We start from the raw sequence: 42,807 nt of genomic DNA, 5'->3' as shown, positions 1-42,807 counted from the left end.
AGGGGAAACCGGGTCGGCGGCGTCCGCTGCCGGCGTCGCACGGCCGCCAGCAGCGGACGCCGAGACATCAGCAGTGTGAGCGCTACTCGTCGTGGAGTTCGGCTTGGATGCGGCGGGAAGGTCGGAAGGTGTAGAGGTCGAGGATGTCGGGTGGGTCGGTGAGGCCGGGGCCGCCGTCCTTGATCCAGGTGGTGATGTCGGTGGTGGCGTCGGGGTCGTTGACGAGGCCGAGCCAGACGGGTCGGCCACCGTTGCGGCGCCCTCCGGCAGAGGGCTGGACGACGATGACGTTGGCGCGTTCGCAGGCGTCGAGGCAGTCGGTGACTCGTACGGTCGCGCCGCCGTCGAGGGCGCGGCGCAGGTCGCGGAGTTGGGCGGTGTGGTCGAGGCCGGGGACCTTGGGGGTGCCGCAGCAGCATCCTCGGCATACGGTCACGGTCGGTCGCGCGGCCCCGGTGGCGGGTGCGACGTAGCGGGTGCGTTTGCTCACGCGGTGTCCTGGGTGAGGCGGGGCCAGGCGGTCTCGCGCAGCAGGCGCAGGCCGTTGAGGCCGACGATGACGGTGGAGCCCTCGTGGCCGGCAACACCGAGCCGCTGAACGTCCCGGCGATGGCCAGGTTCTGGATGACGAGGCGTCGGGCGGTGCGGGAGAGCTGGACGATGGAGGGGATGGCGGCGAGTTCGTCGCGGACGACGACGGCGTCGGCGGTCTCCAGAGCGAGGTCGGAGCCGGCCTTGCCCATCGCGATCCCGGAGTGCGCGGCGGCCAGGGCGGGGGCGTCGTTGACAGCGTCGCCGACGACCAGCACCCGGCGCCCCTGGGCTTCCCACTCCTTGACGGCTGCCACCTTGTCCTGGGGCAGCAGTCCGGTGATGCCGACCTCGGCAGCTAGGTGCTGTGCGGCGCGCTCGTTGTCGCCGGTCAGCAGGATCGGGGTGCGGCCGGTTAGGCGGGTGAGGGCGGCTACGGTGGCCGCCGCATCCGGGCGGAGCCGGTCCGCGATGCCTAGCACACCCACCGGCTCCTGGTCGCGCAGGACGATGACGGCGGTCCGTCCGACTTCCTTCAGCTCGGCCACGACCGCTCGCACCGGCTGGTCGCCGGGAGGCGGGCGGGGGCGCCGACCGTGACGACGTGACCGTCGACCGTGGCGGTGACACCCTGGCCGGGCGCGGAGGTGAAGCCACCGGCGCTGCCCAGGGGCAGGGCGCGCTCGCGGGCGGCGGCGACGACGGCGCGGGCGAGTGGGTGCTCGCTGGGGTGCTTGGCGGACGCGGTCAGCGCCAACAGCGCCTCCTCGTAGAGGCCGCTGCCGGGCAGAGGGCGCAGGTCGGTGACGCGAGGCCTGCCCTCGGTGAGGGTGCCGGTCTTGTCTAGGGCGACGGTGTCGATCTGGCCGAGGCGTTCCATGACGACGGCGGACTTGGCGAGCACGCCGCGCCGGCATCGTGGACAGGACGACCGCGCACGGCGAGGCCACGATCATGAAGGTCATCGCTCGCAGCAGCGCCGAGGAGAGGGTCGCGTCGAAGACGAGTGGGACGCCGAAGACGGCGAGGGAGACGAGAGCACCACGGCCGAGCCCGAGCCACTGTCCGGACAGCGACACATGCCGGAGGAGGAGTTGGCCCCGGTCTCCATGTCCGCCGGGACCTCGGTTGCAGCAGGAGCGTCGGCTCCTGCCGTGGCCCGCTCCGCGATCGTCCAGCAGTTGTTGCGCGGCAGGCCCGACAGCAGCCACAGCATCAACCGCCCGGCCTGTATTCGGGGTTCGACCCGGGCGGACCGGCCCGCAATCCGGGCCTTGCCACCTCGAACGTCTCCCGCCAACGACCGGGATCTATGCTGTGACCAGCGGCCACTCTCTCATTGTCAGTCCACACAACTCACGATGATCAACGGTGGCCCCGCCCGCTGCGCACCGACCCCCACCAGAAAGAACACGATCTACAGCTGGAGAACTAGGCCTTCAGCCTGTTACGTCGCCGCGGCGCCTCACCTACCGTCGTCGCCATGGACACGACGGGCATTCTCGACGAGGCGCTCCAGCGCCTGCACAGTTCAGGGCCGGAGCGGCTTGGGCAGCTTACCAATCACGCGCCAATGGCCGTTGAGGCCCTGACCGCGCGTGGCCAGGCCAGTTCGGTGCACCGCTGGCTCGACCTGTATAAACGTAAACTTGAGGAGTTCCCGTCCGGTGTCGAGCCGGTCACGGAGGACAATTGGCGATTGGCGATTGGCGACTCGCGCCGCGCTGCCGACTGGATTGGCTACTTTGGCCGCGAGATCGTCGAGCGCCCCTGGCGCGACGTGCTTACCGACTGGTGGCCCCGTCTCATGCCCGGCATGTACGGCGGCTCAACCCATCCGGTGATCAGGGTGGGCCACGCTGTGCGCACTCTTCTGGTCAGCGAGGGCACCGAGCCGCGTCTGGTCGAGCTCGCCCACGGTCTCGGTTACTGGGCCGCCCGCTATCATCCCGTCTCGAAACACATTGCCCCACTGCCCGGCGCCGACAGCGCAGCCACCGCCCTCAACGCGGTTGCGTCCATCGCCGAACGGGACGGCGGCTTCGCCGCCCGGCTCGGACGCATCACGAGCCTGCCGGCGTGGGCAAGCGCGATCACCGACCCAAGAGAGGCGCACCACTGCCTCGTCGAATTGGTGCGGGCGGCCACTCACCGGTACGCCACACACGGTCATGGCCAGGAGACCATGTTGGTCCACGCGGCAACGGCCCCCAATGCCGTCCTGCGGACCCTGCCCGCGCTCCCCCATATCCTGTGGGTACCAAGCCTGCGGGCTGCATGGACAGCCTCCGCGGCAGTGACCGCGATGTACGCACCCAATACCCCAGTCACGTACACCCCACCCGGAACCTTCACCCCTGAAGAGGTCTTCGAACGAGCCCTGGCACACGGCGACGAACACGTCATCAAGCTCACCGACACGGCACTCGATATCGGCGACGAACGGGCCTTGGCGGCGGCTCTGCGCTCCATCGAGCTGAGCGAACCACTGGTCTAACCACGTCCGCCAAGCCGATCGCTGACAGTCGTCCTGCTCAATCGATACCGGTCCCCTTACATGGCTAAGGCCTGTCCCGTAAATGATCGTCAGTGGGTGTGGTTCGGTCCAACACGCGGCCTCGTTGGGCGCCCTGTTCGTGGGCTGTGCCGCTTCAGGCCCGTGAGGGAAAGCCAGGGTGGACGGTGTAGGGCGAGGCAAGGTCTCGCAGGTCGTGGCACGGCCAGGGGTCGCGGACGTGACGGGCCAGTATGCGCCGTTTGGCTTCGACCTCGCGCAGGACGCGGGCCGGGTCGTGCAGAGCCATATGCAGAGCAATCGTGGGGTGGAATCCGGAGAGGTCAACCTGACAGAAGTCGACCGTGTGTCCGTGGGTAGACCACTCTCCGCAACAGTCGCCGTCGCAGCGTCGTGCCAAGTCGGCCTCCTCGTCCAGCCGCGCCTTGAGAAACTTCACCAGCTTTTCAGTCATAGGGGCATTCTCGACGTTGTGTCGGCACCATGAAACGACGTTCACGGGGCTGAGCCCGCGTGTTTTCGGCAAGTTGGTGACTGAGTTGCGCCGCGAGGGTGCGGATCCGGTGCGCAAGGGTCGCCCGTGGTCCCTTCCGCTGGAAGGCCGGGTGCTGCTTGTCGCGGCGTACTGGCGCTCGAACCTCACGTTGCGCCAGCTTGCCCCGCTCTTCGGTATCTCGAGGTTCGCGGCCGACCGCATCATCGATGACCTCGGCCCGTCGCTCGCGTTGCAGCCCCGCAAGCGATTCCGTAAGGACACCGTGCTCATCGTGGACGGCACTCTGGTGCCCACCCGCGACCAGACCATCGCCGAGCAGTCCAAGAACTACCGGTACTCCACCAACCACCAGGTCGTCATCGACGCCGACACCCGACTCGTCGTACTGGTCGGCCGGCCCCTGCCCGGCAATCGCAACGACTGCAAGGCGTGGGAGGAGTCCGGCGCGTAGGCCGCCGTCGGCAAGACCATGACGATCGCAGACGGAGGCTATCCGGGCACCGGGCTCGTCATGCCCCACGGACGCCGCAAAGGCGAAGAGCTACCCGACTGGAAACAGGCCCACAACAAGTCCCACAAACAGGTCCGCGCCCGCGTCGAGCACGTCTTCGCCCGCATGAAGACCTGGAAGATCCTCCGCGACTGCCGCCTCAAAGGCGACGGAGTCCACCACGCCATGCTCAGAATCGCCCGACTCCACAACCCCAACCTCGCCGGATAGACAAGCAGTCGGGCTGGTCGCCGACCACGTCCCCACGGTTCAGAGATCATTTACGGGACAGGTCTTAATGTCGTTCACGCTGCGACATCAATCTGACCTGCAGGGAACGCACCACCACCCAATATGATTGGCCGACGCAGTACTTACTCGTGGATGCCTCCCAACGCCGCGCTCAGGTCGTGAGATCCGGAAAACATGGCCTAGTACCAAGGTCCCTGTTGTTATCCACCCATGGGGCGATGCCTCCTCGATGCGCAAAGGCGATCATGATGACGCCAATGACCAGGCTGAGGAGGAACAGTGCAGATCGAACCAGTGGACTGGGTAGAAATTCCTGCCGGGGTGCTCCGTCGGGGCACCCCGGTTCATGACATTCCGCTGGTGGCGGATCGCTACGCCGACACGCGAGTGCCGGTGGAGTGGTACCGCAAGGAAGCCCCCTGTAAGGAGATCCACCTTCGGGCTTTCCGGATCGCCCGTACGCCGGTCACAGTCGCCCAGTGGGCCGTCTTTGCCGCAGCCACCGGTCGGCCGACCCCAAGGGCGCCCAAAGACCATCCGGTGATCGGAGTGAGTTGGGATGCGGCGACAGCCTACTGCTTGTGGTACGGCAAGCAGACCAATGTCCCGAGCGTCAGGTTGCCAACGGAGGACGAGTGGGAGCGAGCCGCCCGCGGTGATGACAGCCGGGAATTTCCGTGGGGCGAAGAATATCGCACCGGGCTTGCCAATATGGTGGATTCCGGCATCGGTACGACTACCCCAGTCGGCTCGTTCCCTGAGGGGGCCAGCCCGTTCGGGGTTCTGGATATGGCGGGAAACGCAGACGAGTGGACCTCTACGCTATACGCCCCCTACCCAGGGGCCCCCGACGACGTACCGCAGGTTGAGGACTGGGCCTTCGACCCCCACATCACCCGCGGTGGTTCGTTCCGCCACGACCGCGATCTAGCCCGGTGCGCTCGCCGTCACGGTGCGTACGAGAAGGACCTGGCAGCTATCGGGGTCGGGTTTCGCCTGGCAGCGTCAGCTGTCGGCTTGCCAGCGGTGATCCGTTCGGCGGACTCTGCCCGTTGACAGTCGGCGAAATGGCCTTTCCTTTCCGGTCAGCCGCCGCCGAGGAGGAATTCGGCGGCGGCGATACCGGAGACGCGGGTTGCGCCGTGCGTGGTCACGTACACGGCCCCGGGACGGGCCCCACCGGGTACACCCATCTCAACGACCAGCGCGTCGGGGCGACGGCGTACGAGGCCATCCAGGGCCTGTGACATCCAGCTGTTGCGGGCCGCATCGCGAACGACGATGACGAGGGAGCGCCCGATTGCAGGCGCGAGTGCGGCCCGCTCCAATAGGTCCTTAGCACCACGAAATTCGGACTCTCCGATGCGCACAGAGGTGGTGCCGGGCTGCAGAACTCGCAGTGGGTCGGCCACACCCCAGGGGGTGCAGCCGTCGATGGCAAGATTCGTCACGGGGGACAGCTCCACCACGTGTGCGTCGCGCACGAGGGGAATCTCGGCTTCGGCGCCCTGGTTGCGGTGGACTGTGACCGCCCGCCTGGCTGCCACGAGACCGATGTCGACGCTCTGCTCGTCGGGCGTGAAGTCGCGAGCCAGTTTGGCGGACCAGGCGGCGAACTCGTGCACACGAGCGGCCGCTTCGGCCAGACGCTGCTCGGGTAGGGTTCCGTCGAGGACGGCGCGCACGAGCGCGTCTGTGAGTTCGACGGTTGTGGACTCCTCGGCGCTCTCGCCGCCGACGCACACCGCGTCACAGCCTCCGGCCACTGCCGAGACGGTCGCGCCGGTTATCCCGTAGCGGGCGGAGACGGCGCCCATCTCGATGCCATCTGTCACGACAAGGCCGGTGAAGCCGAGGTCGTTACGGAGCAAGTCGTTGATTATCCGAGGGCTCAGTGTTGCCGGCAGGTGCCCGTCGTACGCCGGGGTGAGCATGTGCGCAGTCATGACCGTGCGTACGCCCGCTTCCATGGCCGCGATAAACGGCGGCAGGGCGGTAAGGGCGATCGCGGAAGCGTCTGCTTTCGCCTGCGGCAGAGCGTAGTGCGAGTCGATGTCCGTGTCGCCGTGGCCGGGGAAGTGCTTGGCGCAGGCGGCGACGCCGGCGGACTGAAGGCCTCGAATCCAGGCAGCGGTGTGGCGGGAGACGACGTCGGTGCGCGAGCCGAAGGAGCGGACGCCGATCACCGGGTTCATCGGGTTGGAGTTCACATCGGCGCTGGGCGCGTAGTTCAGTGAGACCCCGACTTCGCGCAACGCGCGGCCGATGTCGCGGGCGACCTGTTCGGTGAGGTCGATGTCGTCGACGACGCCCAGGGCGAGGTTGCCGGGCCAGGAGGACCCGTTACGCGCTTCGAGGCGAGTGACGTCGCCCGCTTCCTCGTCGATGGCGACAATGAGGTCGGGGTTCTCGGCGCGCAGCGAAGCAGTGAGCGCGCCGACCTGTTCGGGGGTTTCAATGTTGCGTCCGAACAGGACGACGGAACCGAGGCCGTCGCCGATCCTGCGAAGCAGCCAGTCCGGGGCAGTGGTTCCAACGAAGCCCGGCTGAAGCACGGAGTTGGCCAGCCTCATGAGTTCCGGGTGGTTGTTCTCTACCATGAAGGTCCTCAAGCTCGGGCACGATGCGCGCCGTTGGGAAAGCATGCTCGACGGCGCAGGATGAAAGGGATGTTGGCCTATACCAATCCAGAGTGTCAAGGTGATCATCAGTCGAAGCAGCGACTGACCCGCAGGCGTTCACCTCCTGTGGACTCTTCTCCTGGTAGGGGCCGATATCTCGCGTCGCGCCGAAAGGCGGGTTGACTCCGCCGGAGGCCTGTGTAAGCCTCCCGGTGCTTTACTTCAGGCGACAGGGGTTGACCATGCATGCCGCCACCGGGACGCCAGGGGTGTTCTCCCGCCTCTACAGAGCCCGTACGTTGGCGATAAGCAGCACCTTCATCCTGGTCGCATTCGCGGGCCTCGCGCTGAGTACAGTGATGCCGATAGCTATCCAGGATCTGGATGGACTCGGCCTGTACTCCCTAGCGTTCGGCGGGTTTCTCACGACTGGCATCGTGGGGACGGTGCTTGCGGGGGGCTGGTCCGACCGCAGGACGCCCGCACCCGCGCTCTGTGCCGGGCTGGTGCTCTTCTCTGGCGGTGCGCTGGTGTCCGGCCTCGCCGACGCCATCGTGCCGTTTCTGTTGGGGCGCTACGTCCAGGGCTTTGGTGGTGGAGCGGTCACCGTGGCGCTGTATGTGGTCGTGGGGCGCACCTACCCGTCCGCGCTGCGGCCGAGGATGTTTTCGCTGATCACCGCGTGCTGGATCGTTCCTTCCATGGTGGGTCCGCCGATTGCCGGTGCTGTGACGCATCGCCTCTCGTGGCACTGGGTGTTCTACGGCATCGCGGCCCTGGGGTTGGCTTCCCTGGCGCTGCTCGCCGGCCAGCTGAGGTGCCTGCAGCCGAACGGCGACGAGGACGGCAGCCGGCCAAGCGGGCTGCGGGCCCTGCCCGCACTGGCAGTCGCTCTCGGGGCAGGGCTGTTGCAGTACGCCGGGGCACAGTCGGGTGCGCACCGGCTGGTTGCGGTGGCTGTCGGGCTGGTCCTGCTGGTCGTCTGGCTGCGCCCGCTGCTGCCCGCGGGCACCCTCTTGGCGGGCCACGGCATCCCGTCTCTGGTACTGCTACGCGGCGTCTCGGCCGGTGCGTACTTCACCATCGAGACCTACATTCCGCTGATGCTGGTGAACGAACGGCAGTTCTCGCCGGGGGCCGCCGGTATGTCCCTCACCGGGGCGGCGTTCACCTGGTTCGCCGCCTCCTGGCTGCAGGCGCACCCCAACCTGTCCTGGCCGAGGGAACGGGTTGTTCTGGCCGGTGCGCTGATCCACGCGGCCGGTGCGGCCGTGACCGTGAGCGGGGCGCTGCGGGGAATGCCCGCCGTGACCGTTGCCGTCGGGCTCCTGGTCGCCGGTTTCGGCATGGGGCTGCTGCTGCCTGGCGTCGGCGTTCTCACGCTCGATTACTCACCCATCGACCAACAGGGACGGAATTCGGCCTCGCTTCAGTTGTCCGACAGTCTGTCCAGCGTGCTGCTCATGGCTCTGTGCGGTGCGCTGTTCAACGCGGCGCACGTACGCGAAGGGCAGGATGCGACTGCCTTCGTCTTGGTCTTCGCCACCGCCCTCGTGCTCGCCACCGTGGCCGTTCTGATCGCCCGTAGGATCGCGATGCCCCATACGGAGGAGAAGAAGAATCATGCGACGGTATGAGCTCGTCGGCAGGCGCGACATCCGCCTGGCCACCAACGCCCCGGTGCCGGTGCCGGGCCCGCTGGAGGTATTGGTGCGGGTGCGTGCCTGCACGGTCTGCAACCGGAGCGACCTGGCGTACTACCACTACTACGGGCAGCGCGACCATTGTGCTCAGGGCTGCTTCGGCCATGAGATCGCCGGTGTGGTCGAGGCGGTCGGCGCCGGTGTGACCCGGGTGGCGCTGGGCCAACGTGTCTTCGTCCGCACCCCGCTGACCTCCGGGTACGCCGACTTCGCGCTGGCCCGAGAGATATCCGTGGGTCTGCTTCCGGACGATGCGCCCTTCGAGCAGGGCGCGATTCTGCAGCTGCTGCCCTTGGCCGTGCACGCAACCCGCGGTGTGCGGCTCGGCGACCGGGTCGCGGTCGTCGGTCAGGGACCGGTCGGTCTGATGGCGCTGCGTGTGGCGGCGCTGCGCGGAGCTTCCCACATCACCGCGGTCGACCTGGACGTCTGGCGGCTAGAACGGTCGGCCCTCCTCGGCGCTGACACCACCCGCCGTGTCGACGGTAGCCGCGCCGGACTGCTGGACGTGGGGGCCGATTTCGATGTGGCTATCGATGCGGTGGGCACGCCGACGACTCTCAACGCCTGCGTAGATCTCGTACGGCAGAACGGGCTCGTGGTGATGCTCGGTACCCACCATGTGGATACGCACGTCACCGTCGACCTGGTCACCTGGGAGCGCAAGGGGCTGCGTGTGCACAGCTCCGCCGAACCCCTCGACGCCGCCCGGGTGGAGGCCCTCGCCATCGCCGAGCGGCTGGTTCATGCCAAGGAGCTGTTTCTGTCGGAGATTCTGACGCACACCTATGCTCTTGAGGACCTACCCAAGGCGATGGAGCGGCTGTCGGCCAGCCGTACGCTGTATCCGGACGCCGAGGAGGCGCCGTACGACGGCCCTCCGCACGAGACGCTCAAGGTAGCGATCGTTCCGTGAGGTGGGGCATCGCCGGGCACGGCGACGTCGTGTCCCGGCGGGTGCTGCCCGCGCTGCGCGCACTGGGTCAGGACCCGGTGTTCCTGTATGGGCGAGATACCAAGCGCACAGCGACGGCCGCAGAGCAGTGGGGGATCACCGCTTCCAGCAGTGATCCCCTGGACCTGCTGACGGACACGGACGCGGTGTACGTCGCCACGCCCGTCGCTCGCCATGTGCCGCTGGCCGCCGCAGCGCTGGACGCCGGTCTGCCCGTGCTCATCGAGAAGCCACTGGCCGGATCCCTGCGCCCTGGCGGCTCCGCGCTTGCCACGGAGCGGGCGTGCGCGGGCGTCGCGTACTACCGCAGGCTGGCCCCCATCGTGCGGGAGATCCGCCGCGAGCTGACCGGGTGGTCGCCCGAGCGGGTGGAATTGCGATTCCGGTGCGCCTTCAATCCGGGACCCGGCCACCCGATGCGATGGCGCACTGACTGGACCGTTTCGGGCGGCGGAGTGCTCGCCGACGCGGGTAGCCACCGTCTGGACCTGCTGCTGATGCTGTTCGGGCCGCCCGTTGAAGTGAGTGCCCGGCTGGACCGGCGCTTCGCTGGGGGCGCCGAGCGCGTCGCCACCGTGGAGCTGGTCTGGGCCACAGGAGTGCGCGCGCACTGCTCGGTGGAGTGGAGGGACGGACCGCCGGTGGATGTCCTGTCGTTCCACGGTGGCGGCCGTTCCCTGGTCCTGAACCAGCTGGACTCTGGGGAGTTGCGGGCCACGGGTCCCGGTGGCGTCCGGCGGATCCTGCGTCCGCCGGACGCCAACCCCCATCTGCCGCTCGTCGCCGATTTCGTCACGGCGGTTGCCGACGAGCGGCCACCGGTGTGCCCAGTTGCCGAGGCCGTTCTCGTCGACGACGTCATCGTGGCGGCGAACCGTTCCGATGCCCTGGGCGGGGCACCGGTCAGGCCGTGGCCGCCGTGAACTTGTCCCGCTCGCCGTAGCCGTGCTCCTGTGTCCAGCTCTGCGGCTCGATATGCGCGTTGAAGGGCAGCCCGTCGTCCCGCGTCATCTCCGGCCGGGGATGATCCAGGTGCAGCAGCGCGTCCTCGTAGCGCTCCAGGGGCGCGGCAGCGGCCAGTCGGGCGACCACGTCGTCGTCTTCGCCGCCCCATCCCTCGTACCGCTCGTCGAATCCCCCAACCGTGTGAAAGACGTCGGTGCGCAGCCACACACAGCCGCCCGGCGGCTCCCGCAGTAGCAGGCCACGCAGCACCGAGTCGGGCACGTTAGCGGCGCCCCGGTCATTGCGCAAGCCGATGGCGTGCAGGGTGGAGGGGCCGTCGAGCGAGAGTGACCAGCGGAACGGCAGGTGGGCGCCGTGTTCGCCGTCGCGCAGCCGTGCAGTATTGCGGGCAACGAAGTGGCGGTCGACGAGGATGTCCGCGTCCAGGACGCATACGTACGCGGCGTCCCCGGTCGCTTCGACGACGCCGACGTTGACCGCCCACGACTTGTTGAACAGGCCATCCTTGCGCGCGAAGACGTAGCGGTCGACTATGCCTTCCAGCGCCCGTCGGGTGCGCGGCTCGCTGTCGGTCTCCACGACCGTGACCCGATGGTCGGGGCCGCCTTCCTGATCGGCGAGAGCCCGCAGGCAGGCCAACAGATTGCGGGTCCGCAGACCGCCGGACCGGTCCCGGAAGGGGATCACCACATGGACATCGGTGGACCCTGACTGCGGTCGGGGGCGGAACGTCGCCGATGCAGTGGGAGGTTCCTGCGCGGTGTAATCGGCGCCGAGGTGGTAGTCGATCCAGATGTGCCGGTCGGCCTCGGCGACCGCCGCCGCCAACACTGCTCGCTGCGCGGGGCGTTCGCCCAGCGCTCCGATGAGGTGGTCCCGCAGTGCGTGCTGCGACGCCGCATGCGTGGGGTCGGTGACAACGTCCCGGTAGGCGCGCTCCGGGGCCGGTGCGTCGGCCACAAAGGCGGCGAGTGCACAGTCGACCGTTCGGTAGTGGTCCTCGCTCTTGGCCCAGTAGTCGGCAGCGATGCCCGGCACGGCCGGGTCATGGGCCAACACCGTGTAGGCGGTGAGGCGGGTCGCGAGCCGAGGAACGGTCGACTCGGGTCTATTGGACACAGGGGTGCTCCGATCGGCTGGGGTCGGGTTCATGCTCCATCGTCCGCAGACCAAGGTGCGAGCCAGCGCGGGTCGGGCACGTCGTCGAAGCGGACGAATCTGATATCAGCGGACAGACGCATGGCGTCGGTGGTGGTGTCAAGCGAGGCGTGGACGATCTGCGGGACGTGCACCATGAGATCCCCGGCGGCGAAGTCGGCCCACAGCCAGCGCCGGCCCAAGTGGCGGGCGGTCAGCTCCAGGTCGTGGGAGATCGGCCGCCGGTCGCCGGGGCGGTCCACAGTGTCGCGCAGTGGTGCGTACTCCTCGGGCTCGAGCGTGTGGGAGCCCTCTAGGTAGACCAGTGAGCCGGTGCGCGGCGGGCAGTCGCCCACCGGAATCCACATGGTGACCACCCGGGGCGACCGGGAAGTGGCGTTCATGTAGTCGAGGTCCACATGGGCCCGGGAGGCGCGGCCGGAGCCGCGGTGGAAGTGGCGCAAGATCCGGCGGGGCAGCATCCAGGCGCTTCCGCCGAGCAGCGTCTCGGCGAGGCCGGCGAGCAGCGGGTCGTCCACGAACCGCTGGAAGGCGGCCGACCGAACGAAGGTGTGCGCCGGGTGTCCCGCGATGCCGTACTCCGGGAGCCCCGCAGGGACACAGCCAGAGAAGACACCGGCCTCGGGACGGGCGCCGTCAGCCAGGTAGCCGTCAGGGAAGAGCGAGAAGTATGCGCCGCGCAGGCGCAGCACCTCGGCCCGGTCCAGCACACCCGGCAGGTACAGATACCCGTCAGTGCGCAGACGTTCGCACAATGCCTGCGGGTCGTCGAGAAGACCCTCACTGGCCCGCAGCGGACCGAACAGGTCCGGCGAGAAGACTATGGGTACACCGTTGGAGTGCAGCGTTGATTCCGGCATGAGGGTGTCCTTCGGCGCGGGTGGGCGGGCACGTGGGAGGTCGGTCAGTACACGCCCTCGACGGCTTCCTCCTCATGGCTTCCGGCCTCTTCGAACGGCCGCACCCCCGCCACGCCGTCCCAGGGGAACCAGGGGTGCGGCCCTGTCCTGACGGCGCTGTCCCGCTCCAGCAGGTTGGGAATGAACAGGTCTTCCAGGAGCGTGGTGACCCGAACCCGACCGCGCTCCCCCACGGGTAGCTCTCGCCACGGGTCGTGCGGGTCGACGACGGTCATCACCGCGAAGGGCGGAGGCAGGTGGTAGGAGTGCGTACTGCCGTGCGGCAGAGGGGGGCCACCCGGCACCGCGTCGGCCTGCAGTGCGTGGCCGACGAGCGTGTTGCCGTAGGTGTCGATCCACTGCACTCCCACGAGGTGTTCCTCACGCAGGAACTGTGCCTCGGCCGGGGTGCAGGAGGTGCCACCGGTACAGACGGCGCGGACACCGTACGTGTGCAGGGGTTCGGGCAGCCGCATGGCGAGCTCGACAAGCAAACGGGGCGTGGTGAAGAGGAGTTCGGGTCGTTCGCTGGCCAGTAGTGGCATCGTCTGGGCGAGCAGATGGTCTGTGTACTTGTCCGCCTCGCCACCCGACCGCAGCACCGCCTTGACCCAGCGCGGGTCGAAGTCGATTGCGTGCACCGCGCCGTTCCAGGAGTCCGCGAGGGCTTCCACGAAGTGTCCGTAGGCGTGCGGGCCCATCGGGGTCATCGCCAGGACATCGCCGCCCGCCAGGCCGCGTGCCTCAAGCATGAGGCGGTAGACTTTCACGTCGTACGCGAGTCGGGTGACGTTGACGATCCGGCAGGGGGCACCGGTCGTCCCGCCGGTCTCGAAGATCCGGAAGGGGCGGTCGCGGTAGCCGCGCGGACGCAAGTCCCGGGCGTGCGCGGCGCGGAGTTCGGTCTTGTCAAAGAGGCCGAAGAGCTCCAGAGCCGCGAAGCCGTCGACGTCCTTCTCTGGGTCGAAACCGAGAGAGCCACCGCGAGAGACCCAGAACGGGGATCCCGTCTGCGGCGAGAAGTGCCACCGCATCATGCGTCGCGTCCAGGTATCGAGATCGACGGCGAGTTCTGGGACGTGTTCGCGCATGGCCGGGTAGGCCGAGGCGGGGTCCGGCAGGGTGCTCGGCAAGGACGTCATGGGGTTCCCTTCTGTGCTGCCGCTTCGGGCAGCGGGCGGTACACGAAGAGGGACCGGTCGGCGATCGCCGTGGCGGCCGGTCCGGTGGCACGTACCATGGCGGCGAACGGGAACGGGACCTCGTGGCCGAGCAGCGGATGCTCCTGCGGCTCGTGCAGTCCATCGCCGATCAGCACTAGGTGCGGACTGACGTAGGTGTCGCCTCCCACTGTCTCCACGACCGGGGGCCTCCGAGTGAGCAGCCGGTCGCCCGGGCGCATCAGGTCCGCCACGGAGCGGGCCGCCCGTGCGGCCGCTCCCGGCTCACGGAAGGCAGTCAACGGCCACCCAGAAAGCGAGGGATGAGGACTGATCGCATCGAGCTCCGCTGCCAGGGCGGTGGCCAACGGCTCGGCCGGACCTGCGTGGACGACAGTGCGGACGTTGCTGCAGAACCGCCCGGAGTCTGCTGCGATCAGCGGCAGGAGCCAGTCGACCGCCTCCGAGGTCCCTATCCTGTCGGGCAGCAGTGCGCAGCCCCGGCCCGGGCCGTGCAGGGTGAGGTCGGCGGACACGCGGACCGATGCAGCGAGTGAGGAGCCGCCGAAAACCACGTGCCGATCGGTGAGTCTGATCAGGCCGGTGAGCACCTGCTGCCCAGTGGGGTAGAGGGAGATCCGCTCCGGCGGCCATCCCGCTGTCAGCAGGGCCGTGACAAACCGCGCTGCGGAGAGCGGTTCCCGTCGGCTGGGACGAACCCACACAGCTGCCGAGCGCTCGATCTGATCCAGCACCGTCTCCAGGCAGGTGAAGGTGTTACCCGGCAGCGAAACGAGTGCCAAGGCCGTGTCCGGCAGCGGTTCGGGGCGTGCTCTAAGGGACGACCGGAGCATCCCACACCAGCGGTCGACCAGTGGCCCGGGGATCCCGGCCGTTTCCCACAGGGCGTTGCGGAAGTCGTCGCCACTCTGCGGGCCGAGCCCCCCGATATCGAGGGCACCATGCTCGAACAGGTCCAGCGCATCCAGGAGCAGCCGGCGCCGTTCGGCCGGTGCGGGCGGCAGGCCGGGGGCCGTGCGGTCCCACCAGCGGCGGTCGGACGCGACCACGATCTCTGGAACGAGTGCGAGGTGCGTCCCCGTCAGACCGGGGAGGGCCGCTGTGTCGAGCGAGGGATGCCAGCAGCCTCGGCGGAAAGCGTGGAGGAGGCGCGTCACGACAGCTCGCTACGGAGTGCCGAGACCACCCGTATCTGCTCGCTATGGGTGAGGGACGGGTACAGGGGCAGAGCGATGTGGTGGCGGGCGAACCACCTGCCCCGGGGATGGGTCTGCGCTCCCTTCTGGCCAGTGTCATTAAGGAAGTACGGGTGGTCGCAGAGGAGTCGATCGTAGACTTCCCCCGCGAGCTGGACGCCGTGTCGCTCCCGCAGCCGCTTCTTCAGTCGGTCACGGTCAACGGAGCCATCCAGGTACGCAATGTACTTGTAGTAGTTGGTCTGTGTGCCTGCCGGCACCGCGTGCGCCCGCAGGAAGGTGACTCCGTCGAGCAGGGTGTTGTAATGCGCGGCGAGTGAGTGCCGGAGGGCCAGAGTGCCGGCGAAGCGTTCAAGGTCCACGGTGCCGACGGCGGCGTGCAGCTCGCTCAGCCGCCAGTTGCTGCCCGGCCGGTCGTGCAGGGTGGATCCTGCGGCGCTCTTGCCGTGGTCCCGCCAGCGTCGTACGTGTTCCAGATCCTCGGGAGCCGAGGAGGTGAGCAGCCCGCCCTCGCCGCTGACCGCAACTTTCGTCGGAAAGAACGAGAATGCACCGAACCGCCCTAGGCTGCCCGCCGGGCGGTCACCCAGGGTGCTGCCGAAGGCGTGTGCGGCGTCTTCGAGGACGGGTATGCCGCGCTCGGCGCACTCGGCCAGTACTCCGCTGAGCGCCGGGGAGACGATCCCACCGATGTGCACATGGACCACGGCAGCCGTGTCCCGGTACTCGCCGAGAGCGGTCCGCAGGGCTTCCGGGTCCATGCCGAGTCCGTCAAGCTCCACGTCGACAAAACGGGCCCGCCCCCCGGCACGCACGGCCGCGGCCGCGGTCGCGAAAAACGTGTTGACGGGGACGAGGACGGTGCGTCCCGCTACGCCAATGGTCCGCAGGGCGATCTCCAGAGCGGCGGAACCGGACGCGACGGCGACGCCCGGAGTGCCGGTCCAGGTACGGCACAGCTCTTCGAAGCGGGCGGCCAACGGGCCCTGAGTGAGGACACCGGAGGCGAGTGCACTGTCGACGTGCTCCAGCACGGTGCGCCGGTCGGCGACATCGAAGCGGATTCGCTGGGCAGGCACGACGGCGGGTTGCGCCTGGGCCTCGGCCAGCTCCCGTTCGAAGAACTTCACCACGTGGCCCACATGAGTGCCGTGCCCCATGGGGAGTTCGAGGATGTCGGGCTTCGAGCCGCCTACTCTGTCATATCCCTGACGGATCGATTCTGCTGCGGCGCGGGCATCGGCCGTTTCCAAGTAGGGGTCGGACGTTCCGTACTGGAGCTGGAGGGGAGCTGGGGCCAGGGCTGTGTATAGGTCGGGGAGGTCGGCGTGTTCGAGAATACCGGGCAGCACTGCGCCCTCGAAGCCGGTGAATAGCCGTGCGTAAAGGGCTGAATAGGTGCCGAGGTGGCTGGCGGCGCAGACAGGGAGGGACTGCTGGCTCAGCAGCGCGGTGTGCAGAGCGACAGCCGCGCCCAGGCTATGGCCGAACAGCCCGATGCGGTTCGCGTCGACCAGCGGATGGTTGCGAAGCACGGCCAGGGCTCCGAGTGCGTCGCCCACCAGGGCGCCCAGCAGGGAGCGGCCGGTGAGTGCGAAGGCATGGGCGAGCAAGACGCCTTCGTCGCGACCCGCGAGCCGTTGAGGGTCGAGCCCGCCGATGCCGTACTCGAAGGCCAGGGTGGTGAAGCCGGCTCGCGCTAGGTGCTCGGCGGCATTGCGGTCCGGGTGGTCGGGAGCCACCTCGCCGGTGAGCTGTCCCAGCTCGGCGTTCCTCCCTCCGAGTACCAGGATCCCAGGGCCTCGGGCGGCACCCTCGGGCGAGAGCAGAACAGCCCGGAACTCAGCGCGTGCCGGGGAGGTAAGGATCATCTGCTCACGCCGCAATCCGTCGCGCACTATGACGGTGGAGGTGGTCCTGCTGACGTCGGAGTGCGCACGCTCGACCCGTGCCAGGCGCTCCACCTTGGAACGGAGCAGGCCGGGCCGCGCGGTGCGCACGGCCGAGTCGGATGTTTCGCGCAGCATTGGCACGGGGTTGAGGAGCCGGCGCAAGGAGCTGATCTGCATGGTGATGGTCGGACCGGTTTCGTGAGAGTGAGTGGAGAAGGTCCTGGACTACAGGCTTGTGACGTCAGGTCATACAAAGTCTGCGTGCAGGGTGCTGGGAACCTCCACGGCGTAGGAGTCCAACGCCTGGTCCAGCTGAATCTGGCCGCGCTGGAGGTGCTCCAGCAGCTCGTTCTGCGGCCGGTAGAAGCACGACTTGCAGAGGTCAGTACGGCGAGGATTGGCGACCTCCCACTCGGCGCGCGGACCGCCCTCCAGTACCTCCGCGTAGCCTTGGTCGAGCACATTGCCAATCAGGTAGCGGCTGTTGAGGTGGACCTGCGGGCACGGGTATAGATTGCCGTCGGCGCCGACCGCTGTGACGAATCGGCTGTAGTGGCACCGCTCGAAGTCCCCTTCGATGTTATCGACTTGGTCCATCGGCCCCCTGTCGAGTTTGGGAACCGAGACCTCGTATGCGTCGGTGGACAGCGCTGCCGCTTCCCGCAGGGACTCGGCGATCTCCGGCATCACCGCCTCGATGGTCTCGTGGCCGAGGGCGCTGTAGAACTCTGGCTCGAAGCGTACGTAGTGCGCTCCGGACTCCAAACCTATGTGGGCCGCGGCGAGTATCTCCCGGTAGTTTTGCTGAGTGATCACGAAGTTGAAACCGATGCGGAAGTCTGGTGCCACTGCGGTCTCGCGCAGCCGTCCCACGGCCCCTATGAAGGACGCGAAGGTCTGTTCCCGGTCCCGGGTGATCGCGTTGAACGTGGCTTCGGTACCTGCGTTCAGGCCGATGCGCACCCAGGTGTGGGTGGCCGCGACGGTCTCGGCAATGACCGGGCGACCGAGCCTGGACCCGTTGGTGATCAGTCCGATACGTAGCCCAGCCTCGTGGCCGGCATGGCTGATCTGCGCGTACCCGGGATGGATGGTGCACTCGCCACTGCCACAGAAGGTCACGGCGCGTCCGTCGTTTGCCGCGAACTCCCGCATCAGCGTGACGGCCTTGTCGGTCGCGATAGAGTCCTTGAACGAAAACAGATCGTAGAACTGCTCCTCGTTGGGGGAGTGGAAGTTGCAGAAGTTGCATCGCATGTTGCAGGCGCCCATGATGCCGATGCGCATGTGGATCGGTTTGAACTCTTCTCCCGCCACGAACCGCCGCAGCAGGTCTCCGTGTGCCATAACCTTTTGTGGCGAATGCGCCTGATCGAGGCTTATGGGTAGAAGCGGGACCGAATCTTCAGCAACTGTGGCCGCACTGTCCTGAGACCCACCGCAGCTATTCACAAAACCCCCAAGTGCGACTACTCGGCCGCGTATTCGATGATCTTGAGTCGACCCTAGAAGGAGCGTCTCGGGGTGTCAATATCGATCAGAAACGAACAAGTGTGGCTGGCGCTGTGTCCGGTGAAGAAACGGCGAGTTCGGAGCGGCTGCTGGCCTAGTGCTGCCTGAGAGGGATGTGCAGCGGTCTTGTGGCCTTGCGTGCGTTTCTCCTATGGGCGACGGCGCTGCCGTAGAGGCTGGCAAGGCGGGTGGGCTATCGATGGTGATGTTGCGGCAGGTGGCCGTGGCGCGGAACGCGTTGCCTGTCCGGAGCTATGAGCGTCCTCGGCGAAAGTGAAACCCCCGACGTGGTTCAGTGCTTCGATCGACCAGCGGCCGCGGATCAAGAAAGCGAGATGGGCGGGGTGCCTGCTCGGCGTTCGGGCTGGTGACGGCGTATACGCCTCAAGAGCTCGTAATTCGATCTTGCTGAAACGTCCTGGTTGGCCGTGACTGGTGTGATGATTGGGCCGTTCGTGATGGCGTGTTCTCGACCGTGGACGATGAGTTGTGAGCGTTGATCAAGCCGTTGCTGCCGCCGTGGCCGGAGCGGTCGCCAGGGCCGCAGCCCGTGCCGGACCGGCTGCTTCTGCAGGGCATCCAGTTTGATCTCTTCAACGACATGGCATGGCAGCTCCTGCTGCTGGAGCTGGGCTTCGGCTCGAGGCAGACGTGCTGGCGCCGTGGGGACCGGTGGCAGAAGGCCGGGTCTTTCGACCGGTTGCACCGGGGACTGCTCGCGGAGTGGAACGCGGCGGGTGAACTCGACTGGTCACGGGAGTGCGTGGACGGTTCGCACGTCCGCGCGAAATAAGGCGACCCGACACCGATCCGTCGCCGGTCGACCGGCGGAAGACGGGCAGCAAGCACCATCTGATCTGCGACGGACGCGGCACCCCGGTAAAGGTCATCACGACCGTGGCCAACGTCAACGACCCGACCCAGAGCCGCGCCTGGTCGACGGCATCCCGCCCTCGCTGGACGTCCCGGCCGGCCTCGTCGTCGGCCCGACGCCCTGCTCGGCGACAAGGGCTACGACTCCAACGCCCACCGTGACGAGCTGCGGAACCGGCGAATCCTGTCCGTCATCACCCGCAAGGGGTCGCCGAACATCAAGGGCATCGGCAAGCTCCGCTACGTCGTCGAGCAGACCCTCGCCCTGCTTCACCACTTCAAGAGCCTCGCCGTGCGCCGGGAGCGCCGCACCGAACTCCACGACGCCTTCGCCTCCCTCGCCTGCAGCCTGATCTGCTGGAGACGCCTCAAGAAGGTCCGATCATGATCGTGTTACGAGCTCTTAGGGCTTGCCGGGAATCAACACGTCGGTTTGATCTTGTTTTTGTCGAGGTGGAGGAATTTCGCGATGTCAGTCGGTGTGTGGAAGCGGGCGGTCGAGGCAGGGATGTGAACTCCGTGGGCTTCCAGGAGCGGGCGGACGTCTTTCGCTGCGCGGCTGATGGTCATGGCGGTGGTGTTGAAGAGCTGGCCCAGGAGGTCCATGGTCGCGAGTTTTCGCAGGTGGAGCACGGTGGCCAGGACCCGGTCGGCTGAGGTGAGTTGGGGTTTGGCTCCTGTGCCAGGGGCCACCAGGCGTTCGTGGCCTCTGCGGGTGCGGAGCACTTGCTCGCGTTGAATCTTGATCGCTGGAGTCAGCACGTCGATGAGTTCGTTGAGCTGCCGGCGGGTCATCCCGGTCTGTTCCGGGTCCTGTAGCGAACGCCGCGTGGGGCGGGCCGGTCTGTCCGCCAGGGCCTCGTCCCGTGTGCTGGTGGTGGTCGCCGTGTCCCTCGGGCGCTGGGGGTGGAGGGTGTAGTTCCAGTCGCGGTGGAAGCGGTGGCGGGTGATGGGCAGGGCGGCTATCTCGTCGTCGTTGACGCGGATGCCGGTGGGGTACTCACCGCTGTCGAGTTCGGCCTGGACGGTGAGGCCGGTGCGGCTGGTGGTCGCGGCGATGGTCTGGAGCATGACTTCGTGGCTGGTCAGGGGCCTGCCTCGCCAGTTCATGGTGATGTGGGAGAACAGCCGGTGCTCGATCTTGTTCCACTTCGAGGTGCCGGGCGGCAGGTGACACACCGTGATTTCAAGGCCGGTCTCGGCGGCGAGGTCGGCGAGCTGGGTCTTCCAGCCCCGGGTGCGGTAGCCGTTGGAGCCGCCACCGTAAGCGGTGATCAGCAGCCGGCGGGCGCCGGGGTAGTCGTGCCGGCCGACCGCCTGCCACCAGCGTCGGATCGAGGCGACGGCGAACGCCGCCGTGTCGTGATCGGTGCCGATGCTGACCCAGCCGGTGTTCGCCGTCATGTCGTAGATTCCGTAGGGAATTGCCTTCTCGGCCTGGCCGGGGAAGTCGTGCGTCTTGACCCTCAGGGGCTGTCCTGCGGGCTGCCATTCGTGCCCGGCGTTCCTGTAGTCGCCGATCAGCTCCTTCTGGCTGTCCACGCTGATCACCGGGTCACCGGCGTCCCTGTGATCTCGTGCCTGCTCTTTGAGGTAGCGGAACTGGGCATCCCTGTCGGGGTGCTGGGCACCTTCGATGGTCTTGGCTTTGGCCTGCAGGCTGAAGCCTTCCTCCCGCAGCAGGCCGGCGACGGTGTCGGCGGAGACTCGGTGCCCCTGGCGGGTGAGCTCCGCCGCCAGCTTCCGGGTCGACTTCGTCGTCCAGCGCAGCGGCGACATCGGGTCGCCCCGCTCGTCGGGCTCGACCAGCCCAGCAGTGCCGGCCGCAGCCCAGAGTCCATCTCGGCCGCCTTCTTCCGCCCTCCGCCGGGATGGCGCACCCGCCCCAACGGGGCCTGACCGGAGTCCAGTCAGCCGCCCCACGCGAGACCGTGGCCTCCCGGACCCCGGCTGCAGCGGCGACGATCCTGATGCCGCCATGCCCCAGCGACAATGCTTCCGCCCTATGGCCAGCCGACGCTGACGCTCGTCCAGATGCGGCAACAACACCTGGAACTTCGCCGCCAGAACGGCCTCGATCCCCTCCGGTCTCCCCATACCAGACCAACGAGCCCCACAGCTGGAAGCCACGACTTGTTTCCCGGCAAGCCCTTAGTGCTGCCGGTGGTCCGCAGGGCGCGATGGTGAAGTTGCGCAGGGTGCCATGCCGGCGGGTCCGTGGCTGGTGCGGATCTTCGAGGCGTCCTCGGCGAAGACGGTGTCGCTCACGCGATGCACGGCCTCGATCTCCCACTGGGAGCGGGCGATCCGTGCAATGAGCTGCCGGGACGCGGTCGGGGAGGGCCGGTCGGTGCGGGTGTAGATCGTCTCGCGGGTGAGCTTGCCAGTCTTCATGCAGGTCCAGCGGCGCACGATCTTCGCGGCCTGCACGACGTGGGGGAAGTCGAGGCCGAGGCCGGTGACGGTTAGCGCTCGCACCGAGCGGGTCTCCCGGCGTCTGTGACCGTGTCTGCGATCCAAGCGGCGGGCGGTGACCTGTTTCCACTGCAGCGAAATGCAGGGCGGCTTGGAGGGCGGGCTGGATGCGTTCGACGACCAGCAGGTAGCGCGCTCTTGGTCTCTACCAGCCACTTCGGGCGGTGTCGGCAGGGGCGCAGGGCGCCGCGGTCACGGCGACTCCGGTCAAGTTGAACGGGGCCAGGAACGCGGTGGTCTCACCGGGCACGCGAAGCTGGGCGACGGCGTGTCCGCCGGGCCGGACCGTGGACAGGAGGTGGGCCGCCGCAGCGGTACGGGTGCGCGAACCCCAGGCGATCTTTCCGTCTACCGGCAGACTTTTCGCGCCAGCCGGATCACGTCCCAGCAGGTCGGCCAAGGCTCCCGGGCAGACCAGCATCAGCGCCCGCCGGATGGTGGAGGCGGACGGAGCCCGGCGCACACCCAGCGGTCCGACCGGCGTGACCCCGAGCCGGGCTAGAGCCTCCTGCGGTGCACTCACCGACAGCCGCACAGGAGCGGGCACCGGACAGCACCGCGCAGCAGGTCGCCAGAAGCACCGATACCAGCGAGTGCCGATGCCCGCGCCGACCCGGGGATCAGCCAGAACACTCAGCCGGCTCACCGTCGAGGGCAGGACGCGCTGCACTGCGGTAGGCGACTTGGTCAGACAAGGCATGGCAAACTGACGGCACATCGAAGCTCCGGAGGCTCAGGGCGACTTGGCAAGGTCACCCCGAACAACCGGAGCTTCGTTGCGTACGACACGGCCTGCCCGCCCTCACAGCCGCCCTACCTGCGTCCCCACATGATCAGCGCGACTTTGAATCAGCTCTGTCTCGGCAGTGCGGTCCTGCAGTGGAATCCGCTTCCGACGGCCGCACGTGCGGCGTGACGGACCCAGATCGGCGGGTAAATCTGTTGATCGGAAAGTAGCCGCATCCTAAATCCTTGAGGTCGCGTCAAGCATCGATCCCATCGTCAAGAAAGCCGGCTTTGGCGATGAGATAGGCGAGCTGTGCGCGACTGCGACTGTTGAAGATCTCCGTTGCTTTACGCACGTGGGTGGCCACGGTTCTAACGCTCATGCCGAGCCTCCCGGCGATGGCCTCGTCGGTATAGCCGTTCACCATGAGCTGCAGAACCGACCGACGCTTTTCGTCGGCGAGCAGCGGCGGGCGGTGCGCGCCGGGCGAGTATTGGAGCGGAGTGGCACGTTCCCAGGCGTGCTCAAACATCTTGACGAGGTATCGGATCAGCCCCGGGTGCTCTATCGCCAAGGCGGTCTGACTCCGCTGCTCACCGGGGTCCGGCACGAAGGCGATTCGCCGATCGCACACGATGATCCGATCGAATACCTCGTCCAGCGTCCGCACTTCTGCCCCTGCGGCGGAGATTTGCTCAACGTAGAAGAGGGTGGAGCCGTGGGTGCGAACGGCGTGTTGATAGATCGTGCGCTGCCGCACCCCGCGCCTGAGTGCTGGCAGGTCACTGTCGAGGGCCTTCGCTAGGAGTTCCTGCGGCCGGCCGCCACCGGGTTGGGCGGTGAGGAGTTCCTCCTGGCAGGACTCCACGGCAGAGGCGAGGGTGGTGCTGATGATCTCCGCGCCGCTGATGACACGGGCCGCCTGTATATCCCCCTCGCGGTAGCTGGCGTCTCGGTAGACCTGCTCGGCACGCTGGATCGATACGCGGACCGAGTCTAGGGCGTGCTGTTGGCGGCCGATGGCCGCCTCCATGGGGCGCACCAAACGGCTGGCGGCCAGCCCGGGCTCAATGGCGACCAGTCGGTTGTCGGTTGTTCGTCGGAGAAGCCCTAGGCGGGTCAGGCACTCAGGGCTGTCGTGACTTATTGAAGGTTCTTTCAAAATTCGCGCATAGAAGTTCAGCCCCCTCTCGCAGATCTCAGATGCCTGATTTTCATTCAACATGTCCGCTTTGATACACATTCGCACATCCTTCTGGTTCTTGCAATGCATGATCATGTCACAAGTTCCCTCTATCGCCAGATTGGAGGAGGCGGCAAGACTCTCGTAAAGCAAGCACGACAACTCGCCCTGGTCCTGATGGCGGAAACAAAAGAGGCAGCTAGATGTTTAAGGCCAATATTCTTCGCGGGGTAGTCGGGGCTTTTATCCTTGCGGCATTCGTTTCGCTCGGATCGATCGTGTCCATTTCCCACGATCCGCAGTTCGAGATATCCGCCTCTGTCGATCAGACGGATGACTCGCAATGGGGATGAACCCCTCTCCGCTCAGCATTTCTTTCTCGTAACTCCAGCTGCAGGGTGGTCAGGTATGCGCACAGAAGGAAAAGAAGAAGTGATCGTTGCGCCCACGGAGTCCGTTAGGGTGAGGGCGAGGGTCGAGGTCCCTATCGATGTTCCCGGTCTGGGGCGTCGGGCGATTACCATGGTCAGTTTTCATGGGCTGCATGACGGCCGCGAGCACATCGCCCTTCTTATGCCGGGATGGCAAAAGAGGAGCGATCCGCTGGTGAGACTGCATTCCGAATGTCTCACAGGCGATGTTTTCGGTTCGCTGCGATGTGACTGCGGTCCACAACTCCACGAGGCCCTCGCCATCTGCTCCCACGAAGGCGGCATCATCCTGTATCTGCGGCAGGAGGGCCGTGGTATCGGGCTGTACAACAAGTTCGACGCCTACCTGCTGCAGGACAGGGGTCTGGACACCTTCGAAGCGAACGTTGTGCTCAACTTCGGTCACGACATGCGGGACTACCGGGTGGCGGCCGAGATGCTGGGGGCCTTGGGTGTGCCCCAGATTCGACTCCTCTCCAACAACCCGGAGAAGGGCGCTCAGTTGCGCTCGAACGGCGTTGCCGTATCCGACGTCGTCACCACGGGAACCTTTGCCAACGAGAGCAACCACGCCTACCTGACGGCCAAGCGCGAACGGGCCGGTCATGCGCTCGAAGTCTGAGGCGTCGGCGGCCCCCTCGGGCGTTGCCGCTCCATGGGAGCTGGACGCCATGCGCCGAGCTCTGGAACTCGCTGCGGCGGAGGTTGGGTCGACCGGTGAGAACCCGGCGGTCGGTTGTGTACTCCTCGACGGGGACGGCACCATCGTCGCAACCGGCGTACACCGAGGTCCAGGCACCCCGCACGCGGAGGTCGACGCGCTGCAGCAGGCGGACGGGCGGCAGCGCGGCGGCACCGCCGTGGTAACCCTGGAGCCCTGCAACCATCAGGGGCGTACGGGCCCATGCTCCAGGGCTTTGCTCGAAGCCGGGGTCCGGCGGGTGCTTTATGCGGTGGCGGACCCGAACCGGGTCGCGGCTGGCGGAGCGCGACGATTGCGGGACGCGGGAGTCGAGGTCGTCGGCGGTGTACTCCAGGCGGAGGCCGAGACGGTCCTGGAGATGTGGCTCACTGCTGTGCGCACCGGACGACCCTTCGTCACCTGGAAGTTCGCCACTACCCTGGACGGCCGAAGTGCCGCCCCCGACGGCTCGTCCCGCTGGATCAGCTCCGCCGAGTCCCGGACGGACGCTCATGAACTGCGCGCCCGGCACGACGCCGTCCTCGTCGGGTCGGGTACCTGGCGAGCCGACAACCCCCGATTGGACCTGCGCCACGGCGTCGTGGGGCATCCTCCCCTGAGGGTGGCACTGGACGCCCGCGGCGAGATGCCGCCGGACTCCCGGCTGCTGGACGGCGTCATCCCGACGCTCATGGTGACCGATCCCGGTACCGCGGTTGCGGGTATAGACGAGGACAACGTACTACGTCTGAAGACGGACGAAAACGGGCGCTTTCCACCCCTCGCCCTACTCGAGGCGCTGCACGAACGGGGAATGCGGTCTGTGCTGGTCGAGGGAGGCCCGGCACTCGCCTCCACTTTCGTACGCGCAGGGCTCACCGACCGTGTCGTCGCCTACGTCGCACCGCTACTGCTTGGCTCCGAGGGCGTAAGTGCCGTCGGAGAACTGGGAGTCGGGTCGATCGATGAGGCGCAACGGCTCCGCATCACTGCGGTGGACCGGATCGGAAGCGATCTGCGGGTCGAACTCCGGCCCGCCGCATGGACCAGAGGGACACAGTGACTGGATTTCTCCTCCCCAACGCCCGTCTCACACCTCAGGAACAGTCCGGGATCGATGGGCCTGAACTACCCCCAGTCACGATCCTAATCCCGTTCTACCGGGAGACAACCGAGATCCTGCGGCGTTCCGCCGGCATGCTCCAGTTCCTGGACTATCCGCACGACAGACTGTCCGTGTGCTGGCTCGTCGACGCCCGGGAACCCGAGGACGTGGCGGCTGCCGAGACCGTCGCCGCGTCGGCGCGGGCGGGCTTCAGCGGCCATCTTCGGGTCGTGGCAGTCCCCTCGATGACACCGAAGGCGAAGGCCCTCAACCATGTGCTGCGCGAGGTCGACGACCCGTTCGTCGCGGTCTACGACGCGGACACGGTCCCTGACCCGGGTCAGCTCCGCCAGGCCTTGGCCGCGCTAGACGCCCGCCAACTCGATGTCGTCGATGCCATCGAACTACCCGAGGCGGGCGGTGACCTGGTCAACCGTGTCACGCTCGCACAGTCGGCTGCGTTCTTCGGCGCTATGGAGTACGTCAACCGCCGCACGGGCATGCACATGCTGCTCGGCAGCTCCATCTACTTTCGCCGCAAGGCTTTGAGCGAAGTGGGACCGCTCTGCGAGGACGGCGTCGAGGAGCTGTACGAGTGGGCGGTGCGGGCTGCCGCCGCCGGTGTGCGCATGGGGCGCATCGTCTCCTTCTCGTATGGGACACGCACATCGGTGGTCGGGCCCGCGCTGCGCCAGCGCACTCGATGGATCCGAGGCCAACTGGACATCGGATTCCGCTTCCTGCGCGGGTCGCCGCTGCCGGCTCGACCGCGCACCGCCGTAGCGCTGATGACCCTGAGCCTGCTCGGCCAGCTCAGCGTGCTGCCGGTGGTGGCCGGAGCCGTGCGCTACCGCTCGCTGCGCGTTCCCGCCGCCGCGCTGCTCGCCAGTGAGGCGCTGCGCATACGTAGCGTCTCCCGCGATCCGGTGTGGGAGGTACTGCGGGTGGGCTCGGGGTGGGTCTTCCTGCTGCCGTTCGAGCTCCTTGAGTCGACCTCTGCCTGGCGCGCGGTCTGGGAGCTGGCGACCGGCCGTGACACATGGCACACGGTTCGACCGGAGTCCGGGAAGGACACAGCATGATCAATCTGGGTTTGCCCCGCATTCCGCAGCGCGGCCGCATCTTCTCCTCTGTCTTCATCGACACCTTCGGCTGGGGCCTATTCGCCCCGCTGGCGTTCCTCTATTTCTCCTTCGGCACCGGACTGTCTTTCTCGGCCATCGGCTCGGCGGTCAGCGCCGGTACGCTCGCGGCCCTTCCGATGGCTCTGCTAGCCGGCTGGCTGGTCGACCGGTTCTCCCCGAAGGCCGTGCTGGTGACCAGCAATCTGGTCACGGCCGTGGGCTACGGCGTCTACCCGTTCGCCTCCGAATGGACGCTGATCGCGGTGGCGACCTTCCTGGTGATGGCCGGGGACCGGCTGTACTGGGCGAGCTGGCCGGTGATCGTGGTGGACCTGGCATCGGGGCGCAAGCTCGACGCCACCTACGCGGCGGTCGGGACCATCAAGAACTTCACCGTGGCAACCGGAGCCTTGGCGAGCTCGGGACTGACCATCGCCTTCGGCCGCGGGGCCGCGGACCTGGTGCTGGCCCTGAACGTAGTCACGTCGCTCGTCGCCGCGGTACTCCTGGCCGGGGTACGGGTCTCGACGGACCGACCGGCCCCGAAAATGGGCAAGGCGGAGGAAAAGCTCGGCTGGCGGGCCGCGTTCAGGGACCACGCGTTCACCGGGTTCTGCTTCTCCTTCATGCTCCTCACCTTCGCCTGGGCGCTGCCAGCGACGATTCTGCCCGCCTACGCCGTGGAGATCATGGACCTTCCCGGCTGGGCACCGGCCTTCTTCCTCGGCATCAACAGCGTCGCCATCATGCTGGCGCAGATGCCAGTGACGGCGAAGGTCTCCCATGTCCCGCGACCGCGGCTGATCGTGAGGGCCGGACTGATCTTCGTCGTGGTCTTCACCGGGCTATACCTGGTGACCAAGTTGCCTGCCACCACCGCGATCATACTGCTCGTCCCCGTGATGCTGATCTTCACGCTGGGCGAAATGATCAGCTTGCCCGCGGCCAACGCCCTGGTGGCGAGCAGCGCGCCCGTGGCGATCCGCGGCCGGTACATGTCGCTCTTCCAGCTCTCCTGGGCCGTTTCCGGCCTCTTCATCCCCCTGCTAGCCGGTTTCGTGCTGGATCGCGGCGCCCTGTGGGTGTGCGCCGCGTTCGGCGGTATCGCGCTACTCGCGGCGATCGGAATCCAGGTCACGGCGTACCGGGTCGCTCCCGGCGAGGCGCAAGACCAATCAGACGCTGCTCCGGCAGCCCACCGGAGCGACGAGCCGACTGACCCCGGGAGCGGCCAAGACGAAAGCCGCGCCCCTGTATCCACCAAGGATGTGACATGACGGAGACTTCGGCTGGTGCCCACGGCCACGAGACGGCCCGATTTCCCAGCATCAGGGTTATGGCTCACCCCCGGCGTCGGAACCAGGCAGAGGTCCTGCTAGCCCAACTGCACACCGACGACCAACTGCTCGTCCTCGATCCGGATCCGGACGGGCCACCGAGCTCCCTGCGCACCGCAGCGTCTGCCTGGGCCGGCCCGTACGGCAAAGCGAGCCACCGGCTCGTACTTCAGGACGACGTGTTCCCTGCGAACGGCTTCCTGGGTCTGGTAGCGGAGGCCATCGAGAGTCGCCCCGACGATCCCATCGCCTTCTACAGCAACTGGAATCACTGGAACGGGTCGGCTGTGCGGCTCGCCGCGCTTTACGGTGCCGGCTGGGCCAGGGCTATCCCGGACGAGTACGCACCCTCACTGGCCGTGGCACTGCCCTGTTCCCTGGCTGCCGAGTTCGCTGACTATTCACAGCGGCTGCTCTCCCAGAACACGCCCCCGGACGACGAGGCGCTGGCCGCGTTCCTGCGGGAGCGGGACACGCCCCTGTTCATCGCTGTGCCGAACCTGGTCGAGCACAAGGGCGGCGACAGCCTGGTGGGCAACGACGTGCAAGGGCCCCGGCTCTCGCCCTGCTTCGCCGATGACGCGGCGGGCGGTCGAGGGAGCCAGGTCACGCTCGGAGCGCTGGACTTTTACCCCCACTTCTTCAAGGGGCACGTCTACGGGATCACCCCCACGGGTCCGGATGGCAGTTATGTGAAGACCTACTGGGACGAGAGCGCCCAGGCGCTGGGAATCGATCCGAGCCAGGTCAAGGAGCTGGCAAGGCGCGAGCCGACACCCGCCGTGCTGTTGCGGGACCTCGCCAACGCTGGACTGCAGATCCACCACGCGATGGCGGCCTGGACAGCCGCCGTGCTGTACGGGGTTGCCCTGGAGCGCCTTTCCGCCGCCTCGGGTTCCGCGCCGGCTGACTCTCAAGGACCGAACCCTGCCGTCCGTGCGCGTGCTGTTGAGACCATCCCGCTGGGAGGCCTGGCCCAGGTGGTCGGGCTCCCGCTGCTGCAGCGGGTCATGGAACCGCTGCGCAGGCTGACCGAGGAAGGCCTGAACGCCGGAGCGGACCTGGCAGCCGCCGCGGCACTTCTCGGTACCCCCCATTAGCTCCAGGCCCAGCTTTCTCTTTTCCCATCCCACTCCATTCCTTCCATCTATTTTGTCAGGAGTTCGAAAAGATCATGCGGACAGTCGACGTATTCCACCCGCAGTCCCCGAGCAATAGCACTGCCGTTCACGCCTCCCCCCAGACCTCCGTCGCGTTCAGCCCGGACGGCGTCCACTACGCCAGCGCCGGGTACGACGGCCGGGTGGCCCTGTGGGACCGTTCCGGTACCGCCCCTCTCTGGGTCGGCCATCACTCGCGGCTGGTCAACGGGGTGCGGTTTTCACCCTCGGGCCAGCTCCTCGCCAGCGGTTCGGCCGACAAGACCTGCCGCATCTGGGATGTGGCCACCGGCCGCCAGATCCAGTTGCTCGCACGACAGCCCGATGATCTCAACGCACTGGCATGGCTGGACGAGAACCGTCTGGTCACGGTCTCGCAAGACGGGACGGGCCGGATCTGGGACATTCGCACCGGCGTACTCCAAGATGGTGTGATCTTCCATAGCGACCACTGCATGTCTGTCGACGCCGCCCCCACGGGTGTGCTGGCCAGTTGCGGCGAGGATGCGACCATCCGCCTCTGGGACACCAACGGCTCGCTTCTACGCGACCTGCCCCAGGCCGGTCACGCCGAGATGTGCCGCTGGTCCCCCGACGGAACTCTCCTCGCCGCAAGCTGTGACGACGGCTTTGTGCACATCGTCCGCACCGACGGTGAGCTGGTCGCCAAGGTCGGCCCGTACACCGCGGCCGTGAAGTCGGTTGCCTGGTCCCAGGACGGCTCCCGGATCGTCATCGGAGCCTATGACAGCACGATCACCCTCTGGGACATCGCCGATTGCCGCCCGCTGGTGCGCTGGCACGGCGCGCACCTGTGGCCCCGCTCGGTGGACTGGTCCGTGGACGGCAGGACCGTGATCGCAGGTACGTTCTCGGCTCTGCCCGCGGTGATCGACGTGCCCGAGATCCCGGCGGGTGCCCTGCCCGACGAAGTACGGGAGATCGCGCTTGAGGCACCGGTGTCTACGCACGGCGTCAACCACGTCTCGGCCGCCGGCGAGGTGCTGGTGGCGGGCAGCGACAACGGCACGGTCCGCGTCTGGAACCACCCCGGCGCCACCGCGACCGAGGTACCGGTGGGCAACGGCAGCCTGATCAACACCGTCGCCGTCTCCGCCGAGTTGCCCGGACTCGTCGCCTACGGCTCGTTCTCCGGGCGGGTGGGCGTGGCCGATGCTGTAACCGGACGTGATGTCGCCTCTGTCGAGCGCGAGCATCCGGTGAACCGGGCCGCCTGGTCCCCGAACGGAAAGCAGCTGGCGGTCGCCGACTACGAGGGCGGGCTCGACCTCTACACCTGGACGGGGAGCGAACTGGTCCCCGGAGTCCACTACGAGGGCCATGACGGGGCCATCAAGGACGTGTCCTGGGTGGACGCTGACCGGCTGGTCACCTACTCGACCGACCGCCAGGCCCATCTGATCACCACGGAGGGTGCGCTGATCCGCTCCTTCGGCGGTCACGGCGAGTTGATCAACGGTGGGTCTGTGACCACGGTGGCAGGCAGGGCGCTGCTCGCCACGGTCTCCCGAGACCGCACCAGTCGCATCTACGACCTGGAGACCGGAGAGCTGCTGCAGGTCCTGGTCGGCCATGACGAGTCGGCCAAGTGCGCGGCCTGGCACCCGGGTGGCAAGCCCTTGCTCGTCACGGGCTCGTACGACTACACCGGCCGGCTGTGGGTCCTGGACCCCAAGAGTCTCGCTCCGCTCCACAGCCATGTGCTGGAAGGGCACGGCAGCGCGGTCAGCGCGGTGTCCTGGCTCGGCGACGACGCGATCACCGCATCCTGGGACAGCCGGGTACTCGCCTGGCCGCTGAACGCTGACCCCACCCGGGCGCCGGTCCCGGTCGAGCTGGCCACGGACTGGCAGATCCAGGGAGACTCCCGATGAAGTCCACAAGCCTGAAGATGAGTTCCCCTGTCACGCTGGCCCTGTCTGACGACGAGACAACGAGGGTACGGCGGGTGGCGGAGAGCGTGTGCCACGCTGCGGACAGCCGGTTGGACGACCCGGAGATGGCCGCTGCGGCACGCGGAGGCTGGGAGGAGCTGCCGGGCGGCCTTCGGGCGGCCGTGCGCACCTTCCGCCGGGACTCGGGGGAAGGTGGGGTGATGCTTGTGAGGGGGCTTCCGGTCGACGAGGCTCTGCTTCCGCCCACCCCGACGGCGGATGGCTCCGTCCGCCGGGAGGCGACCGTGCCGGCCGCTACCCTGCTGATGATGGCGGCTGGTGGCCTGGGGGACCCGGCCGCGTATGCACCGGAGAAGTCCGGTGCTCTGGTGCAGGACGTCGTGCCAGTGCCAGGCAAGGAGGATTTCGAGGGCAACGCGGGGTCCACCCTGCTCTCCTTCCACATCGAGAACGCCTTCCACGTGCACCGCCCGGACTTCGTGATGCTGCTGTGCCTGCGCGCGGACCACGACGGTGCGGCGGGGTTGCGCACCGGATCGATACGCCAGGCGCTGCCTACGCTGTCGGAGCGGACGAGGGAAATCCTTTCCCGCCCGGAGTTCAGCACGCAGCCGCCGCCCTCCTTTGGGACCGCGGACGGAGCCACGCCGCCACGCCCGGTGCTTTACGGCGACCCGGAGGACCCAGACCTGCGGGTGGACTTCTCCGCAACCACGGCTATGACGCTCGAGGCGCGCCAAGCGCTCGTCGAGCTGGAGGCGGCTATCAACGCCACTGCCCATACGGTCTGGCTGACACCGGGGGATCTCGCGATCGTAGACAACCGCGTGACCACGCATGGAAGGACCGCCTTCCGGCCGCGCTACGACGGGTGCGACCGCTGGCTGCTGCGCACCTTCGCGGTGGCTGATCTACGACGCTCCCGTAGCCATCGTCCCGGCGACGGCTACGTGCTGAGTCACTGAGCACCTCTGCCTGCCGGGGCCCGGTCTTGGAGGCCGGGCCCCGGCGCTCACACACAACAGCGGGAACTAAGGCATGCCATCCATGAATACGGGGCTTCACATCAATGCCGTCGCCCTGGAGAACTCCCGCCGGATCTGCGCGATCTGGAGAGTGAGCGTACCTGCCGATCAGCAGCAGGCCTGCAAGTTCGCGTTCGCCCTTCTGCTACCGCGTCGTGGGACGGAGCAGGACTGGGCCGCCGAGACCGCCCTCCGCGCGGTCGAGGACCAGCGATTCCGCGACGGGCCGGTCTGTGTGGACCTCACCACCACGGTAGACGGCATCGCGGTGGATGCGCTGCGGCCCGGTCTGTGCGGGTCCGATCTACTGGAGATGTCCCGTGCGGCGCTGGGCGAAGGCCAGCAGGAATGGGCCGAGCTGGCTCATGAGGATCCGTCGGCCTTCCACGCCGCGGCGTCCGACAGCTACGTGATGCTGCGCCATGCCGCAGTTGTGACGGAGCGCGACCCGATGGGTCCAGGGGTCCCCATCCATATCGTCCACGAGCGGGAGCCCCGGGTCCTACAGGCATACGTGGCAGCACTTCTCGCGAACGCCGGGGCGAGGTAGACGTCGTGATCATCGCCTTCGATCTGATGGACACCCTGGTGTCGGACCCCTACAAATCGGCGCACGAACAGGCCTTCGGTATCACGTATGAGGAGTTCGAGCAGCGTCGGCCCGAGGGCCTCTATCACCGCCTGGAACGCGGCGAGATGAAGGAGGAGGCCTACTGGGCCGCTCTGCGGGACGTCGGGTTGTCGTTTGACACATCGGTCTTCCACCGCACGAGGAGGAGCGGCTACACATGGCTGGAGGGCATGCGCGAGCTCGTGGCGGAGTGCGCGGGCGTGCATCGGACCGTGATCGCGTCTAACTACCCCTCGTGGATCGAGGAGATCGGACGGGACATGCTCGAAGGAACGGGGCTCGAGATCTACGCCTCGTACCGGTTCGGAGTGCGAAAGCCGTCCGAGCGGTTCTTTCACCTGCTGTGCGAGAAGACCGGTGTCGAGCCACGGGATCTTGTCCTGATTGATGACACGCGGGCGAACACGGACACGGTTATAAGGCTCGGAGGTCTCGGTATTCCCTTCGAGTCGGCCGTCGCCACAAGACAGCAGCTCCGCAGCAGCGGTGTGCTGAGCGGCTGACCCGACGGAGCACTTAGCGGGGGCGACAGTCCTCATTCACCGCACATGGAAAACTTGGAGTGACTACATGCCCGACCCCACCCCCTACCTCCATCGAGCTGCCTCGGAAATCCCGTACTTCAGCGCCGACGGTGAGTCCTATGTTGCGCCGACTCCGCTACAGGATATACGCAAATCCCGGCCGCTCCGTGTGCTGTCCGAAGAGGATTTCGCGTTCTGGCAGACGTACGGATACGTCATCGTCCGGCAGGCCATTCTCCCTTCCGCCGCAGAAAAATTGCTGAAATTCACATGGGACTTCCAAGGATTGGATCCCGCCTGGCCTGACACCTGGTATCCCGAACGGGAGTTCGGCTCGGACCTGGAACGAGATCTTTATATCTACGGCTTCGTTGAGGCCTACCACCACCAACTCATCTGGGACAGCCGTCAGGCGCAGCGGGTCTATGACGCGTTCGTCGACGTATGGGACTGCGAAGAGCTATGGGTGACGCTGGACCGGCTGAACCTCAACCCGCCCAACGTCAAGAACCGCGACCGGGCGTTGATAGCCCCCACGGACAAGGGCTTCGACATCGAGCTCCACTGGGATATCGAAAGCAATCTGAGGGTGCCGCCGCAGCGGGTTCAGGGGATCATCGCGCTCAACGACACCCGGCCGGACTGTGGCGGATTCCAGTGCTCGCCGGAGTTGTTCCGCCGGTTTGACCACTGGGAGGCCAGCCAGCCGGACGACCGGGACCCGATCAGGCCCGATGCCGACCGCTTGGAGTACCCGGTGGTCCGGCCGGCACTAAAGGCCGGTGACCTGCTGATCTGGAACGGTCTGCTGGCCCACGGTGTGGAGCGCAATACCTCGGAGAACAGTGTGCGCTCGGTGCAGTACCTCTCGATGATGCCCGCGCTGGAATCGCACCAGGAGATGCGGCGCTCCCGGATCGACTCATGGCGTCACCTCAGCACACCGGACTGGAACAAGACGCTGGTCGGCGACTCAACAACGCATGAATCCCTCCGGTACCCCGCGGCCGAGCTGACCGATCTCGGCGCGAAGCTACTGGGGCTCACTTCCTGGAACAACGGAGACGACGGACGACGACTCAAAGGAGTGCGGTCATGCGCCGTATCTGTCTGACACTTCCCACGAACCGCGCTTGTGCGGACACGATCTCGGCGATCGGCGGCGAGGCCGACTACGCCGCGCGACACTTCGACGTCGAGGTGCACCTCTTGATTCTAGACTCCTCCGACCAGAAGACGTTCACGGAGCACGCTATGGTCGTCGCCAACGAACGCCGGGCGCCGCATGTGCACGTGCACCATCTAGGCGAAGAACAGCAGCGGGAATTTCTGCAGCGGGTGATCGACCGTTCGTCGGCCGTCAAGCCGGACCTGCTGCTCGATCTGATGCTCCCGTCCAACGTCTCCTACGGAGCATGCACCAATCGCGCCTTCCTGATCGCCAGTGCTCTCGGGTGCGAGTCGGTACACCGCAGGGACTCAGACAGTGCCTTCCAGGTTCTGGACGGCACGCCCGTCTACCCCATTCACCATGAACTCGCCTCGATGGGCAGGCGTGCGGACGACGCGGCGAGTGGCGTCGCGGAGACCTTGCTTGATTCGGCGAACGCACAAAAGCAGGTCGTGCTGGTCGGCAGTTCTTTCGTGGGCGAGCTATCGGTGGACATCGGCGAGGTGCAGGCGCTCGACCCGGGGATCTACTACGACGTCGTGAGCCTGTGGGCTCCCGAGGTGTGGTCGGAGAGCAGGAAGCGGGAGCTGGTGAACGAGTCCTTCCGGGGGGCGGGCACGGAGCTGTTCGTCCAGGACCATTCGCTCCTGACCATCGTCGATCCCCTGCGGGTCGATATGTGCAACATTAGTCTCCACTGCGAGGTGTACGAGAACGTCCCGCTGCCCCCAGCGATCAACACCATCGGCAGTGACTATTTCCTCATGCACTTGGTGCACGACGCGAAACTTCCAGGCGTACTGCACAACCGCAACATCGTCAACTTCTATACACCGGAGCGCCGCACCGACGCCGGATTCATGGCGTACCACGGGCGGCTGACGAAGTTCTTCCTGTCAATGCTGTACTTCCACGACATCTACGGCCGGATGGCCTCCGCCGGCGAGGCGCTGCTCGACGGGCACAACCGCGTCCGCCCCGCGACCCTAGCCGAGTTCGCCCGGCAGAGCACCCGACTGGACCGGTCCGAGAACAGACGCCGAATGGACGTCCTCGACCGCTCCTACCGAAAGCTTGGCGGCCGGTACGCCGAGTTCGCCGGCCTCCTGAGGGAGGATAGGGAGCGCCTGCTCGTCGAGGCGCAGGAGGACATCGAGGACTTCGTGCTCCTGATCGAGGCGTGGGGACCGATGGTGCGGGCGAGCAGGACCGTGAAGGATCACCAACCCGCCGGCCCGTCCCGCCCGGGCCTTCGATCATGGATGTGAAAGCACGTGTGCGCGAAGCGCTGTCAGCTGCATCCGAGGATGTGATTGTTTTTGACCTCCCGGGGATCGAGCGGCAATTCACGGATCTGCTCGATGAGTTGCCAGACATATCCGTCCGCTTCGCGATGAAGGCCTGTCCGGTGGACGAGGTTCTGCTCCGCCTCGCGGAACTGGGCTCGGGGTTCGACGCAGCAAGCCCGAAGGAGATCGAGCAAGCCATCAGGACCGGTGTGCCGATACAGAAGATCCATTATGGAAACACCATCAAGTCCGACCGGACCATCACCGACGCGTATCGCCTGGGGATCAGGGACTTCGCCACGGACAGCCTCGCGGATGTGACGGCGATCGCGGGCCATGCCCCCGGCGCCCGGGTCTTCTGTCGACTGGCCACCGATGGATACGGGGCGCTGTGGGGTCTAAGCCGCAAGTTCGGCTGCTCGGCATCGAACGCGGTCCAGGTGATGGAAGCAGCGCGGTCGATGGGTCTAAAGCCGGCAGGCCTGTCGATCCATGTCGGCTCACAGCAGATGACGGCCGAGGCTTGGCGCAGGGCTTTCGAAACCCTGGCCGATGTGCTCGTGACGCTGAACCGGCGTGGGATCTTTCTGGACTACATCAACCTCGGCGGAGGCCTGCCTGCCCTGGGGTATGTCGACAAACTGGGCAGACGTCTCGATCCTCCGGTGGACAAGATATTTGCCGTGATCCGCGAGGGAATTCAGCATCTCAAAGAAGTCTCAGAATCCGAGCTTCAGTTTGTTATGGAGCCGGGCCGTCACCTGGTCGCGGACCACGGCGCCATCAGGGCACATGTCTTCCGACTAACCTCACGCCAGCAGATCGACGGTGAGCGGCAGAACTGGATGTATCTAAGCTGCGGTAAGTTTAATGGCCTGTACGAGATGGACGAAATCCAGTACAGTCTCTTCTTCCCTTCGCACTCCGGTACGGGATATGCCCCTGCTGTTATCGCGGGCCCGACGTGCGACAGTGACGATGCCTATGCGCACGAACGCAACCTTGCCCCTGTCCCCAGTGAAGCGAAATCCGGCGATCCGGTCTGGATATTTTCATGCGGCGCCTACGCCGCCGGCTACATGACTCAGGGCTTCAACGGATTCAGCCCCCTCCCCTACACGCTAATCAATTGAAGGGCGCGAGCATATGGGCCACAACGTGCGCCTACGAAATATCATCGAGGATGACTGGAGCGGCATCACGGAGCTTGAATCAAGAACATACACCGTAAATGACCTCTCGGAAGAGCGCGAGGTCTTGGAGTCCAGGTCCCACGCCTCTCCGGAAACCTGTTTCGTCCTGGAATTCGAGCACGAAATAGTGGGCTATGCGCTGGCGCTACCGTATCCGATCTTTCGATATCCCGATCTGGGTCGGACGGAGGATACCGTCTTTCGGTCGCGCAATCTGCATCTGCACGACTTCGTCATTGCTGAAGAGTTCCAGGGCAGGGGATGGGCCACGTACCTCCTGAATCATCTTGCCGATGCTGCCAGATCTAAGAAGTACGAGCGGATTTCGTTGATCGCCGTTGGTGGAAGCAAGAACTTCTGGTCAGCGAGTGGCTATGAACCTTACGGCGAGGTTGAACTGGCGCCAAGCTATGGCGCAAACGCGGTGTACATGTCCATGGCGCTCCACGGGGATCAGGCGATCCATATGAAGCTTGGCAGTAGCCCGATGCGCGGGGCGTCACGGAAGGGAGAAGTGGGCTGATGTCGGTGTTTCGAATAGGTGATGATTTTCGCCGTGCTCAAGTGGCGATCGCAGCATTGTTCTGCTTTCTCGGCTTCCAATACGCCACCTGGGCATCGCGGCTCCCCGCTCTCAAGGTGGAACTCGGTCTGAGCGAGGCGGAGGTGGGCCTCCTCCTAATGGCCTGCGGTGTCGGCGCGGCGGGTTCCTACCCCCTCGTCGGGCCACTGATGCGGAGGCTGGGCTCCAGGCGGCTCACGTTCCTGTCGGCTTTCGCCCTGGGGTTGCTCCTGCTCGCCCTGGCGGCGGCGCCGAACTACCCGGTCGCCCTGTTGATCATCTGCCTCGACGGTGTCGCCGTCGGGTGTCTGAACGTCGCCATGAATGCTCAGGGGGCCGCGCTCGAAGTCCTCTATGAGCGCACAGCGCTGTCCCAGCTGCACGCGACATTCAGCGCAGGCTCGCTTGGAGCCGCTCTCCTCGCATCGGGCATGAACCTGTGGACCGCGTCCCTGGCGGCACACTTCGGTGTGGCGGCGGTAATTCTGCTGCTGCTGATCGCCTACTCTCGGTCGGGACTGCTCACGGAAGACCCGCAGCCCGAATCCGAGGAGGGGAAGAGCCGACCCAAGCTGATTCTGCCGTCGCGGGTGATGATCTGGATGGGGCTGGCCATGGCCTTCGCCACGGTCACGGAAGGGGCCATGAACGACTGGTCTGCGCTCTACATGGAGAACGTGGTCAACGTCGGCGCGGAAGTTGCTCCGCTGGGCATCGCGGTGGTTTCGGTCATGATGGTCGTGGCCCGCCTCTTCGCCGACGGCTGGCGCACCCGCTGGGGGGACGACCGCGTCGTCCGCACCGGTAGCGTGCTGGCCGGTTCGGGGCTGGCGGTTGCCCTGCTGGTCGGTGGCTTGGCACCGACGCTTGCCGGGTTTGCCTGCGTAGGGATCGGTATTGCCGTCGTGACACCGTGCCTCTATGTCGCTGCGGCACGTCAGGGACCGGACGCACTGGCTCTTGTCGCCGCCATGGGAACCACGGGTCTGCTGGCGGGACCAGCGATGATTGGCTTCATCGCCAGCGCCAGCAGCCTGCTGTGGGGCATGAGTGCTGTCGCGGTGTCGGCTCTCCTCGTATTCGCGTGCGCCACGCGGATAAGGTGGAAGGTCGTTTCCCATTAAATGAGAGCGAACAGAATGCTGAGTCCGGATCAGGTCAATGGCCCTGAAGTGCTGGCTCTGTCGAGAGTTGCGTCGAATTCGAGATGTTGATCTGCATTACTTTCGATCATGCCGAGTGTTCATCACTGAGCTGATCGCTGTTCTGTTCCGCACTTCGTCAGACTGCATGTCGAGTACGTCCGACCTGCGGGCCGGACCGTTCACGTTCATGCGAGAGGCCGGGAGCCGTCTTTTCTGTCCCCGGACTGCGGTGCAGTCTCGGTCCTCGTGCGCTTTCGGTACGAACGCAGGATCTCCGACACGGCCGTGTTGAACCAGCAGACCGTGCTCCACCTGCGGGTGCGTCGGCTCTTCTACGACTCCGGGACCTGCGCGAGGACGACTTTCGCCGAGCAGATACCCGATCTGACCTTCCGCTAAGGGAGGTCGACCATCCTCCTGCGGATCGTACGCGAGGGCCTATGTGTATTGAGCCGCAGCGTTATTCACACGGCTGATGGGTGGCTGGCCTCCGAGTGCGGTGTGGCAGCGGTGGTGGTTGTAGGTGTGCAGGAAGTCTGCCAGGGCTGCCGTGCGCTCGGTGTTGGAGGTGTAGGGCCGCTGGTAGGCCCATTCGTCGGCGATGGTGCGGTTGAAGCGTTCGACTTTGCCGTTGGTCTGGGGGCGCTAAGGGCGGTCGCGCCGATGTCGGCCAGGGCTTGCTTCCAGACCAGGCCCTTGCGGTAGGCCCACGCGTTGTCCGTCAGAACGCGCTCGATCCGGGTGATGCCCAGGTCGGCGAAGAACGCGGCGGCCCGGGTCAGGAAGGCTGCGCAGGTCGCGACTTTCTCGTCGGGGTGGATCTCGCTGTAGGCGAGGCGGGAGTGGTCGTCGACGGCGGAGTGGACGTAGTCGAAGCCGACGTTGCTGCGGGTGGCGCGGCCGGCCTGGCGGCCCAGGGTCCTGTGGCCGCCGCCGTCGGGGATCCGGCCGAGCTTCTTCACGTCGACGTGGATCAGCTCGCCGGGGCGCTCGCGCTCGTAGCGGCGGATTAGCCGGCCGATGGGCCGGTCGAGGAAGGCCAGGCGGTTGAGGCCGTGCCGCGTGAGGACACGGTGCACCGTCGAGGCAGGCATGCCAAGGACCGGCCCGAGCCGTGCGGGTCCGAGCTTTCGGCCCTGGCGCAGGCGGCACATCCGGGCTTCGGTCGCGGCACTGGTCCGGTGTGGTGTTCGGTGCGGGCGGCTGGAGCGGTCGATGAGTCCGCTTTCGCCACGGCGGAGCCTGGATGGCACGGGGCATCGGCGAGGCCGCCCTCCTTGTCCTACTCGGCGGAGCGATCGCCATGGCAGGTCTGGCCATGCGCCGCTCCCTCGCCCAGCGCCGCGCGCGGGACCGCTTCCGCCTGACCGTGGACACGGACGGCGAAGTCACCGATGACCCCCTCGTCCGCGTGAACGACCACGACGGTCCCGCGGCGTTCTGCATCCCCGGCACGCGAGGGGAGGGCCGCATCGTGATCACGTCGGCCACCCGCACCTTGCTGACGGCCGAGCAACCGGCGGCCAAACTGGAGCACGAGCGGGCGCACCTGCGCCTGCGTCACCACCGCTCGATCCTGGCCGCGGACGTAATCACGACGGGCTTCGGGCGGTTCGGGCTCTTGCGTCGCTACGCCGAGCAGGTGCGGCGTCTGGCCGAACTGGCCGCCGACGACCAGGCATCAACCACCCACGGCCGTCTCACCGTGGCCGGGGCCCTGCTCGAAATGGGCTCCGCCGCACCCGCCGCCACCACAGTCAACGGCATGCCCGCCCTCACCGGCCCCGACGTCGGAGGGCGGATCCGCCGCCTCATCGCCGCACCCACCCGCCGGGCGCCTGCCCCGGTCGGGTTTCTCGCCCCGACGGCGCTGCTCGTTGCCCTGGTCGCACCCTCGGGCCTCGCACTCGCCCCGGCCGCGCTCCCCATGGACACCGCGAACCAGACCAGGGCCGCCGACGCCGAGCACCCCAGCGTCGTGAACCGGGCGGACAGTAGGCCGTAGAGCTCGGTCAGTCGTGGGAAGCCGTCCCGGTCACCCGGTGGTCGGCGTGGCTCAGCGCCTCGACCACCAGGCGGCGCTGATGCCCGTCGACCAGCCGATAGAACACATGGCGTCCCGCTCTTCGGGTGTCCACCAGCCCGCCGATCCGCAGCTTGGCCAGGTTCTGGCTCACCGCCGTGCGCGAGGCGCCACAGCTTTCGGCCAGCGAGCCCACATCCGCCTCTCCTTTTGCCAACAGCCACAGCAGGTGAAGTCGCTGAGATCGGACAACATCCCGAAGACGGACGCGGCCTCGGCCAGCCGGGTCGCGCCGCGCTGCTCGCTGCCTGCACCGGTCCCCCCGTTACCTTTTTCGTGGCTCCGCAATGGGGCCTCCGGCCTTCGGGTCCGGCATGGCTTCCCCCTCCTGTTGCTGATGATCCGGGGGGGGGGGGGACACCGGGCCCGAAGGCATCGACGGACCGCTGATGAGGGGCTTGAGCACCGGCTTCACCCAGGCCGGAAGAGCTCTCCGTAACGTGGATGTGGCAGCTCGATGCCGAGGCAAGGCCGGACGAAAGCGTGACCGGAGGGGCCTGCACGTGATCGACACGAGTGACATCGACGTCTTCCTCGGCCTGGACGTCGGCAAGGGCGAACACCACGCCACCGCCGTCACCCCGGCCGGCAAGAAGGCCTTCGACAAGCGACTGCCCAATACCGAGCCCAAGCTCCGCGAGTTGTTCGCCAAGCTGCTGGCCAAGCACGGGACGGTGCTGGTCGTGGTCGACCAGCCAGCTTCGATCGGTGCCCTGCCGCTGGCCGTTGCGAGGGACATGGGCTGCCCCGTGGCCTACCTTCCGGGCCTGACGATGCGGCGGATCGCCGACCTCTAACCGGGCGAGGCCAAGACGGATGCGAAGGACGCGTTCATCATCGCGGACGCTGCCCGCGCGATGCCTCACACCCTGCGGGCGATCGACGGCGAGGACGAGACCACCGCCGAGCTGGAGATGATCGTCGGGTTCGACGACGACCTGGCCGGCGAGGCCACCCGGGTCGCGAACCGGCTCCACGGCCTGCTGACCCAAATCCACCCGTCGCTGGAGCGAGTACTGGGGCCACGGTTGCAGCACCCGGCGGTGCTGGCCTTGCTGGAGCGGTTCGGGTCACCGGCCCAGATCCGCAAGGCCGGACGGCGGCGGCTGGTCACGCTGTTACGGCCGAAGGCCCCGCGGATGGCCGAGCGACTGGTCGAGGACATCTTCACCGCCCTGGACGAGCAGACCGTCACCGTTCCGGGCACCGAGGCAGCCGCACTGATCGTCCCGAGCCTGGCCGGATCCCTGGCCGCAGTCCTTGACCAGCGCAAACTCCTGGCCGGGCGGATCGAGGAACTTCTGGAGGCCCACCCTTTCGAAGGTCCTGACGTCCATGCCGGGAATCGGCGTCAGGACCGGAGCCAGGAGCCTCATCGAGGTCGGCGACGGCAGCACCTTCCCGACCGCCGGCCACCTCGCCGCCTACGCCGGACACTCGCCCGCGACCCGCAGTTCCGGGTCGTCGATCCGCGGCGAACAGCCCTCCAGGAGAGGAAACAAGCAGCTCAAGAGGGCCTTCTTCCTCTCCGCGCTCGCCGTCCTGGGCGACCCGGCATCGCGGGCCTTACTACGACAAGAAAATCGCCCAGGGCAAGCACCACACCCAGGCCCTGCTCTGCCTCGCCAGACGACGGGCCGACGTCCTCTTCGCGATGCTCCGCGACGGAACCTTCTACGAACCTCAACCCGCCAAGTCAGGCTGAATCGCCGAGAGCCCGCCGCGCTTCAGCCCACAGCCGCTCGAACTCCTCCGCGGGAATCTGGGCCGCCTGCGGCTGGTCCTGCCAGCCGTCCATGGGACC

At 66.9% G+C, this 42,807-nt stretch carries 34 protein-coding genes and 6 pseudogenes (1 of these 40 cut by a window edge); 23 read left to right on the top strand and 17 right to left on the bottom strand.

What is annotated here, in order from left to right; all coding sequences use genetic code 11:
• Window positions 1–82: 82 nt before the first annotated feature.
• Together ACFWRV_RS11340 and ACFWRV_RS11335 are read right to left on the bottom strand one after the other, a co-directional pair.
• Complete coding sequence (locus ACFWRV_RS11340; protein WP_384331743.1) at window positions 83–490, bottom strand: (2Fe-2S) ferredoxin domain-containing protein; 408 nt, start codon at window positions 488–490, stop codon at window positions 83–85.
• Window positions 487–1,568, bottom strand: a pseudogene (locus ACFWRV_RS11335) (HAD-IC family P-type ATPase); the annotation flags it as partial. The pseudogene ACFWRV_RS11335 and the gene ACFWRV_RS11340, both read right to left, overlap by 4 nt.
• 446 nt (window positions 1,569–2,014) lie before the next feature.
• On the opposite strand from ACFWRV_RS11335, the gene ACFWRV_RS11330 reads away from it, so the two are divergent.
• Window positions 2,015–3,028, top strand: a complete 1,014-nt coding sequence (locus ACFWRV_RS11330) for a questin oxidase family protein (RefSeq protein WP_384331740.1) — start codon at window positions 2,015–2,017, stop codon at window positions 3,026–3,028.
• A gap of 154 nt (window positions 3,029–3,182) precedes the next feature.
• On the opposite strand, the gene ACFWRV_RS11325 is transcribed toward ACFWRV_RS11330, so the two are convergent.
• Window positions 3,183–3,500: a DUF6221 family protein gene (locus tag ACFWRV_RS11325; RefSeq protein WP_384331737.1), complete on the bottom strand. Its 318-nt coding sequence runs from the start codon at window positions 3,498–3,500 to the stop codon at window positions 3,183–3,185.
• Between ACFWRV_RS11325 and ACFWRV_RS11320 the strand changes: the two are divergent.
• Window positions 3,499–4,263 (top strand): annotated as a pseudogene (locus ACFWRV_RS11320) (transposase). The gene ACFWRV_RS11325 and the pseudogene ACFWRV_RS11320 overlap by 2 nt on opposite strands.
• A 300-nt stretch (window positions 4,264–4,563) precedes the next feature.
• Window positions 4,564–5,340 carry a formylglycine-generating enzyme family protein gene (locus ACFWRV_RS11315; RefSeq protein ID WP_384331734.1) on the top strand — a complete coding sequence of 259 codons (777 nt, stop codon included), beginning with the start codon at window positions 4,564–4,566 and terminating at the stop codon, window positions 5,338–5,340.
• 29 nt (window positions 5,341–5,369) lie between these two features.
• Here the strand turns inward: ACFWRV_RS11315 and ACFWRV_RS11310 are convergent, their stop codons facing one another.
• A complete protein-coding gene (locus ACFWRV_RS11310; protein WP_384331730.1) occupies window positions 5,370–6,884 on the bottom strand; it encodes a glycoside hydrolase family 3 protein in 1,515 nt (504 codons plus the stop codon).
• A gap of 263 nt (window positions 6,885–7,147) precedes the next feature.
• Here ACFWRV_RS11310 and ACFWRV_RS11305 point away from each other — a divergent pair, with 263 nt between their 5' ends.
• Genes ACFWRV_RS11305 through ACFWRV_RS11295 form a run of 3 tightly spaced genes read left to right on the top strand, consistent with a single transcriptional unit; the run spans window position 7,148 to window position 10,486 of the window.
• Complete coding sequence (locus tag ACFWRV_RS11305; RefSeq protein ID WP_384331727.1) at window positions 7,148–8,542, top strand: MFS transporter; 1,395 nt, start codon at window positions 7,148–7,150, stop codon at window positions 8,540–8,542.
• On the top strand, window positions 8,529–9,524 hold the full coding sequence (locus ACFWRV_RS11300) for a zinc-binding dehydrogenase (RefSeq protein WP_384331724.1): 996 nt from the start codon (window positions 8,529–8,531) through the stop codon (window positions 9,522–9,524). Before ACFWRV_RS11305 ends, ACFWRV_RS11300 begins: the two co-directional genes overlap by 14 nt.
• Window positions 9,521–10,486, top strand: a complete 966-nt coding sequence (locus tag ACFWRV_RS11295; RefSeq protein ID WP_384331721.1) for a Gfo/Idh/MocA family protein — start codon at window positions 9,521–9,523, stop codon at window positions 10,484–10,486. The genes ACFWRV_RS11300 and ACFWRV_RS11295 overlap by 4 nt, the downstream gene beginning before the upstream one ends.
• On the opposite strand, the gene ACFWRV_RS11290 is transcribed toward ACFWRV_RS11295, so the two are convergent.
• The 6 genes from ACFWRV_RS11290 to ACFWRV_RS11265 form a co-directional block, all read right to left on the bottom strand.
• Window positions 10,467–11,648, bottom strand: a complete 1,182-nt coding sequence (locus ACFWRV_RS11290; RefSeq protein ID WP_384331718.1) for a galactosyltransferase-related protein — start codon at window positions 11,646–11,648, stop codon at window positions 10,467–10,469. The genes ACFWRV_RS11295 and ACFWRV_RS11290 overlap by 20 nt on opposite strands.
• A gap of 29 nt (window positions 11,649–11,677) precedes the next feature.
• The gene (locus ACFWRV_RS11285) at window positions 11,678–12,547 is read right to left on the bottom strand and encodes a phytanoyl-CoA dioxygenase family protein (RefSeq protein WP_384331715.1); all 870 of its coding nucleotides are present in this window, start codon (window positions 12,545–12,547) and stop codon (window positions 11,678–11,680) included.
• A gap of 44 nt (window positions 12,548–12,591) precedes the next feature.
• Window positions 12,592–13,728 (bottom strand): hypothetical protein, encoded by a 1,137-nt coding sequence (locus ACFWRV_RS11280; protein WP_384331712.1) that lies wholly within the window; start codon window positions 13,726–13,728, stop codon window positions 12,592–12,594.
• The gene (locus tag ACFWRV_RS11275) at window positions 13,725–14,924 is read right to left on the bottom strand and encodes a hypothetical protein (RefSeq protein ID WP_384331709.1); all 1,200 of its coding nucleotides are present in this window, start codon (window positions 14,922–14,924) and stop codon (window positions 13,725–13,727) included. Before ACFWRV_RS11275 ends, ACFWRV_RS11280 begins: the two co-directional genes overlap by 4 nt.
• Complete coding sequence (locus ACFWRV_RS11270) at window positions 14,921–17,032, bottom strand: DegT/DnrJ/EryC1/StrS family aminotransferase (protein ID WP_384331706.1); 2,112 nt, start codon at window positions 17,030–17,032, stop codon at window positions 14,921–14,923. The genes ACFWRV_RS11275 and ACFWRV_RS11270 overlap by 4 nt, the downstream gene beginning before the upstream one ends.
• Window positions 17,033–17,101: 69 nt before the next feature.
• Window positions 17,102–18,202: a radical SAM protein gene (locus ACFWRV_RS11265; RefSeq protein WP_384331703.1), complete on the bottom strand. Its 1,101-nt coding sequence runs from the start codon at window positions 18,200–18,202 to the stop codon at window positions 17,102–17,104.
• Window positions 18,203–18,863: 661 nt separating this feature from the next.
• Between ACFWRV_RS11265 and ACFWRV_RS11260 the strand changes: the two are divergent.
• Window positions 18,864–19,628 (top strand): annotated as a pseudogene (locus ACFWRV_RS11260) (IS5 family transposase).
• Window positions 19,629–19,660: 32 nt separating this feature from the next.
• On the opposite strand, the gene ACFWRV_RS11255 reads toward ACFWRV_RS11260, so the two are convergent.
• From ACFWRV_RS11255 to ACFWRV_RS11240, 4 genes are all read right to left on the bottom strand, one after another.
• Entirely contained in the window at window positions 19,661–21,337 is a 1,677-nt protein-coding gene (locus ACFWRV_RS11255) for an ISAzo13 family transposase (protein ID WP_384331700.1), read from the bottom strand.
• A gap of 54 nt (window positions 21,338–21,391) precedes the next feature.
• A complete protein-coding gene (locus ACFWRV_RS11250; protein WP_384331698.1) occupies window positions 21,392–21,718 on the bottom strand; it encodes a hypothetical protein in 327 nt (108 codons plus the stop codon).
• A 142-nt stretch (window positions 21,719–21,860) separates the two neighbouring features.
• Window positions 21,861–22,262, bottom strand: a complete 402-nt coding sequence (locus ACFWRV_RS11245) for a hypothetical protein (protein ID WP_384331695.1) — start codon at window positions 22,260–22,262, stop codon at window positions 21,861–21,863.
• Window positions 22,263–22,698: 436 nt separating this feature from the next.
• Window positions 22,699–23,721 carry a LuxR C-terminal-related transcriptional regulator gene (locus tag ACFWRV_RS11240; RefSeq protein ID WP_384331691.1) on the bottom strand — a complete coding sequence of 341 codons (1,023 nt, stop codon included), beginning with the start codon at window positions 23,719–23,721 and terminating at the stop codon, window positions 22,699–22,701.
• Window positions 23,722–24,033: 312 nt separating this feature from the next.
• Between ACFWRV_RS11240 and ribA the strand changes: the two genes are divergently transcribed.
• The 14 genes from ribA (at window position 24,034) to ACFWRV_RS11170 (ending at window position 38,899) form a co-directional block, all read left to right on the top strand.
• Complete coding sequence (ribA, locus tag ACFWRV_RS11235; protein ID WP_384331688.1) at window positions 24,034–24,678, top strand: GTP cyclohydrolase II; 645 nt, start codon at window positions 24,034–24,036, stop codon at window positions 24,676–24,678.
• 49 nt (window positions 24,679–24,727) lie between these two features.
• Window positions 24,728–25,801, top strand: a complete 1,074-nt coding sequence (gene ribD, locus ACFWRV_RS11230; RefSeq protein ID WP_384331761.1) for a bifunctional diaminohydroxyphosphoribosylaminopyrimidine deaminase/5-amino-6-(5-phosphoribosylamino)uracil reductase RibD — start codon at window positions 24,728–24,730, stop codon at window positions 25,799–25,801.
• Entirely contained in the window at window positions 25,780–26,925 is a 1,146-nt protein-coding gene (locus ACFWRV_RS11225; protein WP_384331685.1) for a glycosyltransferase, read from the top strand. The genes ribD and ACFWRV_RS11225 overlap by 22 nt, the downstream gene beginning before the upstream one ends.
• Window positions 26,922–28,244 carry an MFS transporter gene (locus ACFWRV_RS11220; RefSeq protein WP_384331682.1) on the top strand — a complete coding sequence of 441 codons (1,323 nt, stop codon included), beginning with the start codon at window positions 26,922–26,924 and terminating at the stop codon, window positions 28,242–28,244. The genes ACFWRV_RS11225 and ACFWRV_RS11220 overlap by 4 nt, the downstream gene beginning before the upstream one ends.
• Window positions 28,241–29,404, top strand: a complete 1,164-nt coding sequence (locus ACFWRV_RS11215; RefSeq protein ID WP_384331679.1) for a hypothetical protein — start codon at window positions 28,241–28,243, stop codon at window positions 29,402–29,404. Before ACFWRV_RS11220 ends, ACFWRV_RS11215 begins: the two co-directional genes overlap by 4 nt.
• Window positions 29,405–29,478: 74 nt before the next feature.
• Window positions 29,479–31,359 (top strand): WD40 repeat domain-containing protein, encoded by a 1,881-nt coding sequence (locus tag ACFWRV_RS11210; protein ID WP_384331676.1) that lies wholly within the window; start codon window positions 29,479–29,481, stop codon window positions 31,357–31,359.
• The gene (locus tag ACFWRV_RS11205) at window positions 31,356–32,345 is read left to right on the top strand and encodes a clavaminate synthase family protein (protein WP_384331673.1); all 990 of its coding nucleotides are present in this window, start codon (window positions 31,356–31,358) and stop codon (window positions 32,343–32,345) included. The genes ACFWRV_RS11210 and ACFWRV_RS11205 overlap by 4 nt, the downstream gene beginning before the upstream one ends.
• A 73-nt stretch (window positions 32,346–32,418) precedes the next feature.
• Window positions 32,419–32,955: a hypothetical protein gene (locus ACFWRV_RS11200; RefSeq protein ID WP_384331670.1), complete on the top strand. Its 537-nt coding sequence runs from the start codon at window positions 32,419–32,421 to the stop codon at window positions 32,953–32,955.
• A gap of 5 nt (window positions 32,956–32,960) precedes the next feature.
• Window positions 32,961–33,539 (top strand): HAD-IA family hydrolase, encoded by a 579-nt coding sequence (locus tag ACFWRV_RS11195; protein WP_384331667.1) that lies wholly within the window; start codon window positions 32,961–32,963, stop codon window positions 33,537–33,539.
• Between the two features lie 67 nt (window positions 33,540–33,606).
• Entirely contained in the window at window positions 33,607–34,674 is a 1,068-nt protein-coding gene (locus ACFWRV_RS11190; RefSeq protein WP_384331664.1) for a phytanoyl-CoA dioxygenase family protein, read from the top strand.
• Entirely contained in the window at window positions 34,656–35,999 is a 1,344-nt protein-coding gene (locus tag ACFWRV_RS11185) for a DUF6271 family protein (protein WP_384331661.1), read from the top strand. The genes ACFWRV_RS11190 and ACFWRV_RS11185 overlap by 19 nt, the downstream gene beginning before the upstream one ends.
• Window positions 35,990–37,153, top strand: a complete 1,164-nt coding sequence (locus ACFWRV_RS11180) for a type III PLP-dependent enzyme (protein WP_384331658.1) — start codon at window positions 35,990–35,992, stop codon at window positions 37,151–37,153. Before ACFWRV_RS11185 ends, ACFWRV_RS11180 begins: the two co-directional genes overlap by 10 nt.
• A gap of 13 nt (window positions 37,154–37,166) precedes the next feature.
• A complete protein-coding gene (locus ACFWRV_RS11175) occupies window positions 37,167–37,736 on the top strand; it encodes a GNAT family N-acetyltransferase (RefSeq protein WP_384331655.1) in 570 nt (189 codons plus the stop codon).
• Window positions 37,736–38,899: an MFS transporter gene (locus ACFWRV_RS11170; protein WP_384331653.1), complete on the top strand. Its 1,164-nt coding sequence runs from the start codon at window positions 37,736–37,738 to the stop codon at window positions 38,897–38,899. The genes ACFWRV_RS11175 and ACFWRV_RS11170 overlap by 1 nt, the downstream gene beginning before the upstream one ends.
• Window positions 38,900–39,358: 459 nt before the next feature.
• On the opposite strand, the pseudogene ACFWRV_RS11165 reads toward ACFWRV_RS11170, so the two are convergent.
• A pseudogene (locus ACFWRV_RS11165) lies at window positions 39,359–40,152 on the bottom strand (IS481 family transposase); the annotation flags it as partial.
• A 14-nt stretch (window positions 40,153–40,166) separates the two neighbouring features.
• Here ACFWRV_RS11165 and ACFWRV_RS11160 point away from each other — a divergent pair.
• Window positions 40,167–40,925, top strand: a complete 759-nt coding sequence (locus ACFWRV_RS11160; RefSeq protein ID WP_384331649.1) for a M56 family metallopeptidase — start codon at window positions 40,167–40,169, stop codon at window positions 40,923–40,925.
• Between the two features lie 7 nt (window positions 40,926–40,932).
• Here ACFWRV_RS11160 and ACFWRV_RS11155 read toward each other — a convergent pair.
• A pseudogene (locus ACFWRV_RS11155) lies at window positions 40,933–41,291 on the bottom strand (ArsR/SmtB family transcription factor).
• A gap of 215 nt (window positions 41,292–41,506) precedes the next feature.
• On the opposite strand from ACFWRV_RS11155, the pseudogene ACFWRV_RS11150 reads away from it, so the two are divergent.
• Window positions 41,507–42,708 (top strand): annotated as a pseudogene (locus tag ACFWRV_RS11150) (IS110 family transposase).
• On the opposite strand, the gene ACFWRV_RS11145 reads toward ACFWRV_RS11150, so the two are convergent.
• Window positions 42,700–42,807: the final stretch of a hypothetical protein gene (locus ACFWRV_RS11145; RefSeq protein ID WP_384331646.1), read on the bottom strand. 216 nt of this gene lie beyond the right edge of the window; only the last 108 of its 324 coding nucleotides appear in the window; its start codon lies beyond the right edge, outside the window; it ends in the stop codon at window positions 42,700–42,702. The pseudogene ACFWRV_RS11150 and the gene ACFWRV_RS11145 sit on opposite strands and share 9 nt — an antisense overlap.

Source organism: Streptomyces sp. NPDC058576 (assembly GCF_042718715.1).
Taxonomy (GTDB): domain Bacteria; phylum Actinomycetota; class Actinomycetes; order Streptomycetales; family Streptomycetaceae; genus Streptomyces.
The sequence above is the reverse complement of the archived record's forward strand: the minus strand, read 5'-3'. Positions and strand labels throughout refer to the sequence as shown.

What these genes read in the sequence shown, in the direction of transcription:
- ACFWRV_RS11175 (WP_384331655.1), top strand. Translation starts at nt 37,167, where the DNA reads ATGGGCCACAACGTGCGCCTACGAAATATCATCGAGGATGACTGGAGC.
- ACFWRV_RS11180 (WP_384331658.1), top strand. Translation starts at nt 35,990, where the DNA reads ATGGATGTGAAAGCACGTGTGCGCGAAGCGCTGTCAGCTGCATCCGAG.
- ACFWRV_RS11310 (WP_384331730.1), bottom strand. Translation starts at nt 6,884, where the DNA reads ATGGTAGAGAACAACCACCCGGAACTCATGAGGCTGGCCAACTCCGTG.
- ACFWRV_RS11265 (WP_384331703.1), bottom strand. Translation starts at nt 18,202, where the DNA reads ATGGCACACGGAGACCTGCTGCGGCGGTTCGTGGCGGGAGAAGAGTTC.
- ACFWRV_RS11200 (WP_384331670.1), top strand. Translation starts at nt 32,419, where the DNA reads ATGCCATCCATGAATACGGGGCTTCACATCAATGCCGTCGCCCTGGAG.
- ACFWRV_RS11225 (WP_384331685.1), top strand. Translation starts at nt 25,780, where the DNA reads ATGGACCAGAGGGACACAGTGACTGGATTTCTCCTCCCCAACGCCCGT.
- ACFWRV_RS11160 (WP_384331649.1), top strand. Translation starts at nt 40,167, where the DNA reads ATGGCACGGGGCATCGGCGAGGCCGCCCTCCTTGTCCTACTCGGCGGA.
- ACFWRV_RS11185 (WP_384331661.1), top strand. Translation starts at nt 34,656, where the DNA reads ATGCGCCGTATCTGTCTGACACTTCCCACGAACCGCGCTTGTGCGGAC.
- ACFWRV_RS11280 (WP_384331712.1), bottom strand. Translation starts at nt 13,728, where the DNA reads ATGACGTCCTTGCCGAGCACCCTGCCGGACCCCGCCTCGGCCTACCCG.
- ACFWRV_RS11300 (WP_384331724.1), top strand. Translation starts at nt 8,529, where the DNA reads ATGCGACGGTATGAGCTCGTCGGCAGGCGCGACATCCGCCTGGCCACC.
- ACFWRV_RS11305 (WP_384331727.1), top strand. Translation starts at nt 7,148, where the DNA reads ATGCATGCCGCCACCGGGACGCCAGGGGTGTTCTCCCGCCTCTACAGA.
- ACFWRV_RS11330 (WP_384331740.1), top strand. Translation starts at nt 2,015, where the DNA reads ATGGACACGACGGGCATTCTCGACGAGGCGCTCCAGCGCCTGCACAGT.
- ribA (WP_384331688.1), top strand. Translation starts at nt 24,034, where the DNA reads ATGCGCACAGAAGGAAAAGAAGAAGTGATCGTTGCGCCCACGGAGTCC.
- ACFWRV_RS11220 (WP_384331682.1), top strand. Translation starts at nt 26,922, where the DNA reads ATGATCAATCTGGGTTTGCCCCGCATTCCGCAGCGCGGCCGCATCTTC.
- ACFWRV_RS11255 (WP_384331700.1), bottom strand. Translation starts at nt 21,337, where the DNA reads ATGGGGAGACCGGAGGGGATCGAGGCCGTTCTGGCGGCGAAGTTCCAG.
- ACFWRV_RS11270 (WP_384331706.1), bottom strand. Translation starts at nt 17,032, where the DNA reads ATGCAGATCAGCTCCTTGCGCCGGCTCCTCAACCCCGTGCCAATGCTG.
- ACFWRV_RS11285 (WP_384331715.1), bottom strand. Translation starts at nt 12,547, where the DNA reads ATGCCGGAATCAACGCTGCACTCCAACGGTGTACCCATAGTCTTCTCG.
- ACFWRV_RS11170 (WP_384331653.1), top strand. Translation starts at nt 37,736, where the DNA reads ATGTCGGTGTTTCGAATAGGTGATGATTTTCGCCGTGCTCAAGTGGCG.
- ACFWRV_RS11240 (WP_384331691.1), bottom strand. Translation starts at nt 23,721, where the DNA reads ATGATCATGCATTGCAAGAACCAGAAGGATGTGCGAATGTGTATCAAA.
- ACFWRV_RS11210 (WP_384331676.1), top strand. Translation starts at nt 29,479, where the DNA reads ATGCGGACAGTCGACGTATTCCACCCGCAGTCCCCGAGCAATAGCACT.
- ribD (WP_384331761.1), top strand. Translation starts at nt 24,728, where the DNA reads ATGCGCCGAGCTCTGGAACTCGCTGCGGCGGAGGTTGGGTCGACCGGT.
- ACFWRV_RS11190 (WP_384331664.1), top strand. Translation starts at nt 33,607, where the DNA reads ATGCCCGACCCCACCCCCTACCTCCATCGAGCTGCCTCGGAAATCCCG.
- ACFWRV_RS11215 (WP_384331679.1), top strand. Translation starts at nt 28,241, where the DNA reads ATGACGGAGACTTCGGCTGGTGCCCACGGCCACGAGACGGCCCGATTT.
- ACFWRV_RS11325 (WP_384331737.1), bottom strand. Translation starts at nt 3,500, where the DNA reads ATGACTGAAAAGCTGGTGAAGTTTCTCAAGGCGCGGCTGGACGAGGAG.
- ACFWRV_RS11205 (WP_384331673.1), top strand. Translation starts at nt 31,356, where the DNA reads ATGAAGTCCACAAGCCTGAAGATGAGTTCCCCTGTCACGCTGGCCCTG.